This window comes from Variovorax sp. 770b2, assembly GCF_900115685.1.
GTDB lineage: Bacteria > Pseudomonadota > Gammaproteobacteria > Burkholderiales > Burkholderiaceae_C > Variovorax.
Genome location: NZ_FOXJ01000013.1, coordinates 1 through 55,611 on the forward strand (window position 1 = coordinate 1; position 55,611 = coordinate 55,611).

At 66.2% G+C, this 55,611-nt stretch carries 59 protein-coding genes and 1 pseudogene (1 of these 60 only partly in view); 43 read left to right on the forward strand and 17 right to left on the reverse strand.

The genetic code is table 11. The features are described 5' to 3' along the window. The 15 genes and pseudogenes from tuf to BM133_RS33780 all read left to right on the forward strand — a co-directional run. Positions 1–380 (forward strand): annotated as a pseudogene (tuf, locus tag BM133_RS33710) (elongation factor Tu); the annotation flags it as partial. A gap of 24 nt (positions 381–404) precedes the next feature. Beyond that, positions 405–719, forward strand: a complete 315-nt coding sequence (gene rpsJ / locus BM133_RS33715) for a 30S ribosomal protein S10 (RefSeq protein WP_007838118.1) — start codon at positions 405–407, stop codon at positions 717–719. A gap of 149 nt (positions 720–868) precedes the next feature. Continuing rightward, positions 869–2,452: a hypothetical protein gene (locus tag BM133_RS33720; RefSeq protein WP_093443816.1), complete on the forward strand. Its 1,584-nt coding sequence runs from the start codon at positions 869–871 to the stop codon at positions 2,450–2,452. Positions 2,453–2,532: 80 nt separating this feature from the next. After that, entirely contained in the window at positions 2,533–2,994 is a 462-nt protein-coding gene (locus BM133_RS33725; protein ID WP_256219444.1) for a hypothetical protein, read from the forward strand. 231 nt (positions 2,995–3,225) lie between these two features. Beyond that, positions 3,226–3,906, forward strand: a complete 681-nt coding sequence (gene rplC / locus BM133_RS33730; protein ID WP_093443820.1) for a 50S ribosomal protein L3 — start codon at positions 3,226–3,228, stop codon at positions 3,904–3,906. Then, positions 3,906–4,526 carry a 50S ribosomal protein L4 gene (gene rplD / locus BM133_RS33735; protein ID WP_013543942.1) on the forward strand — a complete coding sequence of 207 codons (621 nt, stop codon included), beginning with the start codon at positions 3,906–3,908 and terminating at the stop codon, positions 4,524–4,526. The genes rplC and rplD overlap by 1 nt, the downstream gene beginning before the upstream one ends. After that, positions 4,523–4,858, forward strand: a complete 336-nt coding sequence (rplW, locus tag BM133_RS33740; RefSeq protein ID WP_007838129.1) for a 50S ribosomal protein L23 — start codon at positions 4,523–4,525, stop codon at positions 4,856–4,858. The genes rplD and rplW overlap by 4 nt, the downstream gene beginning before the upstream one ends. A gap of 2 nt (positions 4,859–4,860) precedes the next feature. Further along, positions 4,861–5,685 carry a 50S ribosomal protein L2 gene (gene rplB / locus BM133_RS33745; protein ID WP_093443822.1) on the forward strand — a complete coding sequence of 275 codons (825 nt, stop codon included), beginning with the start codon at positions 4,861–4,863 and terminating at the stop codon, positions 5,683–5,685. A gap of 10 nt (positions 5,686–5,695) precedes the next feature. Continuing rightward, positions 5,696–5,974 (forward strand): 30S ribosomal protein S19, encoded by a 279-nt coding sequence (gene rpsS, locus BM133_RS33750; RefSeq protein ID WP_007838132.1) that lies wholly within the window; start codon positions 5,696–5,698, stop codon positions 5,972–5,974. A gap of 9 nt (positions 5,975–5,983) precedes the next feature. Beyond that, the gene (gene rplV / locus BM133_RS33755) at positions 5,984–6,316 is read left to right on the forward strand and encodes a 50S ribosomal protein L22 (protein ID WP_007838134.1); all 333 of its coding nucleotides are present in this window, start codon (positions 5,984–5,986) and stop codon (positions 6,314–6,316) included. A 17-nt stretch (positions 6,317–6,333) separates the two neighbouring features. Continuing rightward, positions 6,334–7,263 (forward strand): 30S ribosomal protein S3, encoded by a 930-nt coding sequence (rpsC, locus tag BM133_RS33760; RefSeq protein WP_093443824.1) that lies wholly within the window; start codon positions 6,334–6,336, stop codon positions 7,261–7,263. 28 nt (positions 7,264–7,291) lie between these two features. Then, a complete protein-coding gene (gene rplP, locus BM133_RS33765) occupies positions 7,292–7,708 on the forward strand; it encodes a 50S ribosomal protein L16 (RefSeq protein ID WP_021012789.1) in 417 nt (138 codons plus the stop codon). A 55-nt stretch (positions 7,709–7,763) separates the two neighbouring features. Continuing rightward, positions 7,764–7,973 carry a 50S ribosomal protein L29 gene (gene rpmC / locus BM133_RS33770; protein ID WP_093443910.1) on the forward strand — a complete coding sequence of 70 codons (210 nt, stop codon included), beginning with the start codon at positions 7,764–7,766 and terminating at the stop codon, positions 7,971–7,973. Positions 7,974–7,982: 9 nt separating this feature from the next. Further along, entirely contained in the window at positions 7,983–8,252 is a 270-nt protein-coding gene (gene rpsQ / locus BM133_RS33775) for a 30S ribosomal protein S17 (RefSeq protein ID WP_093443826.1), read from the forward strand. A 70-nt stretch (positions 8,253–8,322) separates the two neighbouring features. Next, entirely contained in the window at positions 8,323–8,829 is a 507-nt protein-coding gene (locus BM133_RS33780) for a peroxiredoxin (protein ID WP_093443828.1), read from the forward strand. Between the two features lie 4 nt (positions 8,830–8,833). On the opposite strand, the gene BM133_RS33785 is transcribed toward BM133_RS33780, so the two are convergent. Further along, the gene (locus BM133_RS33785) at positions 8,834–9,421 is read right to left on the reverse strand and encodes a GNAT family N-acetyltransferase (protein WP_093443830.1); all 588 of its coding nucleotides are present in this window, start codon (positions 9,419–9,421) and stop codon (positions 8,834–8,836) included. After that, a complete protein-coding gene (locus BM133_RS33790) occupies positions 9,418–10,128 on the reverse strand; it encodes a cytochrome b/b6 domain-containing protein (protein ID WP_093443832.1) in 711 nt (236 codons plus the stop codon). The genes BM133_RS33785 and BM133_RS33790 overlap by 4 nt, the downstream gene beginning before the upstream one ends. A gap of 160 nt (positions 10,129–10,288) precedes the next feature. Here BM133_RS33790 and BM133_RS33795 point away from each other — a divergent pair, with 160 nt between their 5' ends. Continuing rightward, on the forward strand, positions 10,289–10,735 hold the full coding sequence (locus tag BM133_RS33795; RefSeq protein ID WP_093443834.1) for a c-type cytochrome: 447 nt from the start codon (positions 10,289–10,291) through the stop codon (positions 10,733–10,735). Between the two features lie 66 nt (positions 10,736–10,801). Here the strand turns inward: BM133_RS33795 and BM133_RS33800 are convergent, their stop codons facing one another. Then, positions 10,802–11,299: a TlpA disulfide reductase family protein gene (locus tag BM133_RS33800; RefSeq protein WP_042578715.1), complete on the reverse strand. Its 498-nt coding sequence runs from the start codon at positions 11,297–11,299 to the stop codon at positions 10,802–10,804. A 110-nt stretch (positions 11,300–11,409) separates the two neighbouring features. On the opposite strand from BM133_RS33800, the gene BM133_RS33805 reads away from it, so the two are divergent. From BM133_RS33805 to BM133_RS33875, 15 genes are all read left to right on the forward strand, one after another. Further along, positions 11,410–11,949, forward strand: a complete 540-nt coding sequence (locus BM133_RS33805) for a hypothetical protein (RefSeq protein ID WP_093443836.1) — start codon at positions 11,410–11,412, stop codon at positions 11,947–11,949. Between the two features lie 166 nt (positions 11,950–12,115). Further along, positions 12,116–12,571 (forward strand): PTS sugar transporter subunit IIA, encoded by a 456-nt coding sequence (locus tag BM133_RS33810; protein ID WP_042578717.1) that lies wholly within the window; start codon positions 12,116–12,118, stop codon positions 12,569–12,571. Beyond that, positions 12,540–12,809, forward strand: coding sequence for an HPr family phosphocarrier protein (locus tag BM133_RS33815; RefSeq protein ID WP_013543930.1), 270 nt, complete (start codon positions 12,540–12,542; stop codon positions 12,807–12,809). The genes BM133_RS33810 and BM133_RS33815 overlap by 32 nt, the downstream gene beginning before the upstream one ends. A 149-nt stretch (positions 12,810–12,958) precedes the next feature. Next, entirely contained in the window at positions 12,959–14,758 is a 1,800-nt protein-coding gene (ptsP, locus tag BM133_RS33820) for a phosphoenolpyruvate--protein phosphotransferase (protein WP_093443838.1), read from the forward strand. 226 nt (positions 14,759–14,984) lie between these two features. Next, complete coding sequence (locus tag BM133_RS33825) at positions 14,985–15,371, forward strand: DUF4148 domain-containing protein (protein WP_093443840.1); 387 nt, start codon at positions 14,985–14,987, stop codon at positions 15,369–15,371. Positions 15,372–15,511: 140 nt separating this feature from the next. Then, positions 15,512–15,976: a Spy/CpxP family protein refolding chaperone gene (locus BM133_RS33830; protein WP_093443842.1), complete on the forward strand. Its 465-nt coding sequence runs from the start codon at positions 15,512–15,514 to the stop codon at positions 15,974–15,976. Then, on the forward strand, positions 15,969–16,445 hold the full coding sequence (locus tag BM133_RS33835) for a DUF4260 domain-containing protein (RefSeq protein ID WP_256219445.1): 477 nt from the start codon (positions 15,969–15,971) through the stop codon (positions 16,443–16,445). Before BM133_RS33830 ends, BM133_RS33835 begins: the two co-directional genes overlap by 8 nt. A 2-nt stretch (positions 16,446–16,447) precedes the next feature. Beyond that, positions 16,448–16,828, forward strand: a complete 381-nt coding sequence (locus tag BM133_RS33840) for a hypothetical protein (protein ID WP_256219446.1) — start codon at positions 16,448–16,450, stop codon at positions 16,826–16,828. A 50-nt stretch (positions 16,829–16,878) separates the two neighbouring features. Then, on the forward strand, positions 16,879–17,586 hold the full coding sequence (locus BM133_RS33845; protein ID WP_177225038.1) for a response regulator transcription factor: 708 nt from the start codon (positions 16,879–16,881) through the stop codon (positions 17,584–17,586). Then, complete coding sequence (locus BM133_RS33850) at positions 17,583–18,977, forward strand: HAMP domain-containing sensor histidine kinase (RefSeq protein ID WP_093443846.1); 1,395 nt, start codon at positions 17,583–17,585, stop codon at positions 18,975–18,977. Before BM133_RS33845 ends, BM133_RS33850 begins: the two co-directional genes overlap by 4 nt. 138 nt (positions 18,978–19,115) lie before the next feature. Beyond that, positions 19,116–20,159, forward strand: coding sequence for an NADP-dependent oxidoreductase (locus BM133_RS33855; RefSeq protein WP_093443848.1), 1,044 nt, complete (start codon positions 19,116–19,118; stop codon positions 20,157–20,159). Positions 20,160–20,332: 173 nt separating this feature from the next. Next, complete coding sequence (locus BM133_RS33860; protein WP_093443850.1) at positions 20,333–20,890, forward strand: fimbrial protein; 558 nt, start codon at positions 20,333–20,335, stop codon at positions 20,888–20,890. Positions 20,891–21,124: 234 nt separating this feature from the next. Beyond that, entirely contained in the window at positions 21,125–21,928 is an 804-nt protein-coding gene (locus tag BM133_RS33865; RefSeq protein WP_093443852.1) for a fimbrial biogenesis chaperone, read from the forward strand. A 20-nt stretch (positions 21,929–21,948) separates the two neighbouring features. Next, positions 21,949–24,621 carry a fimbria/pilus outer membrane usher protein gene (locus BM133_RS33870; protein WP_093443854.1) on the forward strand — a complete coding sequence of 891 codons (2,673 nt, stop codon included), beginning with the start codon at positions 21,949–21,951 and terminating at the stop codon, positions 24,619–24,621. Then, positions 24,618–25,643, forward strand: a complete 1,026-nt coding sequence (locus BM133_RS33875; protein ID WP_093443856.1) for a fimbrial protein — start codon at positions 24,618–24,620, stop codon at positions 25,641–25,643. Before BM133_RS33870 ends, BM133_RS33875 begins: the two co-directional genes overlap by 4 nt. 6 nt (positions 25,644–25,649) lie before the next feature. On the opposite strand, the gene BM133_RS33880 is transcribed toward BM133_RS33875, so the two are convergent. The 5 genes from BM133_RS33880 to BM133_RS33900 all read right to left on the reverse strand — a co-directional run bounded on the left by BM133_RS33880 (position 25,650) and on the right by BM133_RS33900 (position 30,371). Beyond that, positions 25,650–25,970 (reverse strand): hypothetical protein, encoded by a 321-nt coding sequence (locus BM133_RS33880; RefSeq protein ID WP_093443858.1) that lies wholly within the window; start codon positions 25,968–25,970, stop codon positions 25,650–25,652. Between the two features lie 81 nt (positions 25,971–26,051). Continuing rightward, entirely contained in the window at positions 26,052–26,903 is an 852-nt protein-coding gene (locus BM133_RS33885) for a DMT family transporter (protein WP_093443860.1), read from the reverse strand. 67 nt (positions 26,904–26,970) lie between these two features. Next, positions 26,971–27,675, reverse strand: coding sequence for a helix-turn-helix transcriptional regulator (locus tag BM133_RS33890; RefSeq protein ID WP_093443862.1), 705 nt, complete (start codon positions 27,673–27,675; stop codon positions 26,971–26,973). Positions 27,676–27,715: 40 nt separating this feature from the next. Further along, entirely contained in the window at positions 27,716–28,849 is a 1,134-nt protein-coding gene (locus tag BM133_RS33895) for an SLC13 family permease (protein ID WP_093443864.1), read from the reverse strand. Next, positions 28,830–30,371 (reverse strand): class I adenylate-forming enzyme family protein, encoded by a 1,542-nt coding sequence (locus tag BM133_RS33900; protein WP_093443866.1) that lies wholly within the window; start codon positions 30,369–30,371, stop codon positions 28,830–28,832. Before BM133_RS33900 ends, BM133_RS33895 begins: the two co-directional genes overlap by 20 nt. A gap of 206 nt (positions 30,372–30,577) precedes the next feature. Between BM133_RS33900 and BM133_RS33905 the strand changes: the two genes are divergently transcribed. Next, positions 30,578–31,066 carry a hypothetical protein gene (locus tag BM133_RS33905; protein ID WP_093443868.1) on the forward strand — a complete coding sequence of 163 codons (489 nt, stop codon included), beginning with the start codon at positions 30,578–30,580 and terminating at the stop codon, positions 31,064–31,066. Between the two features lie 157 nt (positions 31,067–31,223). On the opposite strand, the gene BM133_RS33910 is transcribed toward BM133_RS33905, so the two are convergent. The 5 genes from BM133_RS33910 to BM133_RS33930 are packed head-to-tail and all read right to left on the reverse strand — an operon-like array spanning position 31,224 to position 38,882. Then, complete coding sequence (locus tag BM133_RS33910; protein WP_093443870.1) at positions 31,224–33,275, reverse strand: T6SS phospholipase effector Tle1-like catalytic domain-containing protein; 2,052 nt, start codon at positions 33,273–33,275, stop codon at positions 31,224–31,226. Beyond that, positions 33,272–34,039: a DUF3304 domain-containing protein gene (locus BM133_RS33915; RefSeq protein ID WP_093443872.1), complete on the reverse strand. Its 768-nt coding sequence runs from the start codon at positions 34,037–34,039 to the stop codon at positions 33,272–33,274. Before BM133_RS33915 ends, BM133_RS33910 begins: the two co-directional genes overlap by 4 nt. Before the next feature lie 22 nt (positions 34,040–34,061). After that, the gene (locus BM133_RS33920) at positions 34,062–34,904 is read right to left on the reverse strand and encodes a DUF4123 domain-containing protein (protein ID WP_093443874.1); all 843 of its coding nucleotides are present in this window, start codon (positions 34,902–34,904) and stop codon (positions 34,062–34,064) included. Between the two features lie 6 nt (positions 34,905–34,910). Beyond that, on the reverse strand, positions 34,911–37,907 hold the full coding sequence (locus BM133_RS33925; protein WP_093443875.1) for a type VI secretion system Vgr family protein: 2,997 nt from the start codon (positions 37,905–37,907) through the stop codon (positions 34,911–34,913). Between the two features lie 24 nt (positions 37,908–37,931). Beyond that, entirely contained in the window at positions 37,932–38,882 is a 951-nt protein-coding gene (locus BM133_RS33930) for a hypothetical protein (RefSeq protein WP_143100307.1), read from the reverse strand. A gap of 2 nt (positions 38,883–38,884) precedes the next feature. On the opposite strand from BM133_RS33930, the gene BM133_RS33935 reads away from it, so the two are divergent. From BM133_RS33935 to BM133_RS33960, 6 genes are all read left to right on the forward strand, one after another. Continuing rightward, positions 38,885–39,727, forward strand: coding sequence for a M15 family metallopeptidase (locus BM133_RS33935; RefSeq protein ID WP_093443879.1), 843 nt, complete (start codon positions 38,885–38,887; stop codon positions 39,725–39,727). Positions 39,728–39,786: 59 nt separating this feature from the next. Then, entirely contained in the window at positions 39,787–40,080 is a 294-nt protein-coding gene (locus tag BM133_RS33940) for a PAAR domain-containing protein (protein ID WP_093443881.1), read from the forward strand. An 87-nt stretch (positions 40,081–40,167) separates the two neighbouring features. Then, the gene (locus BM133_RS33945) at positions 40,168–41,655 is read left to right on the forward strand and encodes a hypothetical protein (RefSeq protein WP_093443883.1); all 1,488 of its coding nucleotides are present in this window, start codon (positions 40,168–40,170) and stop codon (positions 41,653–41,655) included. 24 nt (positions 41,656–41,679) lie between these two features. After that, positions 41,680–45,534 (forward strand): type VI secretion system membrane subunit TssM, encoded by a 3,855-nt coding sequence (gene tssM, locus BM133_RS33950; protein ID WP_093443886.1) that lies wholly within the window; start codon positions 41,680–41,682, stop codon positions 45,532–45,534. Continuing rightward, a complete protein-coding gene (tagF, locus tag BM133_RS33955) occupies positions 45,531–46,520 on the forward strand; it encodes a type VI secretion system-associated protein TagF (protein WP_093443888.1) in 990 nt (329 codons plus the stop codon). The genes tssM and tagF overlap by 4 nt, the downstream gene beginning before the upstream one ends. A 7-nt stretch (positions 46,521–46,527) precedes the next feature. Beyond that, positions 46,528–47,352: an OmpA family protein gene (locus BM133_RS33960; protein ID WP_093443890.1), complete on the forward strand. Its 825-nt coding sequence runs from the start codon at positions 46,528–46,530 to the stop codon at positions 47,350–47,352. 57 nt (positions 47,353–47,409) lie between these two features. On the opposite strand, the gene tssA is transcribed toward BM133_RS33960, so the two are convergent. The 4 genes from tssA to tssJ form a co-directional block, all read right to left on the reverse strand. After that, positions 47,410–48,555, reverse strand: a complete 1,146-nt coding sequence (gene tssA / locus BM133_RS33965; RefSeq protein WP_093443892.1) for a type VI secretion system protein TssA — start codon at positions 48,553–48,555, stop codon at positions 47,410–47,412. After that, positions 48,552–49,334, reverse strand: a complete 783-nt coding sequence (gene icmH / locus BM133_RS33970) for a type IVB secretion system protein IcmH/DotU (RefSeq protein ID WP_177225040.1) — start codon at positions 49,332–49,334, stop codon at positions 48,552–48,554. The genes tssA and icmH overlap by 4 nt, the downstream gene beginning before the upstream one ends. Positions 49,335–49,359: 25 nt before the next feature. Then, positions 49,360–50,706: a type VI secretion system baseplate subunit TssK gene (gene tssK / locus BM133_RS33975; RefSeq protein WP_013543893.1), complete on the reverse strand. Its 1,347-nt coding sequence runs from the start codon at positions 50,704–50,706 to the stop codon at positions 49,360–49,362. A 73-nt stretch (positions 50,707–50,779) separates the two neighbouring features. Further along, complete coding sequence (tssJ, locus tag BM133_RS33980; protein ID WP_093443896.1) at positions 50,780–51,403, reverse strand: type VI secretion system lipoprotein TssJ; 624 nt, start codon at positions 51,401–51,403, stop codon at positions 50,780–50,782. A gap of 231 nt (positions 51,404–51,634) precedes the next feature. On the opposite strand from tssJ, the gene BM133_RS33985 reads away from it, so the two are divergent. From BM133_RS33985 to tssE, 5 genes are all read left to right on the forward strand, one after another. Then, positions 51,635–52,291, forward strand: coding sequence for an outer membrane protein assembly factor BamD (locus tag BM133_RS33985; protein ID WP_256219447.1), 657 nt, complete (start codon positions 51,635–51,637; stop codon positions 52,289–52,291). 123 nt (positions 52,292–52,414) lie between these two features. Beyond that, entirely contained in the window at positions 52,415–52,930 is a 516-nt protein-coding gene (gene tssB, locus BM133_RS33990) for a type VI secretion system contractile sheath small subunit (RefSeq protein WP_093443898.1), read from the forward strand. 2 nt (positions 52,931–52,932) lie between these two features. Further along, the gene (gene tssC, locus BM133_RS33995; RefSeq protein WP_093443900.1) at positions 52,933–54,435 is read left to right on the forward strand and encodes a type VI secretion system contractile sheath large subunit; all 1,503 of its coding nucleotides are present in this window, start codon (positions 52,933–52,935) and stop codon (positions 54,433–54,435) included. Between the two features lie 84 nt (positions 54,436–54,519). Continuing rightward, complete coding sequence (locus BM133_RS34000) at positions 54,520–55,032, forward strand: Hcp family type VI secretion system effector (protein ID WP_042578745.1); 513 nt, start codon at positions 54,520–54,522, stop codon at positions 55,030–55,032. Positions 55,033–55,139: 107 nt separating this feature from the next. Next, positions 55,140–55,611 carry the 5' portion of a type VI secretion system baseplate subunit TssE gene (tssE, locus tag BM133_RS34005; RefSeq protein ID WP_093443902.1) on the forward strand. It continues 20 nt past the right edge of the window, so 472 of the gene's 492 nt are visible here — the first part of the coding sequence; the start codon lies at positions 55,140–55,142; its stop codon lies off the right edge, out of view.

Here is a 55,611-nt window from a genome sequence, read left to right on the forward strand (position 1 = left end):
AAGCTGGCGACAACGTGGGCGTGCTGCTGCGCGGCACCAAGCGCGAAGAAGTCGAGCGCGGCCAAGTGCTGTGCAAGCCCGGCTCGATCAAGCCGCACGTGCACTTCACCGCCGAGGTGTATGTGCTGTCCAAGGACGAAGGTGGCCGTCACACGCCGTTCTTCAACAACTACCGTCCGCAGTTCTACTTCCGCACGACGGACGTGACCGGCGCGATCGAGTTGCCCAAGGACAAGGAAATGGTCATGCCTGGCGACAACGTCAGCATCACCGTGAAGCTGATCAACCCGATCGCGATGGAAGAAGGCCTGCGCTTCGCCATCCGTGAAGGCGGCCGCACCGTGGGTTCGGGCGTCGTGGCAAAGATCCTCGACATCTAAGCCGGACGCAAAGGAAACATCACCATGGCTACCAAGCAAAAAATCCGCATCCGCCTGAAGGCGTTCGACTACAAGCTGATCGACCAATCGGCTGCCGAGATCGTTGACACCGCCAAGCGCACCGGCGCGATCGTCAAGGGCCCCGTGCCCCTGCCGACCCGCATGAAGCGTTTCGACATCCTGCGTTCGCCGCACGTCAACAAGACGTCGCGCGACCAGCTGGAAATCCGCACGCACCAGCGCCTGATGGACATCGTCGACCCGACCGACAAGACCGTGGACGCGCTGATGAAGCTCGACCTGCCGGCCGGCGTGGACGTCGAGATCAAGCTGCAGTAAGTAGTAAGAACTCCCCGCGTCGCGTTTTGACAAAGCCCGCCTGCAGAAATGCAGGCGGGCTTTGTTTTTTGCGGTGCGGCTATGGCATCCTCACGCACCGCTAATTCTTTCAAGCATCGGCCGCGGCTGAAACGAGGGCAGCACAAGCTATGAGTCACAAGTTCTCTTTTGCGTTGGGCGCGGCGTGCGTTGCCGCGGTACTGCTGGCGGGCTGCGGCGGTGGTGGGGGTGGAGGCGGCGGGGGCGGATTTCCCATCCTGCCGCCGCCGGGAAGTTCGGTCACCCTGACCGGCACGGCCACCTACGAATCCGTTCCGAACACGAACGGTCCCCTTGTCTACTCCGCAACGACTGCCAAGCCGGTGCGCGGCGCCATGCTCGAAGTGCTCGACGCGACCTCCGCCGCGCAACTCGCAGTGAGCACCACCGACGACAGCGGCGCGTATTCGGTGTCCGTGCCCGCAAACACGTCGATCGTCGTGCGCGTGAGGGCGCAACTGACCCGTACCGGCGCCGGACCGACCTGGGATGTGAGCGTGCGCGACAACACGCAGAGCAGCGCCCTGTATTCCATGCAGTCGTCGCCCTTTTCGTCTGGGGCGGCCGCATCGACGCGCGACCTTCGCGCCGGGTCCGGCTGGGGTGGCTCGAGCTACAGCAGCCAGCGCGTGGCCGCACCGTTTGCCGTGCTCGACACGGTCTATACGGCGATGCAAAAGGTGTTGTCGATTGCTCCCGCAACGGCATTCCCGGTGCTGCGCGTGTTCTGGAGTCCCAACAATGTGCCGGCCGGAGGCAGCGTTGCGGCCGGGCAGATTGGCAGCACTTTCTTCATCAACCGCAGCACTGGCCGCGAGATCTACGTTCTCGGCAAGGAAAACGTCGACACCGACGAATACGATTCGCCCGTGATTGCGCATGAATGGGGCCACTACTACCAGTCGGCCTTCAGCCGCGACGACTCGCCGGGCGGGTCCCACTCGCTGGGCGAGCGGGTCGACCGGCGGCTCGCGTTTTCCGAGGGCTGGGGCAATGGCTGGTCGGGCATTGCGCTCGGGCGGAGCAACTACGTGGATTCGGTGGGCGCCCAGCAGGCCGGGGGCGGCAACGTGAATCTCTCGGTGGGCCCGACGACCAATCCGGGTTGGTATCGGGAGGGCTCGATCCAGTCCATCTTCTGGAATCTCAACCAGCAGGTCGGCTTCAAGCCCATCCACGACGCGATGACGGGCATCCTGTTCCGCAGCGGCGCTCCCGTCTCGTCGATCCATCCCTTCACGGCGGCGTTCAATGCGACGACGCCGGGAAGCGCCTCCGTGCTGGCAGGGTTGCTGAGTGGCCAGAACATCAGCACGACGGCCAACGATCCCTACGGCGACACCGAAACGAACAGCGGGGGCCTGCCGGCGGTTCCGAACGTGGTGCAACCGATGTACCGGACGGCAACGGTGGGTGGCGCGCCAACCCAGGCATGCGTCTCCAACGTCGAAGGCGACGACAACAAGCTCGGCAGCTTCGCCTATCTTCGATTCACCGCGCCAGCCAACCGCGACTACCAGTTCACGGTGAACGGCGGTCCCGCGGGCGCCAATCCCGACTTCGACATCTTCCGGGGCGGCCTGGTCCCTCGGTCGAGCAACAAGGTCAGCCTGGGTGCCGGCGACTACGTTCTGGCCGTCAGCGATCTCAACAATTCCGGGGCATCGACATGCTTCAACGTCACCATTCAGTAGGGAAGGCCGTCATGAACATCCGATCAGGCTCGATGATCTCCATGGCATTCCTTGCTCTGGCTGTGCTCTCGGCACCGGCCATGGCCGACGGCACGCCGGGCGTGCACCATGCCAAATCGACTTCGCACCGCGGCGCACCCATGACGACCGCCGCGCGGAAGCCGAATGACTCCGGCGTGACGCTGCAATTCCGGCTCGATGCCGTGCCGCAGGTGGGCCGCGGCACACCCGTCGTGCTGCAGTTCGGCGGCGTGACCGATCCGGACGGCGCGACGGTGCGCTTCAGCGCCGATGCCGGCCTGACGATTTCGGGCAACGACACCCTGGCGCTGCCGACGGCAAGGCGCACCTCCGCGACCGTCACCGTGGTGAGCGAGCGCGAAGGCCTCGGATACCTCAATGTCTTCATCACGCAAAAGGGCGCCGTGAGCGCCATTTCCATCCCCATCCAGACCGGCGCGGCAGCCCCGGTCCTGAAGTCTTCAGGCGAACTGAAATCCGCGCCGGACGGGGAAAGCATCATCACGATGCCTGCCAAGTAGGCAGAAAACAGGCGAAAAGGGTCGGATCGCCTCCGAAAATCCGGCCCGCAACACCGCTTGCACGGCGCCCGCATGGCGGGCTATAATCGCTGGCTCTGCCCTTGGTGCGTCCACATGGGTAGCTTGAGCAGAGATTTATCAACCTTCTTTCGATGGCTGGGAAACCGGTCAAACGCTGTCGCCAATTGAAGTGGCAGCGGCGAAGGGAGCTTCCATTTTTGGAGAAAACAAATGAGTCTGAGCAACTCCCTCGGGTTGCTGGGCCGCAAGGTGGGGATGATGCGTCTCTTCACCGATGACGGGGACGCAGTTCCTGTCACGGTGGTGGATGTGTCCAACAACCGTGTGACCCAGATCAAGTCCCAAGAGACCGATGGCTACGTCGCCCTGCAGGTGACGTTCGGTTCGCGCAAAGCATCGCGCGTGACCAAGCCCGAAGCCGGCCACCTCGCCAAGGCGGGTGTCGAAGCTGGCGAAATCATCCAGGAATTCCGCGTTACCGCCGAAACCGCAGGTCAGCACAAGGCTGGCGGCGTGATCGCAGCGGGCAGCGTGTTTTCCGTGGGCCAGAAGGTGGACGTGCAAGGCACCTCCATCGGCAAGGGTTTCGCAGGCACGATCAAGCGCCACAACATGAAGTCGCAACGCGCGTCGCACGGTAACAGCCGTTCGCACAACGTTCCCGGCTCGATCGGCATGGCACAAGACCCCGGTCGCGTGTTCCCCGGCAAGCGCATGACGGGTCACCTCGGCGATGTGACCAAGACCACGCAAAACCTCGATGTGTTCCGCATCGACGAAGCGCGTCAACTGCTGCTCATCAAGGGCGCGATCCCGGGTTCGAAGGGTGGCTTCGTCACCGTGCGTCCCGCCATCAAGGCCAAGCCGCAAGCGGCTGAAGGAGCGAAGTAATGCAACTCGAACTCCTGAACGAACAAGGCCAGGCCGCGTCGAAGTACGACGCTCCCGAGACCGTGTTCGGCCGTGACTACAACGAAGACCTGGTCCACCAGATCGTCGTTGCATTCCAGGCCAACGCCCGCCAAGGCACGCGCGCCCAGAAGGACCGCGAGCAGGTCAAGCACTCGACCAAGAAGCCTTTCAAGCAAAAGGGAACGGGCCGCGCCCGTGCCGGTATGACGTCCTCGCCGCTGTGGCGCGGGGGTGGTCGTATCTTCCCGAACATGCCTGACGAAAACTTCTCGCAGAAGATCAACAAGAAGATGTACCGCGCCGGCATGGCCGCCATCTTCTCGCAGCTCGCTCGCGAAGGCCGTCTGGCCGTGGTGGATTCGCTGACTGTGGATTCGCCCAAGACGAAGCCGCTGGCAGCCCGTTTCAAGGCAATGAATCTCGAGTCCGTGCTCGTGATCGCCGAAGAAGTCGACGAAAACCTGTACCTTGCCTCGCGCAATCTGGTCAACATCCTCGTGGTCGAACCCCGTTACGCCGATCCGGTGTCGCTGGTTCACTACAAGAAGGTGCTGGTCACCAAGGGTGCCGTCGACAAGCTCAAGGAGATGTTCGCATGAGCCGCGTGAACCCTACCGCCGCTGAACGTACGTTCGAAGAAGGCCGCCTGATGGCGGTGCTGGTCGCCCCGATCGTGTCCGAAAAGGCAACGATGGTCGGCGAGAAGTCGAACGCTGTCACTTTCAAGGTGCTGCAAGACGCCACCAAGCCCGAGATCAAGGCCGCTGTCGAACTGATGTTCAAGGTCGAAGTCCAGGGCGTGTCGGTGCTCAACACCAAGGGCAAGACCAAGCGCTTTGGCAAGTCCATCGGCCGCCGCGACAACGTTCGCAAGGCCTATGTGACCCTGAAGCCAGGTCAAGAGCTCAACCTCGTCGGGGAAGGCGCTTAATCATGGCCGTCATCAAGATGAAACCCACTTCGCCGGGCCAACGCGGCGCGGTGAAGATTTCGCGTGACCACCTGCACAAGGGTGCTCCTCACGCAGCCCTGCTGGAACCCCAGTTCCAGAAGGCCGGCCGCAACAACAACGGCCACATCACGATCCGTCATCGTGGCGGCGGTGCCAAGCACCACTACCGCGTTGTCGACTTCGTGCGCAACAAGGACGGCATCCCGGCCAAGGTCGAACGCATCGAGTACGACCCGAACCGCACCGCCCACATCGCTCTGGTTTGCTACGCCGACGGCGAGCGCCGCTACATCATCGCCCCGCGCGGTCTTGAAGCCGGTGCAACGCTGCTGTCGGGCGCCGAAGCCCCGATCCGCGCCGGCAACACCCTGCCGATCCGCAACATCCCGGTCGGCTCGACGATCCACTGCATCGAACTGCAACCCGGCAAGGGCGCGCAGATCGCACGTTCCGCCGGTACGTCGGCAACGCTGCTGGCCCGTGAAGGCGTCTACGCCCAGGTCCGCATGCGCTCCGGCGAAGTCCGCCGCATTCACATCGAATGCCGCGCGACCATCGGCGAAGTGGCCAACGAAGAGCACAGCCTGCGCCAACTCGGCAAGGCCGGTGCGAAGCGTCACATGGGTATTCGCCCGACCGTTCGCGGTGTGGTGATGAACCCGGTCGACCACCCGCACGGTGGCGGCGAAGGCAAGACTGGCGAAGGCCGCCACCCTGTCGACCCATGGGGCAACCTGACCAAGGGCTATCGCACCCGTAACAACAAGCGCACGCAGGTCTTCATCGTGTCGCGTCGCAAGAAGTAAGGGATAGCCCATGACTCGCTCTCTCAAAAAGGGTCCTTTCGTCGACCACCACCTGGTGGCCAAGGCCGACAAGGCCGTGACGACCAAGGACAAGAAGCCGATCAAGACCTGGTCGCGTCGTTCGATGGTTCTGCCCGAGTTCATCGGTCTGACCATCGCCGTGCACAACGGCAAGCAACACGTGCCTGTGTACATCACCGACCAGATGGTCGGCCACAAGCTCGGCGAATTTGCGCTCACGCGCACGTTCAAGGGGCACCCCGCGGACAAAAAAGTCCAGAAGAAGTAAGGAACGACCATGTCTGAAACACGTGCAGTCCTCCGCGGTGTCCGCCTCTCGGTCGACAAGGGCCGTCTGGTCGCGGACCTCATTCGCGGCAAGAAGGTCGATCAAGCGCTCAACGTTCTGCAGTTCACGCAGAAAAAGGCCGCTGTGATCATCAAGAAGGTGCTCGAGTCGGCTATCGCCAACGCCGAGCACAACGACGGTGCCGACATCGACGAGCTGAAGGTCAAGACCATCTACGTCGAGCAAGGTGCAACGCTCAAGCGCTTCACGGCGCGGGCCAAGGGTCGCGGCAATCGCATCAGCAAGCCCACGTGCCATGTGTACGTGACGGTTGGCAACTAAGAAGGCCTGGAAGAAATATGGGACAGAAAATCCACCCAACCGGGTTCCGCCTTGCGGTTACCCGTAACTGGTCCAGCCGCTGGTACGCAAGCGACCGCGATTTCGCGGGCATGCTGGCCGAAGACATCAAGGTTCGCGAATACCTGAAGAAGAAGCTGAAGAACGCTTCGGTCTCGCGCGTCATGATCGAGCGCCCCGCCAAGAACGCACGCATCACGATCTACTCGGCACGTCCGGGCGTCGTGATCGGCAAGAAGGGCGAAGACATCGAGAACCTCAAGCGCGAACTGGGCAAGCAGCTCGGCGTGCCGGTGGCCGTCAACATCGAAGAAGTGCGCAAGCCCGAAATCGATGCCCAACTGATCGCCGACAGCATCACGCAGCAGCTCGAAAAGCGGATCATGTTCCGCCGTGCCATGAAGCGCGCCATGCAAAACGCCATGCGTCTGGGTGCCCTGGGCATCAAGATCATGTCGTCGGGCCGCCTGAACGGCATCGAAATCGCTCGTTGCGAGTGGTACCGCGAAGGTCGCGTGCCGCTTCACACCCTGCGCGCCGACATCGACTACGGCACCTCGGAAGCCAAGACCACCTACGGCGTCATTGGCGTCAAGGTCTGGGTCTACAAGGGCGACACGCTGGGTCGCAACGACCTGCCGGCCGTCGAAACGCCGCGTCCCGACGAAGAACGTCGTCCGCGTGGTCCCCGCCGTGATGGTCGCCCTGGCGACCGTCCAGGTGGTGACCGTCGTGGTCCCAGCTCCGGCCCCCGCGCCGGCGGCCGTGGCCCGATCGGTGGCAACACCGCACCGGCCGATGGCAGCGACAAGCCCGCAGAAGCCACTGGTGCAGCTCCGGCTGCTCCGGGTGCAGACTCGAAACCCGCCGTTAAGCGCGTCCGCAAAGCCGCGCCAGCTGCAGCAGCTGACGGTGCCAAGACCGAGTGATCGGTCTTAGAACTACGGAGTATTAAAAATGCTGCAACCTGCACGCAGAAAGTTCCGCAAGGAACAAAAGGGCCGCAACACCGGCATCGCAACCCGGGGCAACTCGGTTGCCTTCGGTGACTTCGGTCTCAAATGCACCGACCGCGGTCGCCTCACGGCACGCCAGATCGAAGCCGCTCGCCGCGCAATTTCGCGTCACGTGAAGCGCGGTGGCCGTATCTGGATCCGCGTGTTCCCGGACAAGCCGATCTCTACCAAGCCCGCCGAAGTTCGGATGGGTAACGGTAAGGGCAACCCCGAGTACTACGTCGCTGAAATCCAGCCTGGCAAGATCGTGTTCGAGATCGTCGGCGTGCCCGAAGAACTCGCCCGCGAAGCGTTCCGCCTGGCCGCCGCCAAGCTTCCGCTGCGCACGACGTTCGTCGCTCGCCAGCTCGGCGCCTGAGAGGAGAACACCCATGGCAACACGTAAGAAAAAAGAGACCGTGGCTCCGGCCAAGGTGACCAAGGCTGCAACCCTGCGCACGAAAGACGTCGCAGCGCTGCAAGCCGAAGTCAAAGACCTGCAAAAGGCCCATTTCGGCCTGCGCATGCAAAAAGCCACGCAACAGCTGTCGAACACCTCGACGCTGCGCGTGACGCGCCGCGACATCGCGCGCGCCAAGACCATTCTTGCGCAGAAGCAGCAAGAAACCCAAGCCGCCAAGTAAGGAGTGAACATGACGGAAGCTAAAAAATCCCTCAAGCGCACCTTGATCGGCAAGGTGGTCAGCGACAAGCGTGCCAAGACCGTGACCGTGCTGGTCGAGCGCCGTGTGAAGCACGAGCTCTACGGCAAGATCGTGGCCAAGACGAGCAAGTACCACGCCCATGACGAAAATGGCGTGTACAAGCTGGGCGACACCATCGAGATCACGGAAAGCCGTCCGATCTCCAAGACCAAGAACTGGGTTGTGACCCGCTTGGTCGAGAAGGCCGTGCTGGTCTGATCATCGAGTCGAACGACTCAACTGGAAACGGCCCACAATGTGGGCCGTTTTTCTTTTTCAGGAGCATTCAATGATCAAAGTCGGTGACACCCTTCCTTCGGCCACCCTGCAGGAATATTCCGAAGTCGAGGGCGAAGGTTGCAGCATCGGCCCGAACGCCGTGGACGTGGCCAAGGCCTCTGCCGGCAAGACCATCGCCCTGTTCGCACTGCCGGGCGCTTTCACGCCCACCTGCTCGGCCAAGCACGTGCCGGGCTACGTGCAGCATTTCGACGACTTCAAGGCCGCCGGCGTGGACGAGATCTGGTGCGTGAGCGTGAACGACGCCTTCGTGATGGGCGCCTGGGCACGCGACCAGAAGACCGGTGCCAAGGTGCGCATGCTGGCCGACGGCAGCGCCGATTTCGCCAAGGCCACCGGCCTCACGCTCGACCTGACCGGCCGCGGCATGGGCCTGCGCAGCAACCGTTACTCGATGCTCGTGAAGGACGGCAAGGTCGCGACGCTCAACGTCGAGGCACCGGGCAAGTTCGAAGTCAGCGACGCGGACACGCTGCTGTCGCAAGCCCGCGGCTGATCGATCAAAGCTCTGCCTTGAGGTAGTGGGCCCCGGCGATGGGGTTGTGATAGTAGGGCGGCACTTCCACGAAGCCCAGGTCTTCGTAGAGTGCCCGCGCCGATTCCATGTCGTCCAGGGTGTCCAGCAGAACGCAGCCGTAGCCCGCGGCGCGTGCCGCGTCCAGGATCGCCTCGGCCAGTTGCCGGCCCAGCCCGAGGCCGCGGAAACCGGGCCGCACATACAGCCGCTTCATTTCCGCCGCATTCGCGTAGTCCGCGTTGTCGAGCGGGCGCAGGGCGCAGCATCCTGCAACGTGCGCGAGCGAGCCATCGGCGCGCCGCAACATGGGCGCCTGCCGGCCGGCTTCTTCCTTGATGTTGGCCGGGTCCACCAGCGCCAGCACCAGCGTGCCGCGCGGCTCGGCGTATTCGCCGGGGAGGCCGGCCAGTTCGCCATCGAAATCCTGGAAATCCAGGTCGATGTCCAGCGAGGCCGCGTAATCACGAAAGATCGCGCGCGCGGCGTCGATCTCGTGGGCTTCGTCGGGCGTGAGCAGCACGACGACGGGCGTGTCGGCCAGCGGCAGAGGGCGTGAAACCGAAGAACTCATACGCGCAGCGAAGCCACCCCGTACGCCACGCCGGCACACAGCGCGAACAGCACCAGCGCCAGTCCGCGCGACGCCGCATCGTCGCGGCTCCCGGCGACTTGGCCGTTGGCGCTGGAGACCAGCTTGTCGCCCGACACCATCGGCCGCACCAGCCGGTGCCGCTTCACCAGCACATAGAACAGCACGGCCAGCACGTGCAGGCTCACGAGGATGATCACGATCCATTTGCCCTGGGCCTTGTGCCAGCCCGTGGCAAAGCTCACGACGGCACCTGAAACAAAGCGGGTGAGCGGCCCGGAGGCGGAGATCTCGTCGTCGGCCATGAGGCCGGTGCCGACCTGGAACGCCAGGATGGCCAGCACCGCGAACACCGACAGCGCCCCCAGCGGCGTGTGCCCGATCAGATGGTCCGGATGGGCCCGCCCGCGCAGATAGGCGACCACCGAGCCCGGTGCATAGACGAAGGCCGCAAAGCGCGACCAGCGCCCGCCCACGAAGCCCCACAGCAGCCGGAACAGCAGCAGCGCAAGCACCGTGTACCCGAGGCGGAAGTGCCATTCCATGATGCCGCTGAGGCCCGTCCCGACCAGGCCGATCACGGCGACGGCCAGCGCCCAGTGAAACAGACGCGTCGGCAGGTCCCAGACGCGCGTGCGGGCCGCGGTGCTGGCGGTCGCCCGAAGGGCGGCCACGGAGGTGTCGGTCATCGATGGGGGCGCGGACGCGCGAGGCTGCGGAAGGCGCAGATTAGCAAAATCCGGGCGCGAGGCTGCTTCGGGTTGTTGCTATGCGCCCGACATGGCCTGCCCCTACACTCGGCCGCGGCGCCGCATTCGACGGCGTTTCCTGCCCACACAAGGACCCACGATGACCCGACTTGCCTCGTTCGCCCTTGCAGCCGCCTGCGCTGCGATGTCCCTGCCCGCCGCGGCCCAGTTCGCCAAGCCCGAGGACGCCATCAAGTACCGCCAGAGCGCGCTGTTCGTGATGAGCCAGCATTTCGGCCGCCTGGGCGCCATGGCCAATGGCCGGGTTCCCTACGATGCAGCGGCGGCCGCGGCCAACGCCGAAGTCGTGGCCGAGATGGCCAAGCTGCCCTGGGCGGCCTTCGGCCCCGGCACCGAGGGCGGCAAGGCCAAGCCCGAAGTCTGGAAGGAAGACGCGAAGTTCAAGGAACGCCAGCAGAAGCTGATCGAGGAAACCGGCAAGCTAGTGGTCGCGGCCAAGGCCGGCAACATCGACGCGCTCAAGGCCCAGTTCGGCCCGACCGGCGCGAGCTGCAAGGCCTGCCACGACAGCTTCCGCAACCAGTAGGCAACGGCGGCCGCAAAAACAAAAGGCGCTACCAGGTAGCGCCTTTTTCGTGGGACCGAAGGGGGTTCAGGCCTCGGCGAGCAGCTTCTCGATGAGCTTGTGCAGCTCGGCGAAGTCGGGCTCGCCCACATAGCGCTTCACGATTTCGCCCTGCTTGTTGACCAGGTAGGTGGTCGGCGTGAGCTTCACGTCGCCCCAGGCCTGCGCCACGCTGCCGGTGTTGTCGATTGCCACCTTGAACGGCAGCTTGCGGGTTTCGGCGAAGTTGACGACGTAGCTCGGCGGGTCGTAGCTCATGGCCACCGCCAGGGTGTCGTAGCCCTTGGACTTGTACTTGTCGTAGGTCGCGATGACCTTGGGCATCTCGCCGACGCAGGTCACGCAGCTGGTGGCCCAGAAGTTGACCAGGGTGACCTTGCCCTTCAGGTCGGCGGTGGTCTTCTGGCTGCCGTCCAGCAGCACGAAGGTGGAGGCCGGGGCCGCCGTGTTGCCGGAGCCGAGGTACACGCCCACGCCGACGGCCAATGCAAGAGCGACGGCGGCGGCAGCGATGTATTTTTTCATGGCGGCGACTGAGGGAGGGAAAGGGGGAGGCGGCGCGATTCTAGTTCCGCCTGCGGGATGGTGCTGGCGAGGGCCCATCCGGCATCGGGTGGCTCGATAATCGCTCCCCCATGCCATCGTTCGCCCCCCGCCCCTGGCTTGCGCTGACTGCAGCGGCCGCCTTCCTCGCCGCCTGCAGCCCCACCTTCAACTGGCGCGAGGTGCAGATCGCCGATGCGGGCCTGGTCGCGCTCCTGCCCTGCAAGCCCGACCGCGCGAACCGCGCGCTGCCGCTGGGTGCCGAATCCGTGCAGGTCGACATGGCCGGCTGCGAGACCGGCGGCGCGACCTTCGCCATTGCCCACGCCTCCGCCGACGGCCCGGTGCAGGCCGAGGCCTGGCTCCATGCCTGGCGCGCAGCCACGCGCAGCCAGTTGGGCGAGGCGAAGGTGACAGAAGCCCCCGCGACCCTCCAGCGTGCGACCGCAACGCCCCCGCCGGTGCGGCTCGAGGCAGAACCGGCGCAGCAAGGCGCCGCGCCGGTCCAGGTGCTCTGGTTTGCCCAATCGCAGAAAAACGGCACCGTGGCCCTGTACCAGGCCACCGTGCTCGGCAAGCCGTCTTCTTCCGAGGCGCCGAAGACCTTCTTCGAGGGCCTGCGCCTTCCATGACCCCGGTCCCGCCAGCCGCGACGGCGGCTGTTGCTCTGGTTCCGATAGCTGCGGCCGCGGCGGATTTTCGTGCCGCACTGTCCCTTTTTGCGGACTGCCGCGTTGTGTCGTATCTCTACTTCCCCTGGGCGGCCCCGCATAATCGAAGCGTCGTCCTCCGAGCCGCATGAACAGCATCCTCATCATCGCCCACTCACCGTTCGCGCAGGCGCTGCGGCAGTGCGCGCTGCATGTGTTTCCCGATTGCGAGCAGGCCGTCGTCGCGCTGGACGTACTGCCCAACGTGTCGCCCGAGGAAACCCTGGCCGCCGCACGCATCACGCTCCAGCAGCAGCTGCATGCCCCGCGCTCGCAGGTGCTGGTGCTGGCCGATGTGTTCGGCGCCACGCCCTGCAACGTGGCGCAGAAGCTGGTGGACGGCGTTCATTCCAAGCTGGTGGCGGGCGTCAACCTGCCGATGCTGCTGCGCGCCGTCACCTACCGCCATGAACCGCTCGACACGCTCGTGCAGCGCGCCATTGCGGGTGGCACCGCGGGCGTCATGCAGGTGGCGGTGGCGGCTCCCCAGAACCAGGCAAAAAGAAAGCACAGTGATCAAGAAATCCGTGACCATCAGCAATAAGCTGGGCCTGCACGCACGCGCATCGGCCAAGCTGACCAAGCTCGCAGGCAGCTACCCCTGCGAGGTGTGGCTCTCGCGCGGCGACCGCCGCATCAATGCCAAGAGCATCATGGGCGTCATGATGCTGGCCGCGGGCCTGGGCTCCACCGTCGAGCTCGAGACCAACGGCCAGCAGGAAGAAGAAGCGATGAACGCCATCGTCCAGCTCATGGACGACAAGTTCGGCGAAGGCGAATGAAATGGTCCACCCCCAGGCTTTTTCACTTCGTGTAAACGCCAACCCCCTTCCAGGGGGCGATGCCAGCCGCCCGGCAAAGCCGGTTCGACGGCATCTCCCGAATCTGCTTTCTTCGCTTCGCGCTCGCGGCGAACGGGGGCTCTGAAGCCATGACCTTCGCAGTCCACGGCCTCCCAGTTGCCCGTGGCATCGCCATCGGCCGCGCGGTGCTGGTGGTGTCCAGCCGCATCGACGTCGCCCACTACTTCATCAAGCCCGAGGAAATCGGGACCGAGATCGACCGCGTGCGCACCGCGCGCAACGCCGTCGCCGACGAACTGGCCAAGCTGCAGACCAGCGTGGCGCAGATGGGCCCGAACGACGCGCCGCACGAGCTCGCCGCGCTGCTCGAGGTGCACCAGATGCTGCTGCAGGACGAGGCCCTCACCGGCGGCGTCAAGCACTGGATCACCGACCGGCTCTACAACGCCGAATGGGCGCTGACCACGCAGCTGGAGATCATCGCGCGCCAGTTCGACGAGATGGAGGACGAGTACCTGCGCGAGCGCAAGGCCGACCTGGAGCAGGTGGTCGAGCGCCTGCTGCATCGCATGAAGGGCACGGCCGCAGTGCTCGCGCCCAGCCCGCCGCGCCGCAAGCGCGCCACCAGCCACGACGAGGACGACGATCCCACCGCGGGCGACGGCATCGACGTGCCGCTGGTGCTGATCGCGCACGACCTCTCGCCGGCCGACATGCTCCAGTTCAAGAAGAGCGTGTTCGCGGGCTTCGTGACCGACGTGGGCGGGCGCACCTCGCACACCGCCATCGTCGCGCGCAGCATGGACATCCCGGCCATCGTCGGCGCGCGCACCGCGAGCCAGCTGGTGCGCCAGGACGACTGGGTCATCATCGACGGCGACGCCGGCGTGATGATCATCGATCCCTCGCCGATCATCCTGGCCGAGTACGGTTTCAAGCAGCGCCAGGGCGATCTCGAACGCGGGCGCCTTGCGCGGCTGCGCCACAAGCCGGCCGTCACGCTCGATGGCCAGCGCGTCGAGTTGCTTGCCAACATCGAGATGCCCGAGGACACCGTGGGTGCCGTCAAGGCCGGTGCGGTGGGCGTGGGCCTGTTTCGCAGCGAATTCCTCTTCATGGGCCGTGAGTCGTCGGCGCGCCAGACGCGCCTGCCCGACGAGGAAGAGCAGTACCAGGCCTACAAGCGCGCGGTCGAGGGCATGCAGGGCATGCCGGTCACCATCCGCACCATCGACGTGGGCGCCGACAAGCAGCTGGAGAACAAGTCCGGCAGCAAGCAGGAGCACCTGAACCCCGCGCTCGGCCTGCGCGCGATCCGCTGGAGCCTGGCCGATCCGGCGATGTTCCTCACGCAGCTGCGCGCCATCCTGCGCGCCGCGGCGCACGGCGAAATCCACTTGCTGATCCCGATGCTCGCGCACGCGAGCGAGATCCGCCAGACGCTCTCGCTGATCGACTTCGCGCGCACCGAGCTGGACAACCGCGGCGTCGTGCATGGCGCCGTGAAGCTGGGCGCCATGATCGAGATTCCGGCGGCCGCGCTCACGCTCAAGACCTTCTTGAAGCACTTCGATTTCCTGTCGATCGGCACCAACGACCTGATCCAGTACACGCTGGCCATCGACCGTGCCGACGAGTCGGTCGCGCACCTCTACGACCCCGCGCATCCCGCGGTGCTCAAGCTCGTGGCCGACACCATCGCCGAGTGCCGCCGCCAGGGCAAGGGGGTCGCCGTGTGCGGGGAAATGGCCGGCGACGTGGCCTTCACCCGCCTGCTGCTCGGACTGGGGTTGCGCAGCTTCTCGATGCACCCGTCGCGCATCCTGGCCGTGAAGCAGGAAGTGCTGCGCGCGGACACCAGCAAGCTGGAACCCTGGGCGCGCGGCGTGCTCGAGTCGGACGACCCCGCGGCCGCGCTCACGGGCTGACGCGCCAACGCGCGCACCGGACGACGGGCGCGGCGTCGATCCGTCTCTGCCTGCCTGCCTTCCATTCGGTCTCCAAGCGCCGCACATGGGCCGCGGCGTTGCGTCGCTGAATCCGAAAGCAATAGCGCCGCAATAAAACGAAACACGCCGAAACCGCGGCGAAAGGACTTGCCGCGCATGCGCAAGCACGATCAGGGCTCCTCCAACCCCCTGAAAGGTTTGCATCATGAAGTCCCTCTCCCTCTCCCTCTCCCTGACCCAGATCATCGCCGTCGGCTCGTTCGTCATGCTCGCTGCTGCGGGCGCCAAGGCCGAGAGCTATGACGGCGTGCAATCGGCCGTGTCGGCCAAGAGCCGCGCCGAGGTCGGCGCCGAAGCCGTGCGCACCGCCTCGGCCCCGAACCAGAACATCGTGCGCGGCTCGCGCGGCGCCGAAACCGTGGCGGTCTCGACCGACCGCTCGCGCGTCGTGGCCGAAGCCGTGCGCACCGCCGCCGCGCCGGACCAGAACGTGTCCTCGGGCTCGCGCGTGAACAGCAAGGTCATCTCGACCATGCAGAACCCCGTTGATGCACGCGCCGAAGCCGCGCGCAGCAACAGCAGCAAGCTCTGAGCAACAAAGCGACCCGCCTCGCGCTGTTGCCTCGCCCGTCGCAATAAAACGAAACACGCCGAAACCGCGCCGAGAGGACTTCGGAGCGAGCAAATCGCACCATCGAGCTTCCTCTTCTTCCGACAACACAAGGACGTCTCATGAAACACTGGATCAAGCGCACTCTCTTCGGTTTCGCCGGCGCAGCGATGGTGGCTGGCAGCATCGCCGGCTGTGCAGGACAACGCCACGGCTGGGGCGGCGACAGCGCCGAGTTCCGCGGCAAGATGGTCGAGCGCGTGGGCAGCAAGCTCGAGCTCGACGCCTCGCAAAAGCAGAAGCTCACCGCGCTCGCCGAGAAGCTGCAGGCACAGCGTGAAGCCATGCGCGGCGCGGGTGGCGCGGGCGATCCGCGCTCGCAGTTCAAGGCGCTGTTCGCGGGCAACAAGCTCGACCAGGCGGGTGCCACGCGGCTCATCGACGAGAAGACGACCGCGGTGCGCAACGGCAGCCCCGAAATCATCGCCGCCGCCGCCGACTTCTACGACAGCCTGAACGCCGCCCAGCAACAAAAGGTCCGCGATTTCATGGACCGCGGCGGCCGCCGCTGGAGTCGTCATGGCTGAGTCGGTCTCCGCGCACGGGCTCGTGACGCAGCGTGCGCCGGCCGCTGTGCCATGGGCGACGCGGGTCGCGCCCGCGGCTGACGCGCCGAACGCGGCCGCAGGCGGCGTTCGCACGCTGCTGCGCCTCGAAGGCGCCGTCGTGCTGGCCGCGGCGCTGGCCGCCTACACGCAGTTCGGCCTCGGCTGGGGCGTGTTCGCGCTCTGGCTCCTCGTGCCCGACCTGTCGCTGCTCGGCTACCTGGCGGGCCCGCGCGTGGGCGCGGCGCTCTACAACGCGGCGCATTCGTACGTAGGCCCCGTCGCGCTGCTCGTGCTCGGGGCGCTCGCGGCAATGCCGTGGGCCGTGGCCGGCGCGCTGATCTGGTTCACGCACCTCGGCCTGGACCGCGCCCTGGGCTACGGCCTGAAGTACGCCTCGGGCTTCGGCCTCACGCACCTGGGCCGCATCGGCCGCGCCGATCCATGGTGACGATGAACGACACGGCCCCCGTGCTGCGCCCGCAGGTGGCACGCGCCTGGATGCTGGCCGAGGCGCTCACGCTCGGCATCGCGTCCACGGTGCACGCCGGCCTGCTCGTGACGGGCTACGCCCATCCGCAGGCCCGCATCGCCGAGGCGGTGATCGCCACCGTGCTGGTGCTCGCCTCGGTGGAGACCTGGCTGCGCCCCGCGCACGCGCGGGGGGCCGCGATCTTCGGCCAGGGCTTCGCGCTCGCCGGCACGCTGGTCGGCCTTTTCACCATCGTGCTCGGCGTCGGTCCGCACACGGTGCCCGACGTCGTCTTTCACGCGCTGCTGCTCGCCGTGCTCGTGACGGGCCTGACCGTGGCGGTGCGATGCCGACCGGTCTGATGGCCAGCGAAGTCATTCGCCACATGTTTGCCAGGAGGCACAATCCCGCCATGCCGCGCATCCTGCTGATCGACGACGACGAACACCTCGCCGCGCCGCTGACCACCTACTTCGCCCGCTTCGGCTGCACGCTGGAGAGCGCCGTGCGACCGAGCGAGGGCCTCGCCAAGCTGCGCGCCGGCCAGTACGACGCGGCCATCCTGGATGTGATGCTGCCCGAGATGGACGGCTTTGCGCTGTGCCGCGAGATCCGCAAGGAGAGCGACATCCCCATCGTCATGCTCACCGCCCGCGGCGAGGTGATGGACCGCGTGGTGGGCCTGGAGCTGGGCGCCGACGACTACGTGCCCAAGCCCTTCGAGCCGCGCGAACTGGTGGCGCGGGTGCAGACCATCCTGCGGCGCCAGCGCAGCACGCCGGTGGCGGCGAACGGCAATGGCAACAACGGCACGCAGCTGCGCGTGTTCGACGGACTCTCGATCGACCTGGACCGGCGCCAGGTGCTGCGCCATGGCGAGCGCGTGGAGCTCACCGGCACCGAGTTCGAACTGCTCGCGCTGCTGGCGGCCGAGCCCGGCAAGGTCTTCAGCCGCGACGACATCCTGAACCGCCTGCGCGGCCACGAGGCCGAGCTCTACACCCGGGCCGTCGACATCGTGGTGAGCCGCCTGCGCAAGAAGCTGGAGCCGCTGGATTGCATCAAGACGCTGCGCAATGCCGGCTACGCGCTGGCCGTCGCACGCAGCGAGCCTGCATGAGGTTCGGCGGACGGGACCACCGCGAAGCGTGGCGCCAGATGGCCTGCCGCCGCGCCGAAATGCGCAAGCAATGGCACGCCCAGTGGCACGAAAAAGTGCAGGGCAAGCGCCGCTGGCGCCGGTCGCTGCGCATCCGTCTGGTGATGATGTTCGTGCTGCTGGCGCTGGTGATGGCCGGCGTCTTCATGGGCGGCATGAAGAAGGCGTTTTCCACCGGCTGGGCCGAGGCCGCCAAGCCGATGCTGGTGGACTACGCCGACCGCCTCGTCGCCGAGATCGGCACGCCGCCCGACGTGACGCGCGCGCAGGCGCTGGTGGGGCGGCTGCCGATCACGATCCGCATCGTCGGCCCCACCGTCAACTGGGACTCCAACCCGGGCGGCAGCAACAGCCCCGGCGGCTGGATGCACGACCGCGAGGATGTGTTCGGCGGCGAGAAATGGTTCATCCGCCCGACGGCCGATGGCCACCGCGTCATCTTCGGCTGGGCGCCCAAGCTCTGGCAGCTCGCGCCGCGTGCGACCGGCTGGGCCACGCTGGGCCTGCTGCTGTCGTGCGTGCTGCTGGGCTATGCCTACGTGAGCCGCCTGCTGCGGCCGCTGATCGACATCCGCGAAGGCGCGCAGCGCTTCGGACGCGGCGAGTTCACCGAGCCGATTCCGGTGCGCCGCAACGACGACCTGGGCGACCTCGCGCAGCGCATCAACACCATGGCCGACGACATCCAGGCCATGCTCGATGCCAAGCGCGGCCTGCTGCTGGCGCTGAGCCACGAGCTGCGTTCGCCGCTCACGCGCGCCCGGCTCAATGCCGAGCTGCTGCCCGCCACGCCCGAGGGCCAGGCCGAGCGCGAGGCGCTGCTGCGCGACCTCAACGAGATGCGCGACCTGATCAGCGACCTGCTCGAAAGCGAACGCCTGGCGAGCCCGCATGCCGCGCTGCAGCGCGAGCCGGTCGACCTGGCCGTGCTCGTGCGCCAGATCGTGGCCGAGATGCCCGGTGCCCAGAACGTGTACCTGGACCTGGCCGAAGGCCTGCCGCCGCATTCGATCGACCGCATGCGCATCCGCCTTTTGGTGCGCAACCTGCTGGACAACGCCATGCGCTACAGCACCGAGGCGCCCCGGCCGCCGTGCGTGTCGCTGCGCGCGGTGGTGGACGGCCGGGTGCAGGGCGTGGAACTGGAGGTGCGCGACTTCGGCCCGGGTGTCGACGAAGCACAGCTCGGGCGGCTGACCGAGCCCTTCTACCGCACCGACGGCGCCCGCGCGCGCGCCACCGGCGGCGTCGGCCTGGGCATGTACCTGTGCCGGCTGGTCGCCGAGGCGCACGGCGGCACGCTGACCGTGCGGAACGCCAATCCGGGCCTGCAGATCGTCGTGCGGCTCTGAGTTTCTTCCTTGGTGCGGGCCCTGTCGCCTGCGCTACCAGCAGGCGCGAGGGGCGCGGCTACGATGCGCCTCCAACCCGCGTCCGCCGGACCTGTCGCGTCCATCGCGCCCACCGCGCCCGTCAATCAAGGAGACACCATGAGCAGCTCACTCACCAACCACCAGGTCCGCCTCGCCAAGCGCCCCGAGGGCACGGCCACCCGCGAGAACTGGAAGTTCACCACCGAGCCCGTGGGCGAGCCGGCCGAGGGCGGGGTGCTGGTCAAGACGCTGTCGCTGTCGCTGGACCCCGCGATGCGCGGCTGGCTCAACGACGCCAAGAGCTACATCGCCCCCGTGGCCATCGACGAGGTGATGCGCGCGGGCGGCGTCGGCCGCGTCATCGCCTCGAAGAACCCGCAGTTCGCCGTGGGCGACACGGTCTACGGCACGCTGGGCGTGCAGGAATACATCCTGATCCCGCAAGACCAGGTCAAGCGCAACGGGCTGGTCAAGATCGACCTGCGCGTGGGCACGATCACCCAGTGGCTCAACGTGCTGGGCATGCCTGGCATGACCGGCTACTTCGGCCTCATGGACGTGGGCCAGCCCAAGGCGGGAGAAACGGTCGTCATCTCCGGCGCGGCCGGCGCCGTCGGGCAGACGGTGGGCCAGCTCGCCAAGCTCAAGGGCTGCCACGTGGTCGGCATCGCCGGCGGCGCGGCCAAGTGCGACTGGGTGGTCAAGGAGCTGGGCTTCGACGCCTGCATCGACTACAAGGCCGGCGCGGGTGCCGTGCGCGAAGGCCTCAAGGCGCATTGCCCGAAGGGCGTGGACATCTACTTCGACAACGTCGGCGGCGAGATCCTCGATGCGGTGCTGGCACGGCTCGCGCGCAAGGCCCGGGTGATCATCTGCGGCGCCATCAGCCAGTACAACAACGCCAACAGCATGCCGGGCGCTGGTCCGAAGAACTACCTGAGCCTGCTGGTGAACCGGGCGCGGATGGAAGGCATCGTGGTGTTCGACTATGCCGACCGTTATCACATTGCCATCGCGGAACTTGCCGGCTACCTGAAGGATGGCCGCATGAAGAGCAAGGAAGACGTGGTTTCGGGGATCGACACCTTCCCCGAAGCGCTCAACCGGCTGTTCAGCGGCGAAAACTTCGGCAAGCTGGTGCTGCAGGTTGCGGCAGAGTAGTTTCCGGTTGTTAACGTTCGTGTCTATGTCACGAACATTCGATCAACACTGTTAACTACGGTGAACTAACGACAACAGCGGTTTAACTTGCGTCTTCGGGTAACTAGACTGCGGCCTGCCCTGCATCAGGCAGGTCGCAATTCGGTAATTTCAAAATCCCAGGGAACGCAAAAATGCAAAAGTCTGTACTCGTCAAGTTCGCAGCGCTGGCCGTGGCCGGCGTGCTGTCGCAAGGCGCTTTCGCCGCCGACGGCACCATCAATTTCACCGGTGAAATCGTCGACGCGCCTTGCTCGATTTCGCCCAACAGCCAGAACCTGACCGTGCCGCTCGGCAAGGTCTCGCGCACCGCATTCGACGGCCCCACCGCCGGCACCGCGCTGGTCGGCAAGAAGGCCACCCCCGCCAAGTTCAACATCGACCTGCTGGGCTGCGGCGCCACCGCCAAGGGCGCAACCGTGACCTTCTCGGGCACGGCCGACCTGGACGACGCCACCAACCTGCGCCTGGCCAACGCCGGCCAGGTGGGTGTGGGTGCCGCTTCGGGCGTGGCGATCGAAATGGGTGACTCCGCCGCGACCAAGATCCCGCTCGGCTCGCCGTCCGGTGTCTACACCCTGGGCCTGGGTGACAACTCGCTGAAGTTCCAGGCTGCCTACGTTGCAACGAAGACGGCCGTGACGGTCGGCCCGGCCAACTCGGTCGCGCAGTTCACGGTCGCGTACAAGTAAGTAGCGCCCGCGGCATTGCCGCGGCCGGCCGGAGCGCATTGCCGCTTCGGGCCGGCCGGCGATGCCGCCCATGCCTGCGCCGCGCCCGGACCTCCTCGCGTCCCCCGGCGCCGGCATTTCTTTCTTTTTCGCCTTTTTCGCCTTTTTCGCCTTTTTCGACGGTGCTCCGATGCGCACCGCCGCGTCGGGGCGCGCGTGTTCCATGCGTCTGACCCGCGCCCAAGGATTCTTTTTATGTGCAGCAACCATCGCTTCCGCCGGGCTTTCGCCATCCTGCTGATGCTGGGCCTCCCGGGGCTGGCCAGCGCGGGCGTGATGCTCGGTGGCACCCGCGTCATCCTCGGCGAGAAGGCCCGCGAGGCCTCCATTCCGGTGAAGAACACCGGCACCTCGCCCTACGTGGTCCAGTCCTGGATCGATGCGGGCGAAGGCAAGAACAAGACCCCGCTGCTGGTCACGCCGCCGCTCTCGCGGCTGGACCCGGGCATGGAAAACATCCTGCGCATCATGCGTGTGCAGGGCGAGTTGCCGGCCGACCGCGAATCGGTCTTCTGGCTCAACGTCAAGGAGATTCCCGAGAAGTCGAAGGAAGAGAACGTGCTGCAGATCGCGGTGCGCAGCCGCATCAAGCTGTTCTACCGGCCCGCAAGCCTTGCGGGCAAGTCCGAGGAATCGCGCGCCCAGCTCAAGTGGGCGGTGAGCGCCGGCGCCCAGGAGCAGGGCGCCGTGCTGAAGGTCGGCAACCCCACGGCCTACCACGTGACCTTCACCGCGCTGAACATCAACAGCGGCCAGCAACTGATCAACGCCGACATGGTGCCGCCCTTCGGCGAGATGTCGTACCCGCTGAGCGCGGTGAAGACGCCGCAGGCGATCCAGGTCAACTACACCACGCTCAACGACTACGGCGGCGAGACGCCTGAAGAACGCGTGCAGGTGCCGGCAGGTGCCGAACCCGTGGCGGTGAAGGCGGAGCTGGTTCCCCCGCCCGCGGCTTCCGCACCCTCCGCACCCTCCGCAGACGGCGTCAAGCGCTGAAACGACAGAGACGACCCGCCATGCGCCGCCCACCCGCTCTCCACGCGCCGTTCCGGCTGACCCTGTGCGCTGCCCTGCTGGGCGCGCTCGGCACGCCCGGCCATGCGCAGGAGCAACCGCAGCAACCGCAGCAATTGGCCGGCTCCAACTTCAACGAGGAATTCCTCGGCATCGGCGGCGACCAGCCGCACGCGGATCTTTCGCTCTTCTCCTTCGGCAACCGCGTGCTCGCGGGCAAGTACATGGTCGACGTGTCGCTCAACGAGCGCGGCGCGGGACAGATCGAGATCCGCTTCGCCGCCAGGGACGGCAAGCACGACGCCGAGCCCTGCCTCACGCGCGGCATGCTCGACGCCTGGGGCGTCAACGTGGCGGTGTTCCCCGAACTGGCAAGCGCCACGGACGAGGCCTGCATCGACCTGACCAAGGTCATTCCCGATGCGGCCGTGACCTACGACGCCGGCAAGCAGCGCCTGTTCGTGAGCATTCCGCAGGCGGCGCTCAAGCGCTCGGCGCGCGGCGCGGTCGGTCCCGAGAAGTGGGACAAGGGCATCACCGCCGGCATGCTGGACTACCAGCTGAACTTCGCGCGCTACAGCGGCAACAACTACCGCAACGACGCCAACCCCTTCGCGCCGCCGCAGAACGTGTTCGACGGCAACCCCTTCGCCGAGCGCGACAAGACCCTGCAGCGCAACACCCTGTTCGCGGGCCTGCGCGCGGGCTTCAATTTCGGCGACTGGCGCCTTCGCCATTTCTCGACCTACAACCGCGGCATCGACGGCAAGAGCCGCTGGCAGGGCATCAACACCTACATGCAGCGCGACATCGCCTCGATCAACGGACGCCTCCTGATCGGCGACGGCAACACGCCGGGCAACTTCTTCGACAGCCTGCCGTTCCGCGGCGTGCAGCTGTCCTCGGACGACGCGATGCTGCCCGACAGCCAGCAGGGCTACGCACCCACCATCCGCGGCGTGGCGCAGACCAACGCGCGCGTCACCGTGCGGCAGAACGGCTACGTGATCTACAGCACCTTCGTGGCGCCGGGACCGTTCGTGATCGACGACCTGTACCCGACGGCATCGAGCGGCGACCTGGAGGTGACCATCGCCGAAGCCGATGGCCGCCAGACCAGGTACACGCAGGCCTTCTCGGCCGTGCCCACGCTGTTGCGCGAAGGCACCTGGCGCTACTCGGCCACCATCGGCAGGTACCGCAACGGCTACGACGGCACCACCGTGCTGGGCGTGCGGCCCTCGCTCTCGCAGCCGGTCTTCATGCAGGCGACGCTCGCGCGCGGCCTCGGCAACGAGTTCTCGCTCTACGGCGGCCTCCTGATGGCGAACATGTACCAGTCGCTGCTCGCCGGCGTGGGCAAGAACCTGCGCGATTTCGGCGCGGTGTCGGTCGACCTCTCGAGCGCGCGCACCACCGACCGCACGCCGGTCAACGGCGTGAAGACCTACGACGGGCAGTCGGTGCGCTTCCTCTACTCGAAGGCATTCCTCACCTCGGGCACCAACTTCCGCGTGGCGGGCTACCGCTACTCGACCAGCGGCTACCGCACCTTCCAGGAGGCGGTGCAGATGCAGGACCTGCGGCCCTTCGAGTCGTTCAACAGCCGCCGCAACGAAGTGCGCTTCGAGGTCTCGCAGCAGGTCGGCGACCTGGGCACGGTGTTCGCGTCCGCGCGCCAGCAGAGCTACTGGGGCACCAGCGCGAAGGACCGGCTGGTGCAGCTGGGCTACTCGGGCAACTACAAGCAGTTCGGCTACAGCGTCTTCTACAACTACACCACCAGCCTGAACCGGCCGGCCGTGCGCCAGGTGATGTTCACGCTGAGCATTCCGCTGGGCGACACCCACGCCAGCGCGCAGTACGCGGTCACCCGCGACAGCACCGGCCGCGTCAACCAGCAGGCCAGCGTCTACGGCTCGGCCTTCGACGACAGCCGCCTGACCTACAACATGACTGCCGGCGCGGCCAACCAGGGCGGCGGCAGCAGCGGCAGCGCGAGCGCGAGCTACCTGTCGTCCGTGGGCCGCTTCGACGTCGGCCATTCGCAGGGCCGCGGCTACGGCCAGAGCACCTTCGGCGTGTCGGGCGGCGTGCTGATCCACGGCGGCGGCGTCACGATGTCGCAGCCGCTCGGCGAGACCGTGGCGCTGGTGCAGGCGCCCAAGGCCTCCGGCGTGGGCTTCGAGTCGCAGCCCGGCGTGGCGACCGACTGGGCCGGCAACGCGATCATTCCCAACCTCACGCCGTACCGCCTGAACCGCCTGGCCATCCGCACCGGCGACCTGGGCGACACGGTGGAAGTGAAGAACGCCGCCACCGAAGTGGTGCCCACGCGCGGCGCCGTGGTGGTCGCCAGATTCGAGACCTCGGTGGGCTTCCGCCTGCTGATGGTGCTCACCGACCGCAAGGGCGGCATGCTGCCGCTGGGCTCCAGGATCGAGAACGAGGCGGGCCAGGAGGTCGGCATCGTCGGCCCCGACGGCCAGGCCTTCGTGACCGGCGCGGGCACCAGCGGCCAACTCACCGTGCGGTGGGGCCAGGGCAAGACCGACCAGTGCGTCGTGCCCTACAGCCTGCCCGATGAAAAGAACCCGCCGCCGATCCGCGAACTGAGCGGCCAATGTGCCGCTGCTGCAGTGCCGGCCGACGTGCAACCGAAGGGAGCGGAATGACCCGCAGCCATCCATTCCGCGCGATGAACGCCATGCGCCATTCCGTGCGTCTGGCCGTGCCGGCCCTCGCGCTTGTGCTTGTGCTTGGTGCGCAAGGTGCGTGGGCGGCATGCACCGTCACGCCGGGCTACATCGAGAAGACGGTCAACATGGCGATGGGCCGCGTGCTCATTCCGAACGACGCGGCGGTCGGCACCATGTTCAAGAGCCAGCTCTTCCCGCTGCCTCTCTCCGGCACGACCAACAAGCCATGGACCTGCACGGGCGGGGGCAATGTGAAGGGTGTGATGCTGCAGGGCACCGAGGTGCCGGGCTACGACCACGTGTTCACCACCGCGGTGCCCGGCGTGGGCATCCGGCTGTCGCGCTATTTCGACCAGACGGCCGTCAACTACTACCCGCACGACCGCTCGACCACGACCGACTTCGGCGATTTCAACGCCGCATCGCGCTTCCAGGTCGAGCTCTTCAAGATCGCGACCGTCACGGGCAACGGCCCGCTCGCGCAGGGCACCTACACGCAGTACTACAGCCTGGCGGACAGCAAGTCGGTACTGACCACCATCCTCTCGGGCGAGGGCATCACCATCATCACGCCCTCGTGCTCGGTGGACCTGGGGTCGCGCAACATCTCGGTGGAGTTCGGCAAGGTGCCGCAGAGCAACTTCAAGGGCAAGGGCAGTACCACGGGCGATCGCAAGTTCAACATCAAGCTCAACTGCAAGGCCGGGCAGAACGCGCAGAACACCGTCTACCTGCGCATGGATGCGACGCCGGACCCGTCGAACGAGCAGGGCGTGCTGAAGATCACGCAGGCCGGCGCCAGCAGCGCGACCGGCGTGGGCATCCAGGTGATCGACAACCAGAGCGCGCCGGTCAAGTTCGGCGACGAGGCGCTGGTCGGCCCCTCCAAGGACGGCGACTACGTGCTGCCCTACACGGCGCGCTACTACCAGACCGGCGACAAGGTGACGCCGGGCCGCGCCGACGGCACCGCCACCTTCACGCTCGACTACAAATAGCCGGGCTCAGTCGGCGGGGCGCATCGGGATGTCGCCCATCGCGTCGTCCTCGCGCAGGCCGCGCGCGGCCTTCAGCAACTCGATCGAGAGGCCATCGCCGTGGCCCGCGAAACCCTTGGCGATGCCTTCCAGTGCCGTCGAGAGACCGGTCTCCCCGTCGGCGCGGGCGTCCATGCTGATGTTGAGCACCCGGGCGGCCATCTGGCGGTAGGTGATGGCGCCCGCGCCTTCGAGCGCGGCCACCAGGTCCAGGTACAGCGCCAGGTTCAGGTCGAACACCAGCTTGGGCGTGATTTCGAAGTCGTCGTTCTTGTTCTTGTCGTCCATGGGTTCGCTCCTTTTTTCTGAGCCTCCACTCTAGCCAGAAAATGCGCGCCGAACCGTCGGACACGGGCGTGATTCGCGCCGTCAGCGCGCACGAGTGCCCATGACGGCGGCCGCGATGATCAGCGCGGCCGCGAGCGCGATGCTCCAGGTGAGCGGGCGGCCCGTCACGGCCAGCAGCAGCGCCGTGGACGCGAGCGGCGTGATGTAGCTCAGGATGCCGATCTGCCGCGCGTCGCCGCGCTTGAGCGCCATGTCCCAGAGGAAGAAGGCCGCGCCCAGCGGACCGAGGCCGCAGAGCGCGAGCAACAGCCAGTCCCTGCCCGACAGCGCGACCGAGGGCTCCAGCAGTGCGTGACAGCCCAGCGACAGGGCGCCCGAGACCAGCCCGAACAGGCCGATCGCCGAGGTCGGGAACGCCGGCACGCGCTGGGTCCACAGCGAATAGCTCGCCCAGATGAAGGCCGAGCCCGCCGCAGGCACGAAGCCCCAATAGGTTGCAGCGGCCCCCGCGACCGGCGCCGCACCGCTGCGTGCGCCGAGGATCGCCATCGCCGCGCCCGCGAACCCCAGCAGCGCCGCGATCACGTGCAGCGGCCGCAGCGACATGCGCGGCAGCAGCACCGGCGCCAGCACCACCATGAGCAGCGGCCACAGGTAGTTCACGAGATTGGCTTCGACCGGGGGCGCATACCGCAGCGCGATGAACAGCAGGAAGTGATAGCCGAAGAGGCCGTAGATGCCGAGCGCCAGCGTGCGCGGCGGCACCTTCCAGGCGCGGCGGTCGCGCAGCACGAGCGGCCAGCTCGGCACGCTGCCGACGATGAGCGCAAGCCCCGTGAGCAGGAACGGCGGCAGGTGCGACAAGGCCGTGCCGAGCGAGGCAAGGCTGGTCCAGAGCGCGATGGCGAGCAGGGCGTAGACGGTGGAAGACATGACCGGCAAGGCTAAGCGATGGCGTCGTCGCGCAACGCCGGCCGATCGTCGCGTGGCGACGGTCTTGTCAGGCGCCCAGGCGGCGCAGCGCGGCAGTGAGCGCCGATGGCGAGCGGTAGCCCGTGCGCCGTGCCGTTTCCGCGACGCTCAGGCCGTCCAGCCGCAGCTCGCGCGCATGCGTCAGCCGCAGCCCGCGCAGCCAGTGCATCGCGCTCACGCCTTGCTCCTCGCGGCAGCGCTGCGCGAACTGGCTGGGGCTCAGGCAGGCGACCGCGGCGAGGTCGGGAACACCCAGCGGCTCGTGCCACCGCGTCCGGGCCCAGGCCGCGAGCGCCTGCCAGTCGATGCGGCGGCGGCGCGTGTCCGGCAAGGACGAAGGCGCGAGGCTCCACGCCTCCAGCAACAGCGCGGGGCCGTGCTGCAGGGCAAGCGCAGATTGCTGCGGCTGCTTCATGCAGTGCGCCAGGTAGCATGCCAGCGCGTGCAACTGCGGCACGTCGGCCGGTGCGCGCTCGGCGCAGCGGGCCCACGGTGCGTGCGTGGTGTCGAGCACCAGGCACACGCTGCCCTGGCCGCGCGCCTCGAAGTCGTGGCGATCGCCCGGCGCGACCACCTGCGCCTCGCCCACGCCGATGCCCGCGCCCCGGCCTTCGACCTCGATGTCGAGCACGCCATCGAGGCCGATCAGCACCTGGAAGTGATCGTGTGCATGGCTGCCGCGCGAGGTGCCGTAGCCGCGCAGCGAAAGGGTGTGGATGGCGGGGGCGTGCATGGCGGGGAGGCGCAGATTGTCTTCCCCGGCTCCCCGCCTGTCACGCGAGCCGCAGCAGCAGCGCCGAGGCCGCGCACACCAGCAGGAACGGAACGCTGATGCGGTGGAATTCGCGCAGCCCGTTCGGCAGCTTCGCGAGCCGCAGCGCGATCAGGTTGGCCAGCGAGCCCAGCACGCAGCCGAAGCCGCCCACGCTCACGCCGGCCGCCAGCGCGGGCAGGTCGCGCACATGGCCGTCCAGCAGGATGGCGGCCGGCACGTTGCTGATGAATTGCGAGGTGACGATGGCCGCGAGGTAGGCGCGCCATCCCTCGGTGATCGGCCAGTGCCCGAGCAGCGCGGTGATGGCAGGCAACTCGGCCAGCTGCCGCAGGTCCACGAACATCAGCGCGATGATCGCGAGCAGCGCCCAGTCGATGCCCCGCAACACGCGCGGGTAGGTCACCAGGAACGCGCCGAACACCACGCCCAGGCCCGCCAGCAGCCAGTGCCGGTCGAGCGCGACCACGAAGCCGATGAAGAGCACGCCCGCCAGCGCCAGGAGGCGCGGCTGCACCGGCGCCGCCTCGGCCGCGGGCTTGAGCGCGATGGGCGTGCGCGGCACCAGCAGCCAGACCGCGACGAAGAGCCAGAACAGCATCACCGCCACCGTCGGCCCCATCATCCCCATGAAGGCGAAGAAGCTCTCGCCCGAACGGTGCCAGAGATACAGGTTCTGCGGATTGCCGATCGGCGTGAGGGCCGAGCCCGCATTCACGGCCAGCGCCTCGAGCACCACGAGGCGCGCGAGCGGCAGGTGCGCTTGGGTTGCGAGCACGCGCGTGAGCGGCACCAGGAGGAAGAGGCTCACGTCGTTGGTCACCAGCGCGGAAAGCAGCGCCGCGCTCGCCGTCAGCAGCATCGCCAGGCTGCGCTGGTCGTGCGTGCGCGCGAGCAGGCGCTGCGCGGTGGCCTGCAGCATGCCGCTCTTCTCCACGCCCTGCGTGATGGCCAGCAGGCCGGCGAGCGCGCCCACGGTCTGCCAGTCGACCAGCGTGAGCCACTGCATCGGCGCGCGCGGGCGCAGGAACGCGAACAGCACCGCCACGACGACCAGCACCCACAAGAGGCCGTTGCCGCCGCCGTGCGCGTCGGACGGCGGCGCGGCTTTGGCTTCAGCGGCCGACAAGGTCACGCAACTCGCGCTTGAGCACCTTGCCGATCGCGCTGCGCGGCAACTCGTCGATGAAGTGCAGGCGCGCCAGGCGCTGCGTCTTGCCCAGCTGCTCGTTGGTCCATTGCAGCAGCGCGACTTCGGTGGTGGCGTCGCCCTCGCTGCGCACCACGAAGGCCACCGGCGTCTCGCCCCATTGCTCGGAGGGCACGCCGACCACCGCGACATCTGCCACCGCCGCATGGCCGCGCAGCACGGCTTCCAGGTCGCTCGGGTAGATGTTGAAGCCGCCGCTGATGATCATGTCCTTCTTGCGGTCGAACAGCGTGAGGAAGCCGTCGGCGTCGAAGCGGCCCACGTCGCCGGTGCGGATGAAGCGCTTGCCGGTGGCGTCGAACCACTCGGCTTCGCGCGTCTTCGCGGGCTGGCGGTGGTAGCCGGTCATCATGCCGGCCGAGTGGCCCACCACTTCGCCGGCCACCTCTGTGTTGCCCTGCGGCAGTTCGTTGCCCTCCTCGTCGATGAGGCGGATGTCGCTGCCCGGCGCGGGCTGGCCCACCGTGTGCAGCTTGGCCGGGTGCAGGTGCGCCTCCAGGATGCAGGTGCCGCCGCCTTCGGTCATGCCATAGAACTCGATCAACCCGCCGGGCCAGCGCTTCAATACATCGGCCTTGAGCGCGGCGTTGAAGGGCGCGCTGGTGCTGAACTTGAACTGGAACGAGGAGAGGTCGTGCGCGTCGAAGCGCGGGTGCGCCATCAGCCGCTGGTACTGCACCGGCACCAGCATCGTGTGCGTCACGCGGCGCGCTTCGGCCAGCTGCAGGTAGCCGCCGGCGTCGAACTTGGGCATCAGCACCACGCAGCCGCCGAAGGCGATGGTGGGGAAGAACACCACCAGCGTGGTGTTGGAGTAGAGCGGCGTGGACAGCAGCGTGACCGTGTCGGCGCTGTACTCGTACTTGGCGCCGCGCTGCACATGCGACCAGCGCATGCCGTGCCCCTGCACGATGCCCTTGGGCTCGCCGGTGGTGCCCGAGGAATAGATGATGTTGAAGGCCCACGAGGGCTGCACCTCGACGGCCTCGGGCCGGGCGCCGACCGGTGCGAGCCAGGCCGCGAAATCGCGTCCCGCCGAAGAGCCGTCGAGCGCGATGCGCGCAATGCCACCTTCCTTCGCGGGGCCGACCACCTCGGCGGCCGAGGCATCGGTGAAGAGGATGCGCGCATCGGCGTCCTGGATCATGCGGGCGAGGCTTGCGGGCGTGGAGCCGGGCGCGAGCGGGGCAACGGCGACACCCGCGCGCAACGCGCCGAGGAACACCGCGGCGTAGTTCACCGACGACGTGGCGCAGACCGCGATGGCGTCGCCGGCCTTGAGACCGTCGCGCTGCAGGCTGGCGGCGATGCGGTCCATCAGCGCGTCGAGCGCGCCGTAGTTCAGCGCGGATTGCGAGTACGGCGCGTCCGCGAGCGCGGCATGGTCGGGCGTGTGCTGGGCGTGGAGGCGAACCAGGTCGGCAATGGCGCCGAAATCGCGTTCCATCGCGGCTTGAATGGCGGGGTGCGTTTGCAAAATCGAATCCTTCGTCTGGGCCAGCCGGCAGGATAGCGAAGAAGCCTTGCGGCCGGTGAGCCGCGCGCGACGGCCGGGCACAGTCGGTCGGATCGGTCAGGTCGATCAGTCAGCCACCGCTCAGGGGTGCAGGTCGAGGATCGGTGTTTCTTCTCCATCCAGGAAGGAGCTCCGACATGGGACTGCTCGACATTCTTCAAGAGGCCATCGGCGGCGATGCCGGTGCGCATGTGGACCAGGTCACGCAGCATGCCTCGCCCGATGCGATCGGCGCGGGGCTCGCGGCGGCAATGCGCTCGGACCAGACGCCGCCGTTCGGCGACACGGTGGGGCGGTTGTTCGGCCAGTCTTCGCCGATGCAGCAAGCCGGTGTGCTCAACCAGATAGTGGCGACGCTGGGCCCGGCTGCGGCATCGATGCTGGCGGGTGGGGTGCTCGGGCGCATGCTGCAGCCCGGGCAGACGCAGCTCACGCCGGAGCAGGCTTCGCAGTTGTCACCCGCGCAGGTGACGGAGATTGCGGCGCATGCGGAGGAGCAGCATGCGGGGGTGATCGACGAGGTGAGTCGGTTCTATGCGCAGCACTCGGGGTTGGTGAAGACGCTGGGTGGGGCGGTGTTGGCTATTGCGTTGGCGAAGATGAAGGAGAACGCGACGCGGGGGTGAGCTGATTGGCTCGTCTTTACGGCTTTGCCTTGAAGATTAGTCGACCTTCTTTCTATCCCAGCGAGCTTCTCCGGGGAGCGGCATGCCACTGAAGCAAGGCATAACGTTTGGAATCATGTTCCAACCAATTGCTGCGGGCCGTACAGGCCGGTGTCTTTCAGGCCGTCGACATCTCGGGCTCGGCGTCCTTGGCGGGGCGTTCGATGCGAGTCAGTCGGATACTGTCTGCACCCGCATAGACGCGGCGATAGCGTAGATATCCAGCGCCCCACTTGTACCACTCGCGTCCCTCGGTGAATTCGGGAGCGTATTCACCTTGCGTCAGGTACAGATCCACCCATTGCTCCTGCTCACGCGTGAGCAATCTCGTGCCAGCTCGCCTGAAGTCCTTGTTCACCTGCTCCATTTCGGCCTTCTTATGTACGAGTTTCTTCATCTCCTTTTCAAAGTCTGCCGCTTCGATCCCAAGCAACTTGAACCATGCGTGGGAGTCGTGCACTCGGTCTTCGAAAAGCTTGCAGATGACAGGACCGGGAGTGGGTTCACTCCAGTACGCCTCAATGCGCTGCCATTCACCCAGGCGTTCCGAGTCGATGCCCGGCACGTTGTCGACTTGACGCGTGCCACCGCGCGGCCCCATCGAGACGGTTCTCTTCTTTTGCTTGAGCCACGCTTCGAAATCTTTGACTTCGATCTGGAATCCCTCGTCGGCTGAGCGCAGATCAGCCCGATCTTCCTTGGGAGCTCGTTGCACGCTGGGCATTTCGAGGATGCGTCCGGCCCAGGACTTGCGCCACAGGATAAAGAATTTGCGCTGCTCAGCCATGATGTTGCGCAGCAGCCCTTCCTTTACCGTGCATTGCGCAATGTAGGCATTGAAATCGCGGATCACGTCCGCCTCTATTCTGAAGCGCTGTTGAACCAGAGGCCGCGCCAATTCCAGCTTCAGCGGAACGCCCGCCAAGCGGGCTTGGCGATACATCAAGGCCAGTGGAATGCGCGACAGCATGTCGCTACCCGTGGCATCGGTACCTTTGCCTTGTTCCTTTGGCAGGTAGCCACCGCCAATGTCCGAGTGCGCGCCTGGACACACCCATTCATTTGTTTGCGCGGGCAACTTGTTTTCCACATGGGCCGAGTCACTGGGAAAACTGCGACGCACTTCGTGCGCGGCGACAAGGTGAAGGCAAGGCACATCCTCGGGAATGCGCATCGAATGATCCGAGTCGGCCCAGGCGCCATGGCCATCGGCGAACAAGGACGAAGCCGCGATGCCAACAGAAGCCACGGTGTCGAAGATGCCCAGAAAATCGAAGGTCACGGGGAACGAGCCGAGCGTTCGCCCGCCGGACTGTCCGGTGATCTCCGCATCGAGCTCGCACAGCTTCAGGAACCAGTTGGTAAACACCCGGGCCTCTGCCGAGCCGCGAGAAAAACCAAAGGCGCTGGCATAGATGCGCTGCACGCGGCCCGGATCGACTTGACTGCATTGCCCGGTGGCTGGATCGATCATGTGCGGCTTGACGGCTCCGTGGAGCTTGCGCAGCATGCGTTGCATCAACGCATGATTGGTCATGGTTTCGTTGTCGGTCGGATATTCCTTGGGGTTGGCCACCAGATTGCGCCACCCAAGCCTGAAGTCCGAGGCGAAATCGAGGATCTCTTCGCCGGAGAAGAGCCCTGGTCCCTTGCCGCCTTTTGTGAGGTAGCGGTGCACGCAGTTGAGCGCTTGCACCAACGCCCAGATGATGCGCACTTCACCGAGGGTGGCAAATGCGGCACCGTACTGTGCGTCTCTACCTTCGCCTGAATCCTTGACTTGCTGGAACGGAGTGCCGACGCCAGGCACATATATCTTGAAAAAGTGCTCGTAGTTCGCAGGATCGGCGGCCCATTGCGCGTCCGGATCGGCAGGTACGCTGGGTACGCTCTGTCCGGGATAGGCGTCGTACAAACGCGCAACGTTCGAATAGGTTTCGTCTTTCCGATTGCTGCTCAGGTCGTAATTGTTGCGCGTGCCATCGAAGAAGAAACCGAGGAACAGATTCACATCGCAAGACTTGCCGGGCTGGCCCACTGCTCTTAGTTCACGGGCGACTTCGTAGTCGGCTCTGATGAAGTCGCTCTTGTCTTTTCCGAAGAAACTCTCTCTGTTCGCGGGGTTTGAGAACGCGTCTTCATTGATAGGCTCAACCAGCTTCGCTGTCATGGCTTTACTTTCTGGAGTCGATCAACCTTGTCTTGTGAGTACTTCAAAGATGCTTCACGCCTGCCGCGTTCAAACTCAAACAGTGCAGGATCATCAGGACCTGAGAATCGGCTATACGCTCTTGCTAGCCCCACCTGCTTGTTCTTCACATTCTCCAAGTGTCGAATCCATAGCTCTTTCAGATATTGCTTCGGGTCGCGATCAAACGCTTCTTTGAATTCCTTGCTCGTCGCCAGACCCTCCTGAGCCAACTTCATGTCTCTGTCCCAAAGCTTGCGTTGGTACTCCACGGAAGGCTTGGGCCAGCCTTTGATCTTGCCGGGCCACTCGTCTGCATTGGGTCGATAGGCCGTCGACACGACGCCCACCGAGCGGTCCGGATACAGGATGAACCACACGTCCCCGGCCTTGCCTTCCTTGTCATAAGGCGGCAGGTCCACCACGAACGTCTTGCGCTCTCCATACTTGCCAGCCTTCTCGTCGTACACGTCCAGCATCACCCCGACCCTGGTGCCCGGCGTCCACGTCTTGGGCAGCGCGTAGCAGCAGCGGATGCCGCCCGCGCTGAAGGGGCCTAGTTCTTCCGAAGCTGCGACTTTCTTCTCGGCGTCATCCGGGTCAAACAACATGTACGAAATGTCGTCGCCCGTGTAATTCACCCCACTGACCGAGGCGGGAACTAAATCGGTGCGGCCGAGTGCGCAACCCGTACTGGCCCAAGATGCCAGCAGCAAGAAGTGGAGTAGCCAATTTCTGCGGAGCATTTGTAGTTCCTGCTGCGGTGCGCTACGCAATCAAGGCGCGCAGCGCCTCGTGATCGCTGTGGAGATCGTTGCGCAACTCCGGTTGCTGCCAGAACAATTCGCAGAGGCTCATTCTTTGAGCCATCGTGTCGATGTGCATCGCGTCGGCAGCAGCGAGTGAGTACGAGGCAAGCGAGTGCAGCTTCGAGGGCGAATGCCGCTCGCTGTACTGCGGTGAGAGGTAGAGCAGGTTTGCGATGATTTCATCCGCCTCGCTACCGGCAATGAGCGCAGCGCATTGATCTCCATCGAGCTTCGGTGCAGGCTCGGGTTGCGACGCAAAGGAGGCCGCTTGGCTGGGGGCGAGGAAGACTTGCCAACTCGCATCGCGTCCACGGAAATGCCAGGCGGTGCCGGGACCACACAATGCAAGTTGCTGTGGTGGCGAAAGCGCATTCAACACATCCGGCAGACGGCGCGTGTCTGGAAAGCGCAGCACAAAATGCTGGCCGTCTGCGTTCACAACGCACCACGGACTCAAGCGCTCGAAGAGCGAATCGAGCGGCTCGAGCGAGTGAATGAAGCTGAGCATCGGCAAGCCATTCGTGAGCAGCAGCACGCGATCGAGCACTTGCCTTTGCATCGTCTCGACGTTCAGCAGGATGGGTGAATGCCGAATGACCTCATCGGTTGCGCCTGGCGTGTTCTCGTACAGCGAACGCCAGCGTCCGTCGCTTGCGTTCTGCTTCAGAAGTCGATGACATTGCGGCGCAAACGCACAATCAATAAGGGCGTAACGGGTCCCCATCGCTGTAGAGGCCAGCGGCCCTTTGTCGACAAACAAGGCGTCGAGCCAGCCGGGGGCGTGCTTGTCAATCAGGTTCATCAGGTGCTATTCCACCTGAGTAAAGGCCGGTGCCGATTTGAGCGACTTCAACAGGCACGCAATGCAGATGCTCTTGGGGAATGCCGGAAGCGGATAGCTCTGCTGCACAGGCCCCGCCAGCTTCCGCTGCACCGCGTGATAAGTAATCTTCCCCGGGCACTCAAACGTGATATCCCCGTTCTGCAGCGTGATCGACGCCCCTTGCGCAGTCGCAATGCGGATCTTCTTCTTCGCCGCAAACTCCACCGTCTTGTCCGTACTCGCAATCTTCAGCGCATCCTTCGCCTGCACCCGAAGCTCATCGTGCTGCGCCTGAAAATCCAGGTCATCGCTGCCCGCAATGATCGACAGCCCCGCTTCAGCATCCGCCTTCTGCGCCCCGGCCAACAGGCCAATGGCTTGTCCACTGTGGACCCTCAGCACATCCGCCAGCGCAAGGTTGATATCCCCGCCACTGGCCAGCGTCGCAGTCTCCCCCGCCACGATCTGCAATTGCTGCCCCGCGACCATCGCGAGCCCGCCGCGCGCGGCCAGCGCAACCACAGCATCGGTCGTGTGCGGCACCTTGCCATCGCCGGTCGCAATCGATTTGTCCGACGCATCCGAGTAAGCCGTCTCCAGCACATCGCCCGTCACCATGCCGCTCGCCGCGTGCTCCATTGCCGCGTACGGCGCGCGCTCCTTGTCGAGCTGTGAGGCGTTGGCCTTGTCGGCGCCGATGTGACCGGCGAGCTGCACGGTCTCGTGCTTCATCGCAGCCTCGCTCAGTGCCTGTCCCAACTGCTGTACTTGCTTGAGCAGCGCCATGCCCGCGGCAAAGTCACCAACAGGTTCAAGCTGCTTCCCACCCGTCCCGTGGTACGTGCTCAACAGCACGCCCTTGCCGCCACGCAACGCCGCATAGCCATCGGTGCGAAGCTCCAGGCCCTGTCCGCGGAAGCTCCCGCGGAAGTTGTCTGCCTGGTGAATCAGATGCCCCAGGTTCAACTGGCTGTGCGCCGTGCTCGCATGCAACTGCACACGCAGCTGCTGGTTCGAATCGTCGAACACCAACTGGCTGAACCCCTCGCCGCCAAACTCCTTCGTCTTGAAGCCGCTCAGCGCTGCCGCGTTGCGATGCCCCTTGTCGTCCGCGCTCGAGCCGTGCCAGGCCGGCGCATGGCCAGCAGCAAGATTGGCCTGCGCACTCGGCGATCCGTTGTGCGCCTGCGCGAAGACATCGGCCTCCTGCCCTTGGCCTGAGCGTTCCTGGCTGCGCGATGCACCTCCAGGCGTAGGCTCGATGCCGCCATCGCCGCGCCCGTTGTAGAGCGCACCGACGATCACCGGCTGGTCGACATCGAGGTCGACGAATTTCACCAGCACTTCCTGCCCGATGCGCGGCAGCCACTGCCAGCCCATGCCCGGTCCGGCCTGGCGCTGCGCCACGCGAATCCATCGCGTGCTGCGGTTGTCCTTCGCGTCGCCGCCGCCATTGTTGTTCTGCGCATCGCCGCCGGCCGACTCGGTCTGCCAGTGGAATCGCACGCGCACGTCGCCGCGGTCATTGCAATACAGCTCGTCCGCGCCGTTCGGCGAAGTCTCGCCCGAGGGGCCGACCACGATCGCGCTGTGCACGCCGCTGGCCGTGGGCTTGGCATGCAGCCGCGCGCCGTCGGCTGCCGCGAGCACGGGCCGCCAGGGGCGATCCACGTGCACGGCCGAGAAGCTGTTGGCGTAACCCAGCGTCTTCGCCGCGGCAAGGCTCTGCGCCTGCGGGCGAACATCGTTCACGCCGTCGTGCGAACCCGTGCCCGTCGGCACCAGCCCGAACACATCGTCTTCGGACGTGACGGATGCGCAAGGCCTGTCGAACACAAGGTGCTCCGACAGGTCGCCCAGCTGCGCAGCAATCGATGCCGCCGTGTCTTTCGGCAGGTTGTTGATGCCCACATGCTCGACGGTGTCCAGCAGCAGCGCGGGCTTCGCCTGCAAGCCAAGGGCGGGTGCGTCGTCGACATCGATGCGCGTGCCCGCGCGCAGCGTGCGCACGGTGCTGTGGCCCAACATCACATCGGCGCGGCATTCGGCCGCTTCCATCATGAGGCCTGCATAGCGTTCGAGCGTGCGGTTGCTGTCCCAGCCGCGGCTGCGGTCGTTCAGGCCGAGCACGTCGTCGTACTCGATGCGCGGCGCGTTCTTGCCGCCCACCGCAAATCGAGCGGCGGCGCTGCCCGTCAACTGGCGCTTGCCGTCGACGTTCCATGCACTCAGGTGCACCTGCGCCACCGACTGCCGCATGCGGCGCACCAGCGCCTGCACGGCGTCGCTGCGCTCCTGCGAACTCTTGCGGTGAAAGCGGATGGGCGAGCCCGGGTCCGCGGGCTGCGCATCGTTCGCCGAGAAGATCACGAGCTTGTGGCCCATGGGCGCGCTCTCGTCTTCCTCGATGCGCCAGGCCAGGCCCTCTTCGGTCAGCAGGCGCGAGAAGAAATCGAAGTCGCTCTCGCGGTACTGCGTGCAGTAGGTGCGAACGGGCGCATCGACCAGGAAGCCGCTCGCCTCGGAAGAGAAGGCCCAGTTGCCCGCGTCGGCATACGGTGCGAGCACGCGCTCGATGATGTCGGCCACCGAGCGTTGCTGGAACACCTGGCTGCGCCCCTGTTGCGTGGCGAGCCAGAGCCACGGCACGAGCGTGAGGCGATAGCGCGCGAGGCCGCCGTCGGAGCCGAGCGACTCCACCGCGCGGATGAGACCCGTGCGCCTGCCTGTCGAGCCGTTGGCCAGCACGGTGACCAGCGTGAGGGGCTGGTCGATCATCGACGAGAGCGCAAGGTCGGCGCGCAGGCTCAGGCAGACGATGCGCATCTCGAAGAGCTGCGATACGGCTTCGCGCTGCACCCAGCCTTCGACGCGCAGGGCGTCGATGCTGGCGTTGGCCGATGTGCCTGAGGTCTGGAGACGGTAGAGCCGGTTGGTCTGGCTGAGCTCGGCCCAGAGCGTGCTGCGGTCAGCGGATGGCATCGTGATTCGCGTCGGCACGGGGGCTCATGGTTTGCATCGCTGGCCGGACTTGCAGTCCGCCGAGACCTCGGCCAGCGCCGCGGGTTGCGGTGCAGGGTCGGGCGCCTTGCTGCGCCGCAGGAGCGCGGTCAGCAGGTCGGTGTCGGGATCGGGCTTGCCCGAGCGCGCCGCCGTTTGCGTGTTGTCGTTGGCGCGCCGCGGCGTCTTCGTCGATGCGTTGGCGGCGGTCTTCACGGGCTTGCTGTTCACCGCACGCGCAGGTTGCTTGGACGACGCGACATGCTCCGGCTTCTTCGCCGCGGCAGTCGTTGTCGTCTTCTCGGCGCGTGGTGACTTTGCAGCCGCAACGCGTGCCGGCTTGGCGGCAGGTGGCACGGCCATGGGCTGCGCGCCGATCGCCGCGAACGGCGTGGATTGCTGTTGAGGCGGTGTATCGCCCTCGACGATGCGCGCGGTTGCTGGTTCGGGCGCGGCGGGTGCCGCCGCACTGGCGGGGGGCGGTGTCTCGGGCACTGGCAGAGCGGCGGGCGCAGCGACAAGAGCCGGTGCCGGATTCACCGGCGCAGCGGCCGCGATGTTCACCGACGCATCGGCGCGCCTGGCTTGCAATTGGTAGGTCGTGGCACCTGCAACGCCGATCAGCAATGCCAGCGCGGCCCACACGCCGGGTCTTTTGATGAAAGACCGCGTGCCGTTATCGCGGCCGCCGAACTGTGCAAGCACGCGCGTGGATTCCCCACCGGCTGCAGCGGACGACGCGGCTGCGTCGGGTGCGCTCGAACCGAGCAGGCTCGGCCGTCCCTTGTTGGCATCTGGCGCGCCCATCATGGATGGGTCGTCCCGAAAGCAGGCATGTTTTTTCTCCCCGCGGCTTATGGTGTGACCGACGCAACGTTGCAACTTGGATGCAGTTGTTGCGTACGAGCGGTTCGAATTGTTGTGCCACTCATACAATGAATTGCACTCTTCGAACACCGTTGATCTTCTTTGCTCTCTTTTGTTATTTTGCCTTGATGGTGGCCGCGCTTGCCATCTTCTTGTTCCCTTCTTTTCGCGATCGTGTGTTGCGAGCCACGATCTCTTCGACGACTGCAACTGCAGTCTTTTTCATCAAGATAGGCCATCGATTCGGCCTGGTGTCCGAAGCAAGTTTTCAGTTGGTGCGCGATGGCGGATCGGGCGTGCGTACTTTCGCTGTACGTCATCGCTATCTGCTGTTGTCGGGCATGGGCCTGCTGGTCATTCCGGTGATGTTGAGCGTGGCCTTCGGAACAGGCCGCGTTCTTTTTTTCGACGACTGGGCGACGACCAGCGATCCAAAAATAGAGGCGCTGTTGAAGGGCGAGCAGCTCGTGCCGCCGCCTGCGTTGCCTCCTGAAATCTTCGCGACGGCGGAGGTCGAGCAGGTCCGTCCGCTCACGAAGGAAGGCAGCCGCGACTGGGCCGTGCTCGATGCGGACTTCCGCAATCGGCTGCTCCTGGTCTACAAGATCATGAAAGAGAAACACGGCTACGACCTCGCGTTGCTCGAGGGTTATCGCAGCCCCGAACGGCAGGCCAAACTCGCCGCGCTGGGCAACACGGTGACGCTTGCCAAGGCGAATCAAAGCTATCATCAATATGGACTTGCGGCAGACAATGCGTTCTTTCGCAATGGCAAGCTGGTGATCTCGGAAAGAGACCCGTGGGCCATGGAGGGCTACCGTCTTTATGGCGAAGTGGCCGAGTCCGTGGGGCTGGTGTGGGGTGGTCGATGGTCCTTCAAGGACTACGGTCACGTGGAGTACCGCAAGCCCGGTTTCAAATTGCCACGCGACTGAATGCCCCTGGGGCATCGATCGCATCGACAAACCAACGAGGCAAGCAAGGGGGAGTTCGAATGGAAGAGGATCAATCCGCTGCGGACGACGATCGTCCGTGGATCGTCCTGCACGACAAGACCGACCACGGCGGCCGCGTGATCACCGCGTCCGAGAACACGAGCATCGACGAGCGCCGCGTGGCGCGCATCGGTGACCTGGTGTCGTGTCCGCGGGTCGGCCACGGCATCAACCCGATCGTGACCGGCAGCCGCTACGTCACGCTCGACGGCCGGTACGTTGCGCGGCACGGTGACAAGGCCCGCTGCGGCTGCACCTTGCTGTCGAGCCAGATCGCTTCCGCATCCGAATGACAAAGGCCATCCGATCGGCTGCACGCACAGCATGCGGCACGGCAGCCGCGTGCGCCATCGCGTGACAAAGGCATCGACGAACTCCTGATGCTCGCGCGACTGGTCAAGCCCACCCTCATGTTCTCTGCCGTGTTCATCACGGTGTGGGTGATCGTGGTCGTCTACTGGAACTACACCGCACGCATGCCGAGCACGAGCGACATCGCGCTCTACCTGGTCGTGCTGCCGCTGGCGCTGGTGGTGTTCTATCTCCTGCTGCGACGGATCTTCACGGGCGCTGCACCTTCCGCTGCCTTGCCTTCGGGTGCGCGCGGTGCGTCCGCTGCAGCGGGTGGTGCCGCATCGACGGGCGCAACGGCCGATGCGCCGCAAGAGCGCCTGCAGATGTCGGTGCTCGCATTCGCTCTTCGCACACCGCGCGGCAACGATGCCGACGCGGTGGCCACCGCCGTCGGCCAGGCGCAGGCGCCCGAACTGGTTCCGGAGTTGCGGGACGGCGAAGGCTTTCCCATGCTCGCGGGCTGTGTCGCCGGCATCGATCCGAACGAACTTCGCGAACACCTGCGCGAGTCGCTGCGGCCCGCACCGGAGGCCTTCAATGCCGACGCGCTGACCGACGACAGGCTGCGCGCCATCCACCTGATGTCCGACGTGCTGCAGGAGCTGCTCGCTTCGGCGACCGACGCGCTGCTCAATGCCGGCGACGCGCTCTCGGTGCGCGCGCCCGGGCGCTTCGTGTCGAGCGGCGCGATCGTGCCCGGTTCCGCCGCTGCGCCGCAGCTGTGCATCTCGCTGCTGTTGCCCGGTGCCTGGAGCGAGAGCGAGCGCGCAGTCGCCACGCAATGGGTGCAGCAACTGGCGCGCGAAGCCGACCCCTCGCAGCACTGGAGCGTCGACTGCTTCAAGAGCGAGGCCGGCGTCGGTGCGATGGCGCTGCTCGATCGCATCAATCTCTCGCTCCATCGCGAAGAGCGTCCCGCTCTCTGGATGGCACTGGCAGCCGACTCCGCGATCTCCAGCGAGTGCGTTGCGCGCTGGGACGCCGAAGGCCTCCTGTATTCGGCCGCGCGCCGCAACGGCCGCGTGCCCGGCGAAGCGGCCGCGGGCCTCTTGCTGTCGCGCGCCGGCGATGCGCTGTTCGCGCAGCCCCATGGCGTGCTGCTCTCGCGCAGCGCGAGCGGCCAGCGCGACGAATCCGCCGACACCGCGCGCGTGCCCAACGCGAGCCTGCTCGACCTTTTTGCCCAGCGCCTGATGTCGGCTTCGGCGCTGCAGCCCGAAGCGGTCGACTGGGTCGTGAGCGACGCGGACCACCGCACGAGCCGCGTCACCGAAGTGGCCCAGCTCGTGCAGGAGCGGCTGCCGCACCTGCCTTTCGAAAACAACCTCTCCGTCTGCGCGAGCCTGGGCCACCTGGGCGCCGCAGCCGACATGACCGCCGTGGCACTCGCGTGTCACCTGGCCGTGCGAGATTCACGGCACGTGCTCGCGCTTTCCGTGCAGGACGCGCGCGCGCGGACAGCCATGCTGGCCGGCCCCGCGATCCCCCCGAGCCCTGTGCCACACGCCACTTAAACCGGACCGACTCCAGAAACATCTATGCGGCGATTCTTCAGTTTCCTGGCCGATCCGCGCACCCTCTCGGTGATCGGCGCCATCGCGCTCGGCGCGTTCCTCCTGATCGGCGCGCAGACGCTGGAGATCGGTGCGATCTGGGCGGTCGGCATCTTCGTCGTGCTGCTGCTGCTGTGGCTGCTCGTATGGTTCGTGCGGCGCATGCGCACCCGCTCGGCCAACCGCAAGCTGGGCGCCATGCTCGAAGACCAGGCCGATGCCGCCGTGCGCGACAGCGACCCCGAGCGCAAGGCCGAGATCGACGAGTTGCGCGGGCGCATGGTCGAGGCCGTCAAGACCATCAAGACCTCCAAGATCGGGCAGATGTCGGGCAGCGAGGCGCTGTACGAGCTGCCCTGGTACATGGTCATCGGCAACCCGGCGGCCGGCAAGAGCAGCGCCATCCTGAACTCGGGCCTGCAGTTCCCGTTCGCCGACAAGGGCAACGCGGTGATCCAGGGCATCGGCGGCACGCGCAACTGCGACTGGTTCTTCACCACCGAAGGCATCGTGCTGGACACCGCAGGCCGCTATTCCATTCACCAGGAAGACCGCAAGGAGTGGTTCGGCTTTCTCGACCTGCTCAAGAAGTACCGCCCGAAGGCGCCGATCAACGGGATCATCATCACCGCGAGCATTCCCGAACTGATCGGCAGCCGGCCCGACTTTGCCATTCAACTCGCCAAGAACCTGCGCCAGCGCATGCAGGAGCTGACCGAGCGGCTGGAGGTGTTCGCGCCGGTCTACGTGATGTTCACCAAGGCCGACCTGATCACCGGCTTTGCGGAGTTCTTCGGCGACAGCGACAAGATGGAGCGCGACCGCGTGTGGGGCGCCTCGCTGCCCTACGACGGCGACGAGAAGCAGGACGCGGTCGCCCAGTTCGACAAGCGCTTCGACGAGCTGTACATGGGCCTGAAGGAAATCAGCGTCTCGCATTTCGCGAACCATCGCAGCAGCGATCCGTCGCCCGAACTCCTGATCTTTCCGCTCGAATTCGCGGCCATCAAACCTGCGCTGCGCGCCTTCCTGGCCACGCTGTTCGAGAGCAACCCGTTCCAGCACAAGCCGGTGTTCCGCGGCTTCTACTTCACCAGTGCGCTGCAAGAGGGCACGATGCGCAGCCTCTCGACCGAGCGCATCGCCAAGCGCTTCGGGCTCACGCTGAACAACGCGGCCACCAAGTCCAAGGAGATCTATTCGCAGAACGGGTTCTTCCTGCGCGACCTGTTCTCCAAGGTGATCTTTGCCGACAAGAAAACGGTGCGGCAGTTCTCCAGCCCCGTGAAGGCACGGGTGCGCTACGTGAGCTTCTTCGCCTTCGTCGCCGTGCTGGGGCTCCTGCTCGGCGGATGGACGTGGTCGTACCTGGGCAACCGGCAGCTGGTGGAGAACGTGCAGGCCGACCTGGACAAGGTGGTCAAGCTGCAGGCGAGCGACAACGGCCTGCGCACGCGCTTCGAGGCGCTGGGCATCCTGCAGGACCGCATCGAGCAACTGGAGAAATTCCGCAACGACCGCCCGCTGTCGCTCTCGCTCGGTCTCTACCAGGGCAACCAGCTCGAAGACAAGCTCGTGGCCGAGTACTACGGCGGCGTGAAGCAACTGATGCTGGCGCCGGTGTCCGACAACCTGCAGGCGTTCCTGCGCGAGGTCAACGCGCATCCGGAGCGCCTGAAGCGCGCCGACGCGGCGGGCAACCCTGCCGCGCCGGTCGCGGTGTCGGCCGCCACGCCGGCAGCGCCTCCCGCGGCGGAGAGCGGCGGCCTGTATGCGGGCTCGTCGCCGGCCGATGTGCAGGACGCCTACAACGCGCTCAAGACCTACCTCATGCTGTCCGACAAGCGGCAGGTGGAGACCGCGCACCTGACCGACCAGATCTCGCGCTTCTGGCGCGGCTGGCTCGAGAGCAACCGCGGCGACATGCCGCGCGCGACGGTCATCCGCGATGCCGAGCGGATGATCACCTTCTACCTGCGCCGCGTGGGCGACGACAACTGGCCCGCGCTCGCCGACACCAACCTCGCGCTGGTCGAGCAGACGCGTGACAACCTGCGCCGCGTGGTGCGCGGCATGCCGGCGCGCGAGCGCGTCTACGCCGAGATCAAGGCGCGCGCCTCCACGCGCTTCGCGCCGATGACGGTGGCGCGCATCCTGGGCGCCACGGCCGGCGCCGAGAGCGAAGGCACCATCGCCGGCAGCGTCGCCATCTCGGGCGCCTTCACGCGCGAGGCCTGGCAGCAGTACGTGGACGATGCGATCCGCGATGCCGCCAACAAGGAGACATCGAGCAAGGACTGGGTGCTCAACGTCGCGGGCAACGACGACCTGACGCTGGAGGGCAGCCCCGAGCAGATCCGCAAGACGCTGGCCACCATGTACAAGCTGGAGTACGCCAAGGAGTGGCAGCGCTTCCTGCAGGGCATCGCGGTCAAGGACATGGGCAGCTTCGAGCAGGCCGTGGTGGCGATGAACCTCCTGGGCGATCCGCAGAACTCGCCGATCCGCAAGGTCTTCGACACGGTCTACGACCAGACCTCGTGGGACAACCCCTCGCTGGTCAACGCCGGCCTGCAGCAGGCGCGCACGGGCGCATTGAACTGGTTCAAGAACCTCTTCAGCCGCGCCACGCCCTCGCAGGTCAACGTGAACATCGACGCGAGCGGCAACCGCACCGAGATCCCGATGGGCCCGATCGGGCGCGAGTTCGCGGGCGTCGCGCGCCTGGTGGTCGAGCGCGACAACACCTCGCTCCTGCGCGGTTACCTCGCCACGCTGTCGAAGCTGCGCGGGCGCTTCAACCAGATCAAGAACCAGGGCGACCCCGGGCCGGGCGCACGCCAGCTCATGCAGCAGACGCTGGAGGGCAACGGCTCCGAACTGGCCGACGCGCTCAAGTACGTCGACGAGCAGATGCTCACGGGCATGGACGCGTCGCAGCGCCAAGCCTTGCGGCCGCTCCTGGTACGTCCGCTGCTGCAGGCCTATGCGGTGACGATCCAGCCGACGGCGGTGGAGGTCAACAAGATCTGGAGCGCGCAGGTACACCAGCCCTTCCAGCAGTCGCTCGCGACCAAGTACCCGTTCGCCACGGGTGCCAAGATCGAGGCCTCCCCGGCGGAGATCGCGCAGTTCTTCGGGCCCGAAGGCGCCATCGGCAAGTTCGTGACGACGACGCTGGGCTCGCTGGTCATCCGCCGCGGCGACCTGCTGTCGCCACGCGCGTGGGGCGACCAGGGCCTCACGCTGAGCCCCGATTTCGTGAACGGCTTCTCGCAATGGGTGGCGCCGCTGTCGGGCGCGGCGGCCAGCGGAGGCGGCGGTGCCGCGCAGCCGCAGACGCTGTTCCAGATCCTGCCGCAGCCGGTCTCGGGCCTGACGGAATACATGGTGGAAATCGACGGCCAGCAACTGCGCTACCGCAACACGCCGCCGCAGTGGTCCAACTTCGTATGGCCCAACGCGCAGGGCACGCCGGGCGCGCGGATCACGGCGGTGACCTTCGACGGGCGCACCGTCGAGCTCATCAACGAGCCGGGCAACTTCGGGCTGGAGCGCCTGCTCAGCACGGCCCAGCGCACGCGGCTGCCCGACGGCAGCTTCGAGCTCACCTGGGCGCGCGACAACGCGAGCGTGACCGTCAAGCTGCGCGTGATCCAGAACACGCAGTCGGGCGGCTCGGGCGGCGATTCGCCGCAGGGCAAGGGGCTGCGCGGCACCGTGCTGCCTTCGTCGGTGGCGGAGATCGGCGTGCCCGCGGCATCGCGCGCGGCAGCCGCAACCGCGGCACCAGTGACACCAGTGACACCAGTGGCACCAGCATCGGGAGTCGGCAAATGAGCGCGCTGCAGACACAACAGCTGTGCTACTTCGGCAAGTTGCCCGGCCGCGGCGACTTCGTGAAGGGGCTCTACAACCCGCAGCTCATCAAGGTGTTCGACAACTGGCTGTCGCAGACCATGGAGATGCTGTCGGAAGACCCGCGCTGGAAGATCATCTACGACAACGCGGCGCCGATCCATTTCGTGTGCCTGGGCTCGCGCAGCCGCGTGGCCATCGCGGGGCACCTGAAGGCCAGCCGCGACGAGTCGTCGCGCCGCTACCCGTTCCTGGCGGCCACCTCGGTGGAAGTCGACGAGGCGCTGGACTTCATGCGCGGTGCGCCGATGCTGATCGGACCGTACTGGGACCGCATGGCGGTGCAGGTCAACGCGCTGGCCGAGGGCACCGACCTGGACGGCGAATTGAAGCGCTTCGAGGCGCTCGATCCGGCCATCGAGACGGGCTTCAGGAAGTCGGCCTCGCGCGCCACCTATGCCGCCTTCACGCGCGACACGAGCTTGCTGCGCATCGAGCAGATGCTCAACTTCGACGGCCACAAGGTGTCGCTGCGCCGCGCCATCCTGGCGCTGGGCCTGCTGCTGCAGCCGGTGATGGCCAGCGCGGTGTCGCACCTTGAAAAGGGCCTCACGCTGCCGCTGCCGCGCGACCCGATCGACCGCTCGCTCATCGCCACCTTCTGGCTCGAACTCGTGTCGCAGTTCCTTGCCAAGGCCGACTTCGAGCTGGTGCTCATGGCCACCGAGATCGACGGCCGCTCGCGGCTGGTGATCGGCTTCAACGGCCTGTCGCCGCGGAGCCTCCAGAGCGTGCTGCATCCGCAGGTCTACACCGAGCACAACATCGACATCGACAACCCGGAGTGGGTCGAGGACACCATCCACAGCAACTACGCGATGTTCAAGCTGGTGAGCTACCTGGACCAGCCGCAGCTGCCGCTGGACATCGTGCTCTCGGCGTTTCGCGAAGTCTTCATCGGGGAATGACACGGTCATGAAAAGTTCTTTGCGCGTTCTGTCGCTCTCCCTCGGCCTCGTATTTGCCGCCGCCACCGCGCAGGCCCAGACGGCGGGCGCCCCTGGCGCCCTGGTCGAAACCACGCCCGCGGCCGGTGCCAAGGGCGAGCAGGTCGTGGCCGGCGGGCAGGTGCCCGACGAGGCCACGCGTGTCGCCGTCATCGAGGCGTTGCGCCGCATCTACGGCCCCGCCAGCGTCATCGACAAGATCGAGGTGGTGAACACCGTGAGCATGCCGGCCAACTGGGCGGCCAACGTGCAGCGGCTGATCACGCCTTCGCTCAAGGACATCCATCGCGGCCAGTTCCAGATCGAAGGCACGCAGATGGCGCTGAGCGGCGAAGTCGGCAACGAGGCGCTGCGCCAGAAGATCGTGAGCGACATGGCCAATTCGCTCAACCCGACCTACACCATCAAGAACAGCCTGCGCGTGCCGGTGTCCGAGCAGATCACGGTGGACCAGGCGCTGGCCAACCGCACCATCGAGTTCGAGCTGGGCAGCGCCACGCTCACGCGCAAGGGCCGCGATATCCTGGACGAGATGGCGCCCATCCTGCAGAGGCTCACCAACAAGTCGGTGGCGGTGGTCGGTCACACCGACAACGCGGGCAGCCGGGCGTCGAACCTGGCGCTGAGCCAGTCGCGCGCCGAAGCCGTGAAGGGCTACCTGGTGGGCAAGGGGATCGATCCGATGACGCTCACGACCTCGGGCGTCGGGCCGGACCAGCCGGTGGCGAGCAACGCGACCGACGATGGCCGTTCGCGCAACCGGCGCATCGAGTTCCGGGTCGGGCGCACCTGAGCGCCTGAGCAACTGAGCGAGCGAGGGCCCGGCCTGCATGCGCAGGCCGTTCTGCGCTCAGCGCGACTCGTCGTCGCTCTTGGGCAGGTCCAGCAGGTCCACCAGCTGGGCCAGTTCCTGCTCGTTCTTGATCACGTTGCGCAGCCACGCGTGCAGCGGCATGTCGGCCCAGCGCGCGGCCTTGTTCGCCATGTAGGCGGCGGGGCTCGACGGCTCGGTCTTCTCGAAATACGCCGCCACTTCCTTCAGCTGCGCGATGGCCTGCGCGCGGCTGTGGATGCCGGGCGGCAGCGCGGTGGGTGCCGCCGAGGGGGTGGGGTGTGGATGTGGCATCACGGCGTCGAAAACAGGCTCGATGCGGGAAGGAGCGGGCGCGCCTGCTGCGCCTGCCGTGGCCGGTGCGGCAGCGGGGGCGGCCGCTGCGCCGTTGTCCATCGGCACGCCGGCCTCGCGCGCGAAGCGCTCGACCGTCTGGCGGATGGCCGCCGCCGCATCCTTGGCGGCGCGAAAGCTCGGGCCGTTGGAGGCGGTGCGCTCGTCGAACACGGCTTCGAACTCGGCCAGCGCCTGTTCGCAGGCCTGCACGTCGCGGTGCGTCTTCTGCAAGAACTTCGCGGGCGTCGCGCGGCGGATGCGGTCGAACTGCTCGACCGTCACTTTGTTGCGCTGCAGGTCGTCAGCCTGCGCGGGCGTGCGGCGGATGCTCTGGTCGAGCGCGAGCGCCGTCTCCCAGACCAGCGCGCTGTAGCCGGTGTTGGCATCGCTCACGATCGGTGCGCGCTGCAAGAGCTCGACCGAGCGTGCGATCAGCCACGCGACGTTGCCCACGCGCATCTCGATGTCGGCGCCCTCGGGCAGCGGATGCAGCAGGTCCCAGTACTGCTGGCACAGGCCCGTGAGCAGCCGGTAGCCGTCGGCAAGGCCCTCGAAGCCGCGCTGGCTGGCCGCCGCATCGGTGAGCCACACGGCCAGGCGCAGGTCCTTGGTGGATTCGCGCAGCAGCTTCTCGCACTCGGAAATCACGAAGGGCCAGTTGGCCTCCTTCAGCTCGATGACCCACTCGCCCTGCTCGAGCGACGGGTCGTCGTGCTTGCGCGCCTCTTGGATGGCGTCGAACTGCCGCGAGAACAGCATGTCCTCGCCGCAGGGCGAGGCCTCCGAGATCGGGGCCAGGAGGGCCGCGAGGTCCAGCCGCGTCGTCATGGCAGCGAGATGGTCAGGTTGGCCTGGCGCGGGCCGAGCTTCACGATGTCCTGGTAGCTCGCGAGCGTGCCCTGCGTCGTGCTGCCCAGATGCGCCGACAGGCCGATGAAGCCCAGGAGCCCGATCAGCGAGAACAGCGCAGCCACCACCCACTGCGGCGCCTCGCGCTTGAGCGAGTGCGAGATCAGGTCGGGCAGCGGCCAGTGCGGCGCGAACGGCGTGCGCTTGCCGCGGGCATTGGCGATCTCGTCGCCCACGCGCGCGGTGAGGTAGGCCAGCTTCTCGGTGCCGTCGATGGCGTACTTGCCCTGGAAGCCCAGCAAGAGGCACATGTAGAACACCTCCAGCGTCTGGATGCGCGTGGCGCCGTGCGCCCGCTCGACCTCGAGCATCTTGAAGAAGTTCTCGCCTGCCAACTGGTCGCCGAACAGCGTGAGCTGCAGCGGCCGGCGCTCCCATTCGGAGCGGATCGCGAACTCGGGCGCCGAGAGCACGAACTCGTCGATGGTCGCGCAGAAGGCGTACTTGGCCGCGTGGATCTGCTCGGCCGAGGCGTCCAGCTTGCGCGCATTGCGCTCGAATTCGCCCAGGTAGTTGCGGATGCCGGCCAGGAACTGCTCGGTGGTGGCGGGCTGCTGCTTCTTCTTCAGAAGGAACAGCATCACGAAGCCGTCGTACAGCAGATCGAGCAGGCTCGAGTCTGCGTCGGGCGCGACGCCCGCGGGCGTGAACGACGCGGCGGGCGCGTCGGCGCCCATGAGGGAAGGGGCCTTGTTGATGGTCGTGTTCATTTCGATCGGGCGATCAGCCGGTCACGGCAATCAGTTCGAGCTGCATGTCGGGGATGCCGGCCGGCGCGTAGATGGTGACGCTCTGCGCCTGCAGCATGCGGTCGTACAGCTGGCTCTTGCTGTCGATGGAGAAATAGCAGGCGCCCGCGCGGATCGGAATGGCCGGCGGCACCTGCGGCGCGTAGACGATGCGCACGCCCGGCATGGCCGAGAGCACCAGCTTGTCGACGTCTTCGGGCGCGCCGATCTTGAAGCGCTGCGGCACCGCCTCGGCCAGTTCGGCCGCCGGCATGCTGGCGGTGACCGACATGTAGAACACCGTCTTCTCGTCGATCTTTCCGGAGTCCAGGCGCCCCAGGTAGAAGGCGTTGCGCGTCTCGGTGAGCGCGATCGCGAAGTAGCGCGTCGAGATCACCGTGTCCAGCAGGTCGCGCACGATGCGGTCGAGCTCGGCGAAGGCGGGCCCCGGCTTCTCGTGGTCGTACACCGGCAGGTCGTTGAGCGAATAGGTCTTGGCGAAGGTCATCAGCGCGCCGGCCAGGCTCAGCAGTTCCTGGAACAGCCGCTCCGGGTGCAGCGACGGGTGATGGAACAGGTGCGAGAGCGAGGCAAACGCCGAGTTGGCCGTGTGCAGCAGCCAGAACGAGGCGATGTCGCCCGAACGGAACTCGATGATGTTCTTGCTCGGCTCGCGGTGGATGCCGTAGAGCGAGTTGACCTTGGCCTGCAGCACATCCAGGAGGCGCCGCAACTGCTGGAAGATGGTGGCCGAGGCATCGATGGAAGTGCACGGCGGCACGAAGCTGCGGTCGATCTCGAAGCCGCCCGCGGCGGTGCGGCGGATGCGGATCACCGGGATCGACACGAACTGCTCGCGCGGCTCGGTGTCGGCCAGGAGCTTGACGCTCTTGCGCAGGAACACCACCTCGGCGCTCACCGCGTTGGTAAAGAGATCGAGCGACTGCGTTGCATCGCTCGTATAGCGCGCGGCAAAACCTTCTTCGTTGGGGTCGGTGTAGTTCTTGCCCAGTTCCTTGACCGGGTGCAGCACCAGGTAGAAGGTGATCTCGTTCTGGCCCGGGTTGAGCGTGTCCAGCGAGATGGGCGGGGGCAGCGCGTCGGCCTGCGGCGCCGAGTAGGGCTCGCCGTCGGGGAAAACCAGCGACAGCTGCGAGGCGCGGAGCATGCCGCTGGCGAGCGCATCCAGGTCGAAGCTGATGGAGCGCACGCCCCAGAAGTACGGATGCAGCGTCTGCGCCGTGGCACGCAGGCGCGCCTCGTGGTACGCGTCCTGGCGCTGGAAATGCTGGGGGCGTAGAAACAAGCCCTCTCCCCAGAGGACCTTGGCTGCATAGCTCACGTCGGATCAGCTCCCCTTGATTTTTCGGCAGTATCGCATCGTAGTTTGCTCGCGGACAAGCGCATCGGGTGCATCACGCCGGCGAGGGCCGGCAGGTCACCGGGCCCAGGAGGTTGAGCGCGCTGCCGGTCGCGGCGCCGCCCTGCGCATTCTGCTGGCCGACCACCGCGCCCTGCGTCACCGTGAGGGCACAGGCGTGCGCGCCCATCACGATGCCGGTCTTCTCCGCGTCCACGGCGTTGAAGGCGAAGCGCCAGCGCTGCGCGTCGGGCGAGTGGAACAGCACCACCACGCCGACCGCGTTGGCGGTGCGCGGCACCGTCTCGGTCCAGGTGTATTGCTGGTCGGGAATCAGCGTGATCTCGCGGCTCTCGACGAGGTCGTCGCCCAGCTGCGTCTTGTCGCGTCCGGGGGTGACGAAGGCATCGAACGACGACTGGTAGAAGCCCGTCGTTTCCTTCAGCTTGTAGATGCGCACCACCACGGCGAGCGGGCGGTTGCGGCTGTCGGCGTTCAAGTTCTTGCCCGCCGCGATCGACATCGACACCTTGCGCGGCGGCTTCTGCGATTCGGGCAACTCGGGCTTCTTCAGGCCGCTCGCCTCCAGGGCGATGTTGGCGATCGCGAGGGCTGGAGAACTGCATCCGCCAAGCAACAGCGTCATCAGCAGGGCGCTAATTGTGATTAGTATTTTCATTGGATGGCGGATGTAACTAAATTCAAATAGTTGTCATTAGACTTAAATATTTAGCTGCAAAATTTCGCGATTAAGCAGTTTGCATTACGTGACTTCCGTTATTCAACGTAAGCGAATATGTAGTATCGTGTATTGTCATTGGTCGCAACTTAATGAATGATTGCGACCTGCCAAAAAAAGTCAGATCCAAGCGGAGGGATTGTGTTGATTCGAAAGTACATGACTTGCACGATGATTGCTGGTGCCATCGCGGCCACCACCTTTCTGTCGGGCTGCACCACCACACCGGACGCCGCAGTCGCGCAGTCCACCGAAGCCTTCAACAAGAGCCTGGCGGAAGCCGATGCCGCCGCCGCTGCTGCCACCGGCGACAAGTCCGCCGCCATCCGCCAGTACCAGAAGATCGCCACCGACAACCCGACGCGCGGCGAGCCGTGGTCGCGCATCGCGCAGATCTACTTCAACGAAGGCCGCTACAGCCTGGCCATCTCGGCCGCCGAGGAAACGCTGCGCCGCGACCCCGCCAGCCGCCAGGCCAAGAGCATCACCGCCGTAGGGGGCCTGCGCCTGGCAGCCCGTTCCATCGAGGACCTGGGCAAGGACAGCACCCTGAGCGGCGATGCCAACGCCGACGCCTACCGCCTGGCCGCGCTGCTGCGCGAAACCCTGGGCCTCTCGGTGCTGGTGCCCGGCGCCGACGCCAGGACGCCGGCGCGTCGTCCCGTGGCTTCCAATCCGTCGCCCGCACCGTCGCCTTCGACCTCGAGCGCCTCTCAGCCGACCCCGGTCGCCGCCGTGCGTCCGGCACCGGCGCCTGCACCCGCAGCCCGTCCTGCACCGGCTCCGCGCGCAGGTGGAAGCGCCAATCCATTCGACGCGCTCAAGTAATTCTTTTTGACGCTTTGAATTGGTTGATTAAACCAAAGTAGTAATTTAAATGCGTGCGCTCTTTCAATAGGACGCACAAAGTAGTAATTCGTCTCTCAGTCTTATTCGGAAGGTATCGAAGCCATGGCGACCAAAAGACAGAGCGTGCAAAAGCGCCTCCAGAAAGTGCGCCCGCCGCGCGTGCAGCTCACCTATGACGTCGAACTCGGTGACGCCATCGAGAAAAAGGAATTGCCGTTCGTCGTCGGCGTGGTTGCCGACCTGGCCGGCCAGTCCGAGGTGGAGCAGCCCAAGCTGAAGGATCGCAAGTTCGTCAATGTCGACCGCGACAACCTGGACGACGTGATGAAGGGCCTGGCCCCGCGCGCGGCCTACCAGGTGGAGAACAAGCTGGACCAGCGCGGCGGCACCTTCGCCGTGGACCTGACGTTCAACTCGATGGAGGCCTTCTCGCCCGAGGCCGTGGTCGAGCAGATCGAGCCGCTCAAGCGCCTGCTCGACGCGCGCACCAAGCTGGCGGACCTGCGCAACAAGATGGCCGGCAACAGCAAGCTGGAAGACCTGCTGGCCGACGTGCTGAACAACACCGAGCAGCTCCAGAGCCTGGGGCAGGGCGCCGGCAAGAAGGACGAAAGCTGAACATGACTGCCCAAGCACTATCGTCATCGGGTGGCGCCTCTTCCTCCCAAGTTTCGCCCGAGGCTTCGGTCGACCTGCTCGACCAGATCGTCGAGAAGAGCAAGGTCGCCAAGTCCGACGCCGAGCACACGCGCGCCAAGGACTTGATCGGCGAGCTGGTCAGCCAGGTGCTCGAAGGCTCGGTGATCGTCTCGGACAACGTCTCGGCCATGATCGATGCCCGCGTGGCCGACCTGGACGCCCTCATCTCCGCGCAACTGAGCGCCGTGATGCACGCGCCCGAGTTCCAGAAGCTGGAGAGCACGTGGCGAGGCCTGGAATACCTCGTGAAGGAAACGCCCACCGGCACGATGCTCAAGATCAAGGTCATCAACGCCACCAAGCGCGACCTGATCCGCGACTTCAAGGCCGCCGTCGAGTTCGACCAGAGCGCGATGTTCAAGAAGGTCTACGAAGAAGAATTCGGCACCTTCGGCGGTGCGCCGTTCGGCGCGCTGGTCGGCGACTTCGCCGTCACCCGCCAGCCCGAGGACATGTACTTCCTGGACCAGATGGCGCACGTGGCCGCTGCCGCGCACGCGCCCTTCATCGGTGCCGCCTCGCCCGAGCTCTTGGGCCTGGAGAGCTTCGACGACCTGGGCAAGCCGCGCGACATGGCCAAGGTGTTCGACACCGTCGAATACGCCAAGTGGAAGTCGTTCCGCGACTCCGAAGACTCGCGCTACGTGGGCCTCACGCTGCCGCGCTTCCTCGGGCGCCTGCCCTACCACCCGCGCGAAGGCACGGTGGTGGACAGCTTCAACTTCGTGGAAGACGTGGACGGCACCGATCACTCCAAGTACCTCTGGTGCAACGCCGCCTGGGCGTTCGCCACGCGCCTGACGGCCGCGTTCGACGACTTCGGCTGGTGCGCGGCCATCCGCGGCGTGGAAGGCGGCGGCCTGGTCGAAGACCTGCCCACGCACACCTTCAAGACCGACGAGGGCGAGATCGCCCTGAAGTGCCCGACCGAGATCGCCATCACCGACCGGCGCGAGAAGGAACTGAGCGACCTGGGCTTCATTCCGCTCGTGCACTGCAAGAACTCCGACTACGCGGCCTTCTTCGGCGCGCAGTCGCTGCAAAAGCCCAAGAAGTACAACACCGACAGCGCCAACGCCAACGCGGTGCTCTCGGCGCAGCTGCAGTACATCTTCTCCGTGTCCCGCATCGCGCACTACCTGAAGGCCATGATGCGCGACAAGATCGGCAGCTTTGCCTCGGCGCACAACGTCGAACAGTTCCTCAACCGCTGGATCGCGCAGTACGTGCTGCTCGACGACAACGCGACGCAGGAACAGAAGGCGCAATTCCCGCTGCGCGAAGCGTCCATCCAGGTGGGCGAAGTGCCCGGCCGGCCTGGTGTCTACCGTGCGGTCGCCTTCCTGCGCCCGCACTTTCAACTGGATGAGCTGTCGATTTCACTGCGCTTGGTCGCCGATCTGCCGAAGTCAGTGAATAAGTAAGAAGAAGGCGGATCAAGAGCGCGGCCGAGGGGCCGTGCATCAACACGTTAACTGTCGATTCAATCAACGAGAAGGGGAAGAAACATGAAAGATATCTACGTCAAATTCGGGAGCCCAGCCATCAACGGCGAGTCGCAGGACAAGGACCACAAGGACTGGGTCGAAGTGAGCTCCTGGCAGCACAGCATCGTGCAGCCGCGTTCGGCCACCGCATCGACCGCCGGTGGCCACACCGCCGAGCGCTGCGAGCACGGCGAAATGATCTTCACCAAGGACATGGACGTGGTGAGCCCGCTGCTGTATCAGCACGCGTCGGGCGGCACCACCTTCGACGAGGTGACGGTGCAGTTCTACCGCGCCGACGGCGAAGGCAAGCGCGTGCAGTACATGGAGATCAAGCTCAAGTACGTGCTGATCGCCAGCGTAAACCCCAAGGTCATGAGCACCGATGTGGCCAGCGTGCCGAGCGAGACCTTCTCGCTGAAGTACGCAGCCGTGCAGTGGAAGTACACGCAGCAAAAGATCGGCGGCAACCAGGGCGGCAACTCGCAAGGCGCCTGGAGCCTCACCAAGAACGACAAGACCTACTCGGTCTGACGCCCTTCGGGCAATGTCGACCGCGGCGCGAGGCCGCGGTTTCTTTTTGGCGCCGCGCCCACGCGCGGCGCCCTTGCCCGATATCCAAAGCACGAGGCGGCAGACCCATGAATGGATTCGAACCGGGCTTGCTCGACAAGCTGTTCGATGACGACTGGCGCGGGCCGGCTTCGCCGGTGCTTCGGCACCTGTCGCTCGAAGAGGTCAAGAACATGGTCGCCCGCGATCTCGAATCCCTGCTCAACACGCGCATGGTCTTCGACGACGCGAAGCTCGCCACCTTTCCCGAGTGCCGGCGCTCCGTCGTGACCTACGGCCTGAGCGATTTCTCGGGCCTGAGCCTGGCGAGCCACTACGACCGCTCGTTCATCTGCCGCTCGCTGGAGCAGGCCATTGCCCGCCACGAGTCGCGGCTGCGCGATGTCGTGGTGTCGCTCGAGGTCGATGGCCAGACCAGCACCAACATGCTCTATTTCGGAATCACCGCCTTGCTCGTGCTGCCCGAACTCGCCGAGCCGGTGAACTTCGACGCCATGCTGCAGCCCACGACGCTGCAGTACTCCATCACGCGCGGCACCG

Bases quoted from the DNA above. Each gene is read 5' to 3' on its own strand.
- rpsJ (WP_007838118.1), top strand. From the start codon at position 405: ATGGCTACCAAGCAAAAAATCCGCATCCGCCTGAAGGCGTTCGACTAC.
- BM133_RS33720 (WP_093443816.1), top strand. From the start codon at position 869: ATGAGTCACAAGTTCTCTTTTGCGTTGGGCGCGGCGTGCGTTGCCGCG.
- BM133_RS33725 (WP_256219444.1), top strand. From the start codon at position 2,533: ATGGCCGACGGCACGCCGGGCGTGCACCATGCCAAATCGACTTCGCAC.
- rplC (WP_093443820.1), top strand. From the start codon at position 3,226: ATGAGTCTGAGCAACTCCCTCGGGTTGCTGGGCCGCAAGGTGGGGATG.
- rplD (WP_013543942.1), top strand. From the start codon at position 3,906: ATGCAACTCGAACTCCTGAACGAACAAGGCCAGGCCGCGTCGAAGTAC.
- rplW (WP_007838129.1), top strand. From the start codon at position 4,523: ATGAGCCGCGTGAACCCTACCGCCGCTGAACGTACGTTCGAAGAAGGC.
- rplB (WP_093443822.1), top strand. From the start codon at position 4,861: ATGGCCGTCATCAAGATGAAACCCACTTCGCCGGGCCAACGCGGCGCG.
- rpsS (WP_007838132.1), top strand. From the start codon at position 5,696: ATGACTCGCTCTCTCAAAAAGGGTCCTTTCGTCGACCACCACCTGGTG.
- rplV (WP_007838134.1), top strand. From the start codon at position 5,984: ATGTCTGAAACACGTGCAGTCCTCCGCGGTGTCCGCCTCTCGGTCGAC.
- rpsC (WP_093443824.1), top strand. From the start codon at position 6,334: ATGGGACAGAAAATCCACCCAACCGGGTTCCGCCTTGCGGTTACCCGT.
- rplP (WP_021012789.1), top strand. From the start codon at position 7,292: ATGCTGCAACCTGCACGCAGAAAGTTCCGCAAGGAACAAAAGGGCCGC.
- rpsQ (WP_093443826.1), top strand. From the start codon at position 7,983: ATGACGGAAGCTAAAAAATCCCTCAAGCGCACCTTGATCGGCAAGGTG.
- BM133_RS33780 (WP_093443828.1), top strand. From the start codon at position 8,323: ATGATCAAAGTCGGTGACACCCTTCCTTCGGCCACCCTGCAGGAATAT.
- BM133_RS33785 (WP_093443830.1), bottom strand. From the start codon at position 9,421: ATGAGTTCTTCGGTTTCACGCCCTCTGCCGCTGGCCGACACGCCCGTC.
- BM133_RS33790 (WP_093443832.1), bottom strand. From the start codon at position 10,128: ATGACCGACACCTCCGTGGCCGCCCTTCGGGCGACCGCCAGCACCGCG.
- BM133_RS33795 (WP_093443834.1), top strand. From the start codon at position 10,289: ATGACCCGACTTGCCTCGTTCGCCCTTGCAGCCGCCTGCGCTGCGATG.
- BM133_RS33800 (WP_042578715.1), bottom strand. From the start codon at position 11,299: ATGAAAAAATACATCGCTGCCGCCGCCGTCGCTCTTGCATTGGCCGTC.
- BM133_RS33805 (WP_093443836.1), top strand. From the start codon at position 11,410: ATGCCATCGTTCGCCCCCCGCCCCTGGCTTGCGCTGACTGCAGCGGCC.
- BM133_RS33810 (WP_042578717.1), top strand. From the start codon at position 12,116: ATGAACAGCATCCTCATCATCGCCCACTCACCGTTCGCGCAGGCGCTG.
- ptsP (WP_093443838.1), top strand. From the start codon at position 12,959: ATGACCTTCGCAGTCCACGGCCTCCCAGTTGCCCGTGGCATCGCCATC.
- BM133_RS33825 (WP_093443840.1), top strand. From the start codon at position 14,985: ATGAAGTCCCTCTCCCTCTCCCTCTCCCTGACCCAGATCATCGCCGTC.
- BM133_RS33830 (WP_093443842.1), top strand. From the start codon at position 15,512: ATGAAACACTGGATCAAGCGCACTCTCTTCGGTTTCGCCGGCGCAGCG.
- BM133_RS33835 (WP_256219445.1), top strand. From the start codon at position 15,969: ATGGCTGAGTCGGTCTCCGCGCACGGGCTCGTGACGCAGCGTGCGCCG.
- BM133_RS33840 (WP_256219446.1), top strand. From the start codon at position 16,448: ATGAACGACACGGCCCCCGTGCTGCGCCCGCAGGTGGCACGCGCCTGG.
- BM133_RS33845 (WP_177225038.1), top strand. From the start codon at position 16,879: ATGCCGCGCATCCTGCTGATCGACGACGACGAACACCTCGCCGCGCCG.
- BM133_RS33850 (WP_093443846.1), top strand. From the start codon at position 17,583: ATGAGGTTCGGCGGACGGGACCACCGCGAAGCGTGGCGCCAGATGGCC.
- BM133_RS33855 (WP_093443848.1), top strand. From the start codon at position 19,116: ATGAGCAGCTCACTCACCAACCACCAGGTCCGCCTCGCCAAGCGCCCC.
- BM133_RS33860 (WP_093443850.1), top strand. From the start codon at position 20,333: ATGCAAAAGTCTGTACTCGTCAAGTTCGCAGCGCTGGCCGTGGCCGGC.
- BM133_RS33865 (WP_093443852.1), top strand. From the start codon at position 21,125: ATGTGCAGCAACCATCGCTTCCGCCGGGCTTTCGCCATCCTGCTGATG.
- BM133_RS33870 (WP_093443854.1), top strand. From the start codon at position 21,949: ATGCGCCGCCCACCCGCTCTCCACGCGCCGTTCCGGCTGACCCTGTGC.
- BM133_RS33875 (WP_093443856.1), top strand. From the start codon at position 24,618: ATGACCCGCAGCCATCCATTCCGCGCGATGAACGCCATGCGCCATTCC.
- BM133_RS33880 (WP_093443858.1), bottom strand. From the start codon at position 25,970: ATGGACGACAAGAACAAGAACGACGACTTCGAAATCACGCCCAAGCTG.
- BM133_RS33885 (WP_093443860.1), bottom strand. From the start codon at position 26,903: ATGTCTTCCACCGTCTACGCCCTGCTCGCCATCGCGCTCTGGACCAGC.
- BM133_RS33890 (WP_093443862.1), bottom strand. From the start codon at position 27,675: ATGCACGCCCCCGCCATCCACACCCTTTCGCTGCGCGGCTACGGCACC.
- BM133_RS33900 (WP_093443866.1), bottom strand. From the start codon at position 30,371: ATGGAACGCGATTTCGGCGCCATTGCCGACCTGGTTCGCCTCCACGCC.
- BM133_RS33905 (WP_093443868.1), top strand. From the start codon at position 30,578: ATGGGACTGCTCGACATTCTTCAAGAGGCCATCGGCGGCGATGCCGGT.
- BM133_RS33910 (WP_093443870.1), bottom strand. From the start codon at position 33,275: ATGACAGCGAAGCTGGTTGAGCCTATCAATGAAGACGCGTTCTCAAAC.
- BM133_RS33915 (WP_093443872.1), bottom strand. From the start codon at position 34,039: ATGCTCCGCAGAAATTGGCTACTCCACTTCTTGCTGCTGGCATCTTGG.
- BM133_RS33920 (WP_093443874.1), bottom strand. From the start codon at position 34,904: ATGAACCTGATTGACAAGCACGCCCCCGGCTGGCTCGACGCCTTGTTT.
- BM133_RS33925 (WP_093443875.1), bottom strand. From the start codon at position 37,907: ATGCCATCCGCTGACCGCAGCACGCTCTGGGCCGAGCTCAGCCAGACC.
- BM133_RS33940 (WP_093443881.1), top strand. From the start codon at position 39,787: ATGGAAGAGGATCAATCCGCTGCGGACGACGATCGTCCGTGGATCGTC.
- BM133_RS33945 (WP_093443883.1), top strand. From the start codon at position 40,168: ATGCTCGCGCGACTGGTCAAGCCCACCCTCATGTTCTCTGCCGTGTTC.
- tssM (WP_093443886.1), top strand. From the start codon at position 41,680: ATGCGGCGATTCTTCAGTTTCCTGGCCGATCCGCGCACCCTCTCGGTG.
- tagF (WP_093443888.1), top strand. From the start codon at position 45,531: ATGAGCGCGCTGCAGACACAACAGCTGTGCTACTTCGGCAAGTTGCCC.
- BM133_RS33960 (WP_093443890.1), top strand. From the start codon at position 46,528: ATGAAAAGTTCTTTGCGCGTTCTGTCGCTCTCCCTCGGCCTCGTATTT.
- tssA (WP_093443892.1), bottom strand. From the start codon at position 48,555: ATGACGACGCGGCTGGACCTCGCGGCCCTCCTGGCCCCGATCTCGGAG.
- tssJ (WP_093443896.1), bottom strand. From the start codon at position 51,403: ATGAAAATACTAATCACAATTAGCGCCCTGCTGATGACGCTGTTGCTT.
- BM133_RS33985 (WP_256219447.1), top strand. From the start codon at position 51,635: ATGATTGCTGGTGCCATCGCGGCCACCACCTTTCTGTCGGGCTGCACC.
- tssB (WP_093443898.1), top strand. From the start codon at position 52,415: ATGGCGACCAAAAGACAGAGCGTGCAAAAGCGCCTCCAGAAAGTGCGC.
- tssC (WP_093443900.1), top strand. From the start codon at position 52,933: ATGACTGCCCAAGCACTATCGTCATCGGGTGGCGCCTCTTCCTCCCAA.
- BM133_RS34000 (WP_042578745.1), top strand. From the start codon at position 54,520: ATGAAAGATATCTACGTCAAATTCGGGAGCCCAGCCATCAACGGCGAG.